The sequence below is a fragment of the Lentisphaera araneosa HTCC2155 genome, assembly GCF_000170755.1.
Lineage (GTDB): Bacteria > Verrucomicrobiota > Lentisphaeria > Lentisphaerales > Lentisphaeraceae > Lentisphaera > Lentisphaera araneosa.
Genome location: NZ_ABCK01000009.1, coordinates 115,343 through 172,442 on the forward strand (window position 1 = coordinate 115,343; position 57,100 = coordinate 172,442).

53 protein-coding genes (2 of these 53 cut by a window edge) are annotated in these 57,100 nt (G+C 41.1%); 32 read left to right on the forward strand and 21 right to left on the reverse strand.

The genetic code is table 11. The features are described 5' to 3' along the window. The 3 genes in view from dxs to LNTAR_RS27180 are tightly spaced (each overlapping or abutting the next) and all read left to right on the forward strand, a layout consistent with a single transcriptional unit that may run on beyond the window. Positions 1 to 22 carry the end of a 1-deoxy-D-xylulose-5-phosphate synthase gene (gene dxs / locus LNTAR_RS10980; RefSeq protein ID WP_007278772.1) on the forward strand. 1,850 nt of this gene lie to the left of the window's left edge, so 22 of the gene's 1,872 nt are visible here — the last part of the coding sequence; its start codon lies beyond the left edge, outside the window; its stop codon occupies positions 20 to 22. Next, complete coding sequence (locus tag LNTAR_RS10985; protein ID WP_007278773.1) at positions 9 to 269, forward strand: hypothetical protein; 261 nt, start codon at positions 9 to 11, stop codon at positions 267 to 269. Before dxs ends, LNTAR_RS10985 begins: the two co-directional genes overlap by 14 nt. Next, positions 239 to 949 (forward strand): hypothetical protein, encoded by a 711-nt coding sequence (locus tag LNTAR_RS27180; protein WP_157473489.1) that lies wholly within the window; start codon positions 239 to 241, stop codon positions 947 to 949. The genes LNTAR_RS10985 and LNTAR_RS27180 overlap by 31 nt, the downstream gene beginning before the upstream one ends. On the opposite strand, the gene LNTAR_RS25580 is transcribed toward LNTAR_RS27180, so the two are convergent. The 5 genes from LNTAR_RS25580 to LNTAR_RS11010 all read right to left on the reverse strand — a co-directional run bounded on the left by LNTAR_RS25580 (position 834) and on the right by LNTAR_RS11010 (position 7,554). Continuing rightward, the gene (locus LNTAR_RS25580) at positions 834 to 2,567 is read right to left on the reverse strand and encodes a serine/threonine protein kinase (protein WP_007278775.1); all 1,734 of its coding nucleotides are present in this window, start codon (positions 2,565 to 2,567) and stop codon (positions 834 to 836) included. The two genes, LNTAR_RS27180 and LNTAR_RS25580, sit on opposite strands and share 116 nt — an antisense overlap. Further along, positions 2,567 to 3,145 (reverse strand): RNA polymerase sigma factor, encoded by a 579-nt coding sequence (locus LNTAR_RS10995; protein ID WP_007278776.1) that lies wholly within the window; start codon positions 3,143 to 3,145, stop codon positions 2,567 to 2,569. The genes LNTAR_RS25580 and LNTAR_RS10995 overlap by 1 nt, the downstream gene beginning before the upstream one ends. A gap of 212 nt (positions 3,146 to 3,357) precedes the next feature. Then, positions 3,358 to 3,993, reverse strand: coding sequence for a hypothetical protein (locus tag LNTAR_RS11000; RefSeq protein WP_007278778.1), 636 nt, complete (start codon positions 3,991 to 3,993; stop codon positions 3,358 to 3,360). Beyond that, entirely contained in the window at positions 3,990 to 6,485 is a 2,496-nt protein-coding gene (locus LNTAR_RS11005; RefSeq protein ID WP_007278779.1) for an ATP-dependent Clp protease ATP-binding subunit, read from the reverse strand. The genes LNTAR_RS11000 and LNTAR_RS11005 overlap by 4 nt, the downstream gene beginning before the upstream one ends. 73 nt (positions 6,486 to 6,558) lie before the next feature. Then, positions 6,559 to 7,554: a hypothetical protein gene (locus LNTAR_RS11010; RefSeq protein ID WP_040914729.1), complete on the reverse strand. Its 996-nt coding sequence runs from the start codon at positions 7,552 to 7,554 to the stop codon at positions 6,559 to 6,561. A 284-nt stretch (positions 7,555 to 7,838) separates the two neighbouring features. On the opposite strand from LNTAR_RS11010, the gene LNTAR_RS11015 reads away from it, so the two are divergent. The 9 genes from LNTAR_RS11015 (at position 7,839) to LNTAR_RS11055 (ending at position 16,170) form a co-directional block, all read left to right on the forward strand. Then, positions 7,839 to 8,390: a response regulator gene (locus LNTAR_RS11015; protein ID WP_007278781.1), complete on the forward strand. Its 552-nt coding sequence runs from the start codon at positions 7,839 to 7,841 to the stop codon at positions 8,388 to 8,390. 100 nt (positions 8,391 to 8,490) lie between these two features. After that, complete coding sequence (locus LNTAR_RS11020) at positions 8,491 to 8,679, forward strand: hypothetical protein (protein ID WP_007278782.1); 189 nt, start codon at positions 8,491 to 8,493, stop codon at positions 8,677 to 8,679. A gap of 209 nt (positions 8,680 to 8,888) precedes the next feature. Continuing rightward, a complete protein-coding gene (locus LNTAR_RS11025) occupies positions 8,889 to 10,403 on the forward strand; it encodes a glycine hydroxymethyltransferase (RefSeq protein ID WP_007278783.1) in 1,515 nt (504 codons plus the stop codon). A gap of 8 nt (positions 10,404 to 10,411) precedes the next feature. Continuing rightward, positions 10,412 to 12,121: a biosynthetic-type acetolactate synthase large subunit gene (ilvB, locus tag LNTAR_RS11030; RefSeq protein ID WP_007278784.1), complete on the forward strand. Its 1,710-nt coding sequence runs from the start codon at positions 10,412 to 10,414 to the stop codon at positions 12,119 to 12,121. Positions 12,122 to 12,128: 7 nt separating this feature from the next. Next, entirely contained in the window at positions 12,129 to 12,629 is a 501-nt protein-coding gene (gene ilvN, locus LNTAR_RS11035; protein ID WP_202944944.1) for an acetolactate synthase small subunit, read from the forward strand. 11 nt (positions 12,630 to 12,640) lie between these two features. Further along, positions 12,641 to 13,456, forward strand: a complete 816-nt coding sequence (locus LNTAR_RS11040) for a transglutaminase family protein (protein ID WP_007278786.1) — start codon at positions 12,641 to 12,643, stop codon at positions 13,454 to 13,456. Then, positions 13,457 to 14,728, forward strand: coding sequence for a glutamate-1-semialdehyde 2,1-aminomutase (gene hemL, locus LNTAR_RS11045; protein ID WP_007278787.1), 1,272 nt, complete (start codon positions 13,457 to 13,459; stop codon positions 14,726 to 14,728). After that, positions 14,728 to 15,759, forward strand: coding sequence for a uroporphyrinogen decarboxylase (gene hemE / locus LNTAR_RS11050; RefSeq protein WP_007278788.1), 1,032 nt, complete (start codon positions 14,728 to 14,730; stop codon positions 15,757 to 15,759). Before hemL ends, hemE begins: the two co-directional genes overlap by 1 nt. 51 nt (positions 15,760 to 15,810) lie before the next feature. Then, entirely contained in the window at positions 15,811 to 16,170 is a 360-nt protein-coding gene (locus tag LNTAR_RS11055; RefSeq protein WP_007278789.1) for a hypothetical protein, read from the forward strand. A 50-nt stretch (positions 16,171 to 16,220) separates the two neighbouring features. Here the strand turns inward: LNTAR_RS11055 and LNTAR_RS11060 are convergent, their stop codons facing one another. The 3 genes from LNTAR_RS11060 to LNTAR_RS11070 all read right to left on the reverse strand — a co-directional run bounded on the left by LNTAR_RS11060 (position 16,221) and on the right by LNTAR_RS11070 (position 20,655). Then, positions 16,221 to 18,047, reverse strand: coding sequence for a sulfatase family protein (locus LNTAR_RS11060; RefSeq protein WP_007278790.1), 1,827 nt, complete (start codon positions 18,045 to 18,047; stop codon positions 16,221 to 16,223). A gap of 82 nt (positions 18,048 to 18,129) precedes the next feature. After that, positions 18,130 to 19,227: an alpha/beta hydrolase gene (locus LNTAR_RS11065; RefSeq protein ID WP_083800017.1), complete on the reverse strand. Its 1,098-nt coding sequence runs from the start codon at positions 19,225 to 19,227 to the stop codon at positions 18,130 to 18,132. Positions 19,228 to 19,398: 171 nt separating this feature from the next. Continuing rightward, positions 19,399 to 20,655 (reverse strand): diaminopimelate decarboxylase, encoded by a 1,257-nt coding sequence (locus tag LNTAR_RS11070; RefSeq protein WP_007278792.1) that lies wholly within the window; start codon positions 20,653 to 20,655, stop codon positions 19,399 to 19,401. 266 nt (positions 20,656 to 20,921) lie between these two features. Here LNTAR_RS11070 and rpmJ point away from each other — a divergent pair, with 266 nt between their 5' ends. From rpmJ to LNTAR_RS11115, 10 genes are all read left to right on the forward strand, one after another. Continuing rightward, on the forward strand, positions 20,922 to 21,038 hold the full coding sequence (gene rpmJ, locus LNTAR_RS26620) for a 50S ribosomal protein L36 (RefSeq protein ID WP_083800018.1): 117 nt from the start codon (positions 20,922 to 20,924) through the stop codon (positions 21,036 to 21,038). A 5-nt stretch (positions 21,039 to 21,043) separates the two neighbouring features. Then, on the forward strand, positions 21,044 to 21,436 hold the full coding sequence (gene rpsM, locus LNTAR_RS11075) for a 30S ribosomal protein S13 (protein WP_007278793.1): 393 nt from the start codon (positions 21,044 to 21,046) through the stop codon (positions 21,434 to 21,436). A gap of 21 nt (positions 21,437 to 21,457) precedes the next feature. After that, the gene (gene rpsK, locus LNTAR_RS11080; RefSeq protein WP_007278794.1) at positions 21,458 to 21,892 is read left to right on the forward strand and encodes a 30S ribosomal protein S11; all 435 of its coding nucleotides are present in this window, start codon (positions 21,458 to 21,460) and stop codon (positions 21,890 to 21,892) included. 5 nt (positions 21,893 to 21,897) lie between these two features. Then, positions 21,898 to 22,515: a 30S ribosomal protein S4 gene (rpsD, locus tag LNTAR_RS11085; protein WP_007278795.1), complete on the forward strand. Its 618-nt coding sequence runs from the start codon at positions 21,898 to 21,900 to the stop codon at positions 22,513 to 22,515. Positions 22,516 to 22,536: 21 nt separating this feature from the next. Continuing rightward, positions 22,537 to 23,562 carry a DNA-directed RNA polymerase subunit alpha gene (locus tag LNTAR_RS11090; protein WP_007278796.1) on the forward strand — a complete coding sequence of 342 codons (1,026 nt, stop codon included), beginning with the start codon at positions 22,537 to 22,539 and terminating at the stop codon, positions 23,560 to 23,562. Next, positions 23,552 to 24,001: a 50S ribosomal protein L17 gene (gene rplQ / locus LNTAR_RS11095; protein WP_007278797.1), complete on the forward strand. Its 450-nt coding sequence runs from the start codon at positions 23,552 to 23,554 to the stop codon at positions 23,999 to 24,001. Before LNTAR_RS11090 ends, rplQ begins: the two co-directional genes overlap by 11 nt. A gap of 55 nt (positions 24,002 to 24,056) precedes the next feature. After that, the gene (locus LNTAR_RS11100) at positions 24,057 to 24,671 is read left to right on the forward strand and encodes a hypothetical protein (protein WP_007278798.1); all 615 of its coding nucleotides are present in this window, start codon (positions 24,057 to 24,059) and stop codon (positions 24,669 to 24,671) included. Positions 24,672 to 25,065: 394 nt separating this feature from the next. Next, a complete protein-coding gene (locus tag LNTAR_RS11105; RefSeq protein WP_007278799.1) occupies positions 25,066 to 26,685 on the forward strand; it encodes a metallophosphoesterase family protein in 1,620 nt (539 codons plus the stop codon). Next, on the forward strand, positions 26,669 to 28,333 hold the full coding sequence (ygfZ, locus tag LNTAR_RS11110; protein WP_007278800.1) for a CAF17-like 4Fe-4S cluster assembly/insertion protein YgfZ: 1,665 nt from the start codon (positions 26,669 to 26,671) through the stop codon (positions 28,331 to 28,333). The genes LNTAR_RS11105 and ygfZ overlap by 17 nt, the downstream gene beginning before the upstream one ends. Before the next feature lie 2 nt (positions 28,334 to 28,335). Then, positions 28,336 to 29,160, forward strand: a complete 825-nt coding sequence (locus LNTAR_RS11115; RefSeq protein WP_007278801.1) for a sigma-70 family RNA polymerase sigma factor — start codon at positions 28,336 to 28,338, stop codon at positions 29,158 to 29,160. 2 nt (positions 29,161 to 29,162) lie between these two features. Here the strand turns inward: LNTAR_RS11115 and LNTAR_RS25585 are convergent, their stop codons facing one another. From LNTAR_RS25585 to LNTAR_RS11135, 4 genes are all read right to left on the reverse strand, one after another. Continuing rightward, the gene (locus LNTAR_RS25585) at positions 29,163 to 29,783 is read right to left on the reverse strand and encodes a TetR/AcrR family transcriptional regulator (protein WP_007278802.1); all 621 of its coding nucleotides are present in this window, start codon (positions 29,781 to 29,783) and stop codon (positions 29,163 to 29,165) included. Positions 29,784 to 29,876: 93 nt separating this feature from the next. Then, positions 29,877 to 32,993 (reverse strand): efflux RND transporter permease subunit, encoded by a 3,117-nt coding sequence (locus tag LNTAR_RS11125; RefSeq protein WP_007278803.1) that lies wholly within the window; start codon positions 32,991 to 32,993, stop codon positions 29,877 to 29,879. Next, entirely contained in the window at positions 32,990 to 34,174 is a 1,185-nt protein-coding gene (locus LNTAR_RS11130) for an efflux RND transporter periplasmic adaptor subunit (protein WP_007278804.1), read from the reverse strand. Before LNTAR_RS11130 ends, LNTAR_RS11125 begins: the two co-directional genes overlap by 4 nt. Continuing rightward, positions 34,175 to 35,602, reverse strand: coding sequence for an efflux transporter outer membrane subunit (locus tag LNTAR_RS11135; protein ID WP_007278805.1), 1,428 nt, complete (start codon positions 35,600 to 35,602; stop codon positions 34,175 to 34,177). It lies immediately after the preceding gene. Positions 35,603 to 35,855: 253 nt separating this feature from the next. Here LNTAR_RS11135 and tilS point away from each other — a divergent pair, with 253 nt between their 5' ends. The 4 genes from tilS (at position 35,856) to bluB (ending at position 39,680) form a co-directional block, all read left to right on the forward strand. Next, entirely contained in the window at positions 35,856 to 37,109 is a 1,254-nt protein-coding gene (gene tilS / locus LNTAR_RS11140) for a tRNA lysidine(34) synthetase TilS (protein ID WP_007278806.1), read from the forward strand. Beyond that, positions 37,096 to 38,121, forward strand: coding sequence for an epoxyqueuosine reductase (locus LNTAR_RS25590; RefSeq protein ID WP_007278807.1), 1,026 nt, complete (start codon positions 37,096 to 37,098; stop codon positions 38,119 to 38,121). Before tilS ends, LNTAR_RS25590 begins: the two co-directional genes overlap by 14 nt. A gap of 260 nt (positions 38,122 to 38,381) precedes the next feature. Then, on the forward strand, positions 38,382 to 38,987 hold the full coding sequence (gene cobO, locus LNTAR_RS11150) for a cob(I)yrinic acid a,c-diamide adenosyltransferase (protein WP_007278808.1): 606 nt from the start codon (positions 38,382 to 38,384) through the stop codon (positions 38,985 to 38,987). A gap of 36 nt (positions 38,988 to 39,023) precedes the next feature. Beyond that, a complete protein-coding gene (bluB, locus tag LNTAR_RS11155; RefSeq protein ID WP_007278809.1) occupies positions 39,024 to 39,680 on the forward strand; it encodes a 5,6-dimethylbenzimidazole synthase in 657 nt (218 codons plus the stop codon). A gap of 36 nt (positions 39,681 to 39,716) precedes the next feature. Here the strand turns inward: bluB and LNTAR_RS11160 are convergent, their stop codons facing one another. Further along, positions 39,717 to 41,054, reverse strand: a complete 1,338-nt coding sequence (locus tag LNTAR_RS11160) for a DUF1552 domain-containing protein (RefSeq protein ID WP_007278810.1) — start codon at positions 41,052 to 41,054, stop codon at positions 39,717 to 39,719. 9 nt (positions 41,055 to 41,063) lie between these two features. After that, positions 41,064 to 44,819 (reverse strand): DUF1592 domain-containing protein, encoded by a 3,756-nt coding sequence (locus LNTAR_RS25595; RefSeq protein ID WP_007278811.1) that lies wholly within the window; start codon positions 44,817 to 44,819, stop codon positions 41,064 to 41,066. Between the two features lie 207 nt (positions 44,820 to 45,026). Here LNTAR_RS25595 and LNTAR_RS11170 point away from each other — a divergent pair, with 207 nt between their 5' ends. Further along, on the forward strand, positions 45,027 to 45,767 hold the full coding sequence (locus LNTAR_RS11170; RefSeq protein WP_007278812.1) for a dienelactone hydrolase family protein: 741 nt from the start codon (positions 45,027 to 45,029) through the stop codon (positions 45,765 to 45,767). A gap of 1 nt (position 45,768) precedes the next feature. Next, positions 45,769 to 46,626: an aldose epimerase family protein gene (locus tag LNTAR_RS11175; protein WP_007278813.1), complete on the forward strand. Its 858-nt coding sequence runs from the start codon at positions 45,769 to 45,771 to the stop codon at positions 46,624 to 46,626. On the opposite strand, the gene LNTAR_RS11180 is transcribed toward LNTAR_RS11175, so the two are convergent. The 4 genes from LNTAR_RS11180 to asd form a co-directional block, all read right to left on the reverse strand. After that, on the reverse strand, positions 46,623 to 47,351 hold the full coding sequence (locus tag LNTAR_RS11180) for an esterase family protein (protein ID WP_007278814.1): 729 nt from the start codon (positions 47,349 to 47,351) through the stop codon (positions 46,623 to 46,625). The two genes, LNTAR_RS11175 and LNTAR_RS11180, sit on opposite strands and share 4 nt — an antisense overlap. Further along, positions 47,352 to 48,311: an acetylxylan esterase gene (locus LNTAR_RS11185; RefSeq protein WP_007278815.1), complete on the reverse strand. Its 960-nt coding sequence runs from the start codon at positions 48,309 to 48,311 to the stop codon at positions 47,352 to 47,354. It abuts the gene before it with no gap. A gap of 89 nt (positions 48,312 to 48,400) precedes the next feature. Next, positions 48,401 to 48,841 (reverse strand): DUF2059 domain-containing protein, encoded by a 441-nt coding sequence (locus tag LNTAR_RS11190; protein WP_007278816.1) that lies wholly within the window; start codon positions 48,839 to 48,841, stop codon positions 48,401 to 48,403. A 95-nt stretch (positions 48,842 to 48,936) separates the two neighbouring features. Next, complete coding sequence (gene asd / locus LNTAR_RS11195) at positions 48,937 to 49,803, reverse strand: archaetidylserine decarboxylase (protein ID WP_007278817.1); 867 nt, start codon at positions 49,801 to 49,803, stop codon at positions 48,937 to 48,939. A 191-nt stretch (positions 49,804 to 49,994) separates the two neighbouring features. Here asd and LNTAR_RS11200 point away from each other — a divergent pair, with 191 nt between their 5' ends. Genes LNTAR_RS11200 through LNTAR_RS11215 form a run of 4 tightly spaced genes read left to right on the forward strand, consistent with a single transcriptional unit; the run spans position 49,995 to position 52,535 of the window. Continuing rightward, complete coding sequence (locus LNTAR_RS11200; protein ID WP_040914730.1) at positions 49,995 to 50,444, forward strand: hypothetical protein; 450 nt, start codon at positions 49,995 to 49,997, stop codon at positions 50,442 to 50,444. Position 50,445: 1 nt separating this feature from the next. Continuing rightward, entirely contained in the window at positions 50,446 to 51,087 is a 642-nt protein-coding gene (locus tag LNTAR_RS11205; RefSeq protein WP_007278819.1) for a 5-oxoprolinase subunit B family protein, read from the forward strand. Further along, positions 51,071 to 51,784, forward strand: a complete 714-nt coding sequence (locus LNTAR_RS11210; RefSeq protein WP_007278820.1) for a LamB/YcsF family protein — start codon at positions 51,071 to 51,073, stop codon at positions 51,782 to 51,784. The genes LNTAR_RS11205 and LNTAR_RS11210 overlap by 17 nt, the downstream gene beginning before the upstream one ends. Next, the gene (locus tag LNTAR_RS11215; protein WP_007278821.1) at positions 51,777 to 52,535 is read left to right on the forward strand and encodes a 5-oxoprolinase subunit C family protein; all 759 of its coding nucleotides are present in this window, start codon (positions 51,777 to 51,779) and stop codon (positions 52,533 to 52,535) included. Before LNTAR_RS11210 ends, LNTAR_RS11215 begins: the two co-directional genes overlap by 8 nt. Here LNTAR_RS11215 and LNTAR_RS11220 read toward each other — a convergent pair. From LNTAR_RS11220 to LNTAR_RS11230, 3 genes are all read right to left on the reverse strand, one after another. Continuing rightward, positions 52,519 to 55,278, reverse strand: coding sequence for a tetratricopeptide repeat protein (locus LNTAR_RS11220; protein ID WP_007278822.1), 2,760 nt, complete (start codon positions 55,276 to 55,278; stop codon positions 52,519 to 52,521). The genes LNTAR_RS11215 and LNTAR_RS11220 overlap by 17 nt on opposite strands. A 113-nt stretch (positions 55,279 to 55,391) precedes the next feature. Next, a complete protein-coding gene (locus LNTAR_RS11225) occupies positions 55,392 to 56,657 on the reverse strand; it encodes a sulfatase family protein (RefSeq protein WP_007278823.1) in 1,266 nt (421 codons plus the stop codon). Positions 56,658 to 56,789: 132 nt separating this feature from the next. After that, a protein-coding gene (locus tag LNTAR_RS11230; RefSeq protein WP_007278824.1) for a PH domain-containing protein crosses the window boundary here: on the reverse strand, positions 56,790 to 57,100 show its 3' portion. 115 nt of this gene lie beyond the right edge of the window; 311 of the gene's 426 nt are visible here — the last part of the coding sequence; its start codon lies beyond the right edge, outside the window; its stop codon occupies positions 56,790 to 56,792.

Genomic DNA, 57,100 nt, shown 5'->3' on the forward strand with positions numbered 1-57,100 from the left:
GTTTTTAGATGATTCAAAATGAGATTTTAGAGAGGGCGAAAGCCGGCGAATTTGAAGCTTTATTAGCTTTAAATAAACGTGGTTTTTTTCCTGCATCTAAAGAGACTCCTGAAGAGTTTATTAAACGCTTGGAAGCTTTGCGCTCGTCTTACGAAAGTTTAGAATCTGATTTAGACAAAAATGATTTTTTGAACTCGAAGGTATTAAGTTCAATAAATCTGATGTCATTCCTCAAGAAATGTTTTGCGATGCCCGCAAAGGCAATTTAGAGCTCTACGATTTTGATTTAGACTGGGTTCCTGGCTTTTTTTATTCGCCGGGAGCTCTGTTTGGTGGCTGTGCTTGGGGGATCCCTCCGCATTACTTCACCTTGTTTATTTTACGCCCTAGCTTTCGAACGCGCGATAAATGGTATATCTATGGAAGGCAAGAACTGATGGCTCACGAGATGTGTCATGCAGTGCGTTTCCCTTTAGAAGCAGATAAGTATGAAGAGATGTTTGCGTATCAAACATCGACTTCATCTTTCAGAAAGCTCTTTGGGCCGATGGTCAGGAGTCCAAAAGAAACGTATATACTCATGGCCTTAATTGCGGCTCTGATGGGCACGCAGGTTTGGATATACAGTCAAGAGTATGTGAAAAATACTTATTTTCTACCAATGCCAGTGATTATTCTGATGGCGATGATGTTGGGGTATTTTGCTTTTCTCATGTTGAGACAGCATTTACAAAACAAAAGTTATCAAAGGCTTCTTGGGATGTTATCTGAGCTTACCGACAAACCGCGAGCGGTGGCCTTTCGTCTCAACGATAAAGAAATCGATCTTGTGCTTAAGGAGCAAACCTTGGACCGGGACCTTTTTGGAAGCCTTTTGGACCAGGCCGGCGCTGGAGGTCTGAGGAAGGAAGTCCTTTTCTCATATTTTCGCTGTAAAGAAAAACTCTAAGGCGTTTGCCACTCTCGTCGAATGATGATCTTTGTATAATTTTTGGAGCCCCATTAGTGATGATTAGTCGGTCTAAGCTCAATTGTTTGAACGGTTCGATACTGCTGCCAGAGTAGTGCATCATTTTAAGTGTTTTAACCGATGAGCCAATGAGTGGTTTGATGTCATCGATGATGCCTAGTTCCAGTTCCCTAATGTTGAGCGACTTAAGTTGCTCGAGTTTTACTTCGGTGTTGCTGAGGTTCAGTATGTCTGCATTTTTTATGAGGTAAATATTTTGAACTGAGGTGTCGCTCAAATCGAGTTCGCCAAATTTAAATGGACTAAGCGGACTGACGTCTTTGAGGTTTGTTTGTCCGGATAGATCAAGGTTGATGAGGCCGTCTTTAATTTGATAGTTGTTGGGGCCGATGGCAGTGAGTTTGTTGATTTTACTCAAGTGCTTAAGAGCTTCGTTAAGTTGAGTGCTTAGAGGATCAAGTGAAGTTGCTTTAATCAGGTCTATATCAGCTTTTGGCTTATGTACAGTTTCCGGACTTACTGGTGTCTCTGTTGTAGCATTTTTAAGAATACTTTCTCGAGGCTTTTTCGTTGCGTTAAATTCTGTTTGTTCCTCGGGGATGAGAGCAAGAGAGATGACCCCAAGTAGTATGAGACAGGCGATACCACCAATAACTGTCTTTACTGGGAAGCCTTTTTTTGCTGGAGCCGGGGATCTAGCAGATTTTTTCTTATTTGGTAAATGTTGAGTCGTAGGTTTGTGTTCATACATCTCTTTGAGATGATTGAGTGATTTACTCGTTTTAAGTAGTCGCAGATCCTCAATTAATTCATCGCAATTTTGATAGCGCATTTCGGGCCGCTTCTCCATCATTTTGGCGATAACATTTGCGAAGTTCGCATTCATTGATGGTTTTCTGACGATGGGGTGATCCATGGGTTCTTGGACGTGTTTCATCATGACTTCAAGAGGGCTTTTACCATCGTAAGGAGTTGAACCGCAGAGAAGGTGGTAGAGCGTCGCTCCAAGAGTGTAAATATCGGAGCGTTGATCAGCAGAGCAGGCGTCCAATGCTTGTTCGGGTGCAATGTAGTGTGGGGTGCCGAGGGCAATGCCTGTGGCGGTTACATTGAGTTCAGATTCTTGGTCTTTGGCAATGCCAAGGTCGGCTAGTTTGACATAGCCTTTTGGGGTCATTAAGATGTTTTCTGGTTTGATGTCACGGTGGATAATGCCTTTCGTGTGAGCGAGTTTGAGTGCGTCAGCTATGCCGAGTGCTGCATCTCTAACAAAGCCTTCATCTAAACCATTTGGGCTGTTTTTGAGTAGCTCACCTAAGTCAGGGCCATCAATGAATTCCATTGCGAGGAAGTTTCGGCTACCGTCAGCACCTGCATCATAAATTCTGACGAGGTTCTGGTGTTCAATGGATGCCGCGAGGAGGCCTTCACGTATAAAGCGTTGTTGAAATTCTTCTTGGTCTATCGAATTGTGGGGTTCAAAAATTTTGACGGCAAGGGGGATGTTGAGTAGGGGGTGGTGGCTTAAATAAACTGCGCCCATGCCTCCGCGACCTAGGAGTTTTTCGAGTTTATAGTCAGCAATGATATCGAGCATTAGTTGTCCAATTGCTTGAGTACAGGTTTGATACGTTTCATCATACGATGCTTGACGACATAGACTGCGTCGACATTGATGTCGAGTTCTTCGGCAACTTGTTCAGGAGCCATGTGGTCTTGTGCGAGCATTCTGAAAATAGTGATGCTTTGGGGTTGGACCTCTGCACTTATGTATTCGATAGCCTGTTCAAGAAGATGTTTCTGCCACTCTTCTTCCCAGTGTTTTTCGGCGACTTCATGATCATCGGAACTTAAAACGATGCCCTTATCTCCAAGTTCGTTGAGACTCTCGAGAGCATTTTTTCTTTTGCGGATTAGGTCAAAACTGCGACGATCAATGATGGTTTTTAAATAGTCGCGGAAGCGACCTTTAGAACCATCGTATTTGAAAATAGAGTTTGATTTAAAAATATTAATTAAAACTATTTGGACGAGATCATCGAGCTCGTCGTTGCTAAGTCCGCGGTCGCGCCCACGTAAAAGGATAAGTTTGCGGTAGGTTTGATCAAAATCATCCCAAGCAACTTGGCTTCCCATGTTGAGCTTTTGAAGTAGTGTGCGACGCGTAGTAAACATAATTTTTGTTTAATCGAAATTAAAAAGGCTATCCATATCATTGTTAAAGTTTTTTTGACTCTTGTCGCTACATGAGCTGAGGCCGAAGATGGCGGTGATTAAAATGGCGATGTAAATAATTTTTCTCATTTTTTTTCATCCTATATCTTAAAGTATGACTAAGTCATTGTACAAGGCTCAGTGAGTCTTTGCAATATATAAAAGTATGTGTCTTATTCGAAAGAAATTTTTTCTCCACTAAATTTAACAAAAAAACTATTCGGCATGCTGCTGGCCTTTGTTTTATCTTGTGGGGAGTATTTCCATTTAACAGATCGTTTTGAAAATTTTTCATTGCTAGAAGCAATGATATCTGAAGGGGTGTTGATGACAATTTCAATTTCGAGCTGATCGATGCGTTTTTTGGATTCGTCTTTTGTGATATTTTTGAAATCGTATGGAGTCGAGTAAGTGAAGCTCCAATTTTCCTCATTTTTACTCAAGCGAGCATAGGGGATGAAGCCTGAATTGAGGGCCTCTCGAAGGTTGTTGATTTCAATTTTGATGTCAACATGTACGCGGCCGGAGTTCTTGTGGACGCGTACAGAGTGAGATTTTAGTTCCAAGAAGGAATCGAGGTACTCTTCGATGGCTTTTTCATCAAAATAGTGGATAGATGATTTACCTTTGCTATTTTTAGCGGCTTCATCGAGATCTTTTAAACTCGTTAAAGTCTTATTATCTATCGAGTAAGAGATGTTTAGTGAGGCTGATCCATCGTTAAATATATTGAGTTCTTGTTCATAGACTAAGCAAGAAAAGAAAGAAACTGCAGCCAGGATTAAGAGGCTAAGTTTGGTGAGTTTCATTTCTTTTTTGCAGTCGTGCGAATTTTTCGAATGGTGAATCGCAAGGCATCTTTGCCCTTTTTAACAGTGATGTGCTGTGTGTTGGTGATTTTGCCCTTTAGGATTTCTTCGGCAAGTGGATCTTCAAGGTGGCGTTCAACTGCACGACGAAGAGGTCGAGCCCCGTATTCTGGGGAGAAACCTTTGTCAATCAAGTAATCTTTGACTTCTTGGTCGTAAGATATAGTGCAGTCGCGGTTTTCTAGGCGAGTCGCAATTTTCTTGACTTCGAGATCGATGATTTCTTGGAGGTCGTGCTTGACTAATTCGCGGAAAACAATGATTTCATCTAGGCGGTTGAGGAATTCAGGCTTGAAGTGCTTTCGTGCAGCGGATTGAAGTTTTTCGACGAGTCGAGAGTATTCAAGTTCGGTGTCGGGGTTAGTGAAGCCGAGTACACCTTGGCCGTGCGCTTGAGAGGCACCAACATTCGATGTGAGGATGATGATGGTGTTACGGAAATCAATTTTCACGCCATTAGTATCCGTGACAATGCCTTCTTCTAAGATTTGTAGAAGTAGGTTCATGACGTCGGGGTGAGCTTTTTCAATTTCGTCAAAGAGCACGACGGAGTAAGGACGACGGCGGACTTTTTCTGTTAGTTCACCGCCTTCGCCATGTCCAACGTAACCTGGAGGAGAGCCGACTAAGCGTGTGACGTTAAACTTGTCCATATATTCTGACATATCGACTTGGATAAGGGCTTCGCTATCGCCGAACATCATTTCTGCAACGGTTTTGGCGAGTAAGCTTTTACCAACACCTGTGGGGCCTAAGAAGATGAAGCTACCAATAGGGCGTTTAGGGTCCTTGAGGTCGGCTCTAGAGCGTCTTAGGGCGCGAGTGAGTGAATGTGCTGCTTCGGGTTGGCCAATAACAACTTTTTTAACTTCTTCTTCGAGATGAAGGAGTTTTTGTACTTCACCTTCTTCGAGTTGACGGATGGGGATGCCAGTTAATTTGGCGACGATTTGATGGATGTCGTCGGAATCGATTTGGACGGTTTTTTCGTGGTTGTTCGCCCGCCAGTTTTCGAGGATGTTTTCAATTTCTTTCTTGAGTTCTTTCTCTTTATCGCGTAGAGAAGCCGCGAGCTCGAATTTTTGTTTTTCAATCGCGTTCTTCTTTTCAACTTGGACCTCATCGACGTGATCCTCTAATTCTTTGAGGTCAGGAGGGCGTACCATAGAGGAGATGCGTGCACGCGAGCCAGCTTCATCCATAACGTCAATAGCTTTGTCGGGTAGTTGGCGACTTGTGATATAGCGGTTTGAGAGGGTGACTGCGTCTCGAAGAGCTTGAGTTGTGTAAGAGACGTTGTGGTGCTCTTCGTACTTTTCTACAATCCCTTGAAGGATTTTTACGGCGTCTTCGATGTCTGGGGGGTTGACGACGATTGATTGGAAGCGGCGTTCAAGTGCAGAATCTTTCTCAATGTATTTTCTGTATTCATCCATAGTGGTGGCGCCGACACATTGGATTTCTCCACGCGAAAGAGCTGGTTTAAGGATGTTTGATGCGTCAAGTGCGCCTTCAGCAGAGCCTGCGCCAACAATTGTATGAAGTTCATCGATGAACAAGATGACATTTCCGCACTGGCGAATTTCTTCCATGACGGCCTTGATTCTTTCTTCGAATTGGCCGCGGTATTTAGTTCCTGCAATCATGCCAGGTAGGTCGAGGGCGATAATGATTTTATTGCGTAAAATTTCAGGTACATCACCATTGATGATAGATTGTGCAAGACCTTCGATAATAGCTGTTTTACCAACGCCAGCTTCACCGATGAGGACGGGGTTGTTTTTGTTGCGTCGACAAAGGATTTGGATGATGCGCTCAATTTCGTTGTCGCGTCCAATAACGGGGTCGAGTTCTCCATTAGCAGCTAGTTCTGTTAAATCGCGTCCGAAGTTGTTGAGGTTCTCCATGGATGGAGTGTTGGTGGCGCCTGTAGTTGGGCTGCTCTCGTTGGGGCGTGTGTCCGCGGGGATGTAGTTCGGGTCGAGTGCTTTCATGATCTCGTTGCGAATAGATTCAACGTCAACATTTAAAGAGCGAAGTACTTGAGCTGCAATGCCTTCACCTTCTTTGAGGAGGCCTAGTAAAAGATGTTCAGTTCCAATATAGTGATAATTAAGGGCTTTCGCCTCGCGGAGAGCTAGGGCAAGAGTCTTTTTTACGCGAGGAGTAAAGGGGATCTCTGTGTCAGGTTCAGGAGGGTTGTCGGAAGAGGGGGAGAGTTTTTCAATTGCAGTACGGATGGTTTCAAGGTCAACCCCCATGTTGACGAGAGCATTGACGGCTACGCCGCTTCCTAAGACAATGATGCCTAAGAGGAGGTGTTCAGTTCCGATGCAATCGGCATTGTAATTTTTTGCTTCGTTTTTTGCTAGGGTAATAGCTTGCTGGGCTCTGGGAGTAAGGTTGTTGAGTGCTGATTCTGACTCGTCCATAAGGCTTCCTTCTAAAAAGATTCTTTGATTATTTTAAAATTATACACCGATGGTTAAGAAAGGCCAATACGATTTAGCTTCTGAGGGTATTTAAAAAGTATTCAAAGTCTTTATTCATTACTTTACTTGTGTCACAATCGCTTTGCTCGTCGTTCAGCAGTAGGATAGAGTGGAGTTGTGATTGGAAAAGTTGAGTGAGTTCTTGTAGCTTGTGTTTGTCTAGGTAGTTGAATAGGCATGCGCAGATCATGTCTTCTATATAGGAGAAGTATTCTTCAGATGTGAGTGAGGGGAGGGATCCTAATGACCAATAGCTTGAGGCAAAAAGCTTGTAACTGTGATCGGACTCTAGAGCTTTGAGTTGTGCGTGGGTTTCGGCTTTTTTTACAGCGTAGCCTAATTGGATGGCGGCAGTGATGGTTTCTTTTAATGTTGTGTTGGAGCTCGATTTGTTTTCTAATGTATAGATGAGTGGGGAGTTCTTCTTTATTTGCATTGGCTTCAAAGTGAAGCCGAGGTCTGAGCATGCCTGGCTAATTCGCTGGATTTGATTATCCATGTATAGGTGAGGTAGGGCTATGCCGAATTGGAGTTTGAAGGCTTCTCCTAGGTGGGAGGGGTCTGGGCCTAAGAATCCTAGCTTTTCGTGATAGGTGAAGTTGTTTTGGATATCTCGGTGCTGGTTTTTTAGTCGAGCGTCTTCTAATTCTTGAGTATTGTTGCTGGTGCCTATGTAGCCGAAGTTTATATGGTGTTCATTAAGAACTTTTATATATGTGCCCTCCGAAGTTAAAACAGTATTATTGCTTAAGTCTTTTATTTCTCTGACTTCGGGGTTGCGGGAGTTTAGTTCACTGAGGATGGCAGGTTTTAACTTATCGTTTTCGGAATTGAGGAATTTATAACTGTCGAGGTTTCTGAGGAACTCTATCCTAGTGAATAAATAAGGGTGCTCTTGCTTGGGGATCTTTAAATCCTTAGAGAGTGAGTTAGCTAATTCGTATTTTTCGTTTTTTATAGCATCGCTAATTTGTTTGGGATTATAGCTGATTGCTTCACCAATTTTCATTGATTGGGAAAAATATTCCAAAAAACAAGTGTAGCAATGAGGGCAAAAAGCTTGATTGCTCAGGGTGATTTTCTTGAGGCTACTCTCGCATTTTGGGCAGATTGGCTTGTGTAGAGCTGTGTTAAGCATAGGTAATGAGGTCGAAAAGGTGAGAATTTTGTATAAAAAGTGTCTTAATTAACTTTGTGCTAGGGAAAATGAAAGGACATTTTTTTGATTTTATGTGGTATAGAGGTATCTTAGTCATAGTTAAAAAGTTTAAGTGTTAATTATGGATGCCATAAATGAGAGATAGTAAACGAGTGATTATTTGTACTGAAGATATGTTCAGTTCCAGTAGTTATACAAAGATTTTACAGGGTCAAGGTTACGAAGTTTTTAGTGCTTTTAATGGGAAAGATCTACTTTCTCTATTTGAGAGACTTCACTTTGAATTTGATTTGATTATATCAGATGTCCGAATTCCAGGCTTAGAGAATTTTGATATTGGCGATTATGTGGCACTCCAATCCGGTGAGTTTATTCCTATTATCGGTATTGCGGTTTTTCCACGAGATGAAGAATTGATGATGAATGCCTCTGAAGGTTATACAACTGTTTTAGAGAAAGGGTTTTCTGCAGAAGAGTTTATAAGTGCAACTAATTCTCTCTTGGGTTTAGATCTTTATAAAGAAGACGGTATTTCTGACGAGCAAGTGAAGGCCAAGGCTCAACAATTACAGGATACGGCGACCGTTGTTATTGATAATTCTGAGTTTTCTGAGTTTCTCAAAGTTTACGGTCAGAACCGCAGTCGTAATTCGATGATGGACGATATCGCTAAAAATGAAGAGTAAATTTTTTAAGTTCTTTTGAAAGTATTTGTTTTTTCTTTCAAATGGAATTTCTTATACAATTCTACAACCAAACAACAAAAATGAATTAGGAGTCATCCCCATGAAAAAACTATTAATCTTTGCATTCTTCTTTGTGTTCTTTGCAGGTTCAACTGCTCTTGCATGTGATTCTTGTGCAGCACACAAAAAGACTGATAAAACAGAAAAATGCGACAAAGACGCTAAGAAAGAAAAATGCGATAAAGACTCTAAGAAAAAAGATTGCGATAAGTGCCCTTCTAAGAAGTAAGCAAATTATTACTTTTTGATTGAGAGCGGCCAAATGGCTGCTCTTTTTTTTTCTCTGTTTTTAAGGGCTTTTAAATGCCGCTAAATTCTGCATTCTACTTGTGGAGAGCATAGTTTTTAATTAATGATTTTTCGACCTTGCAGGTATTAGGTAGTGCTTTATATTGCAGGTCATTATAAATAAGAAAACGTACATAAAGGGTTTTATATATGAGCGCATTAGCGGCATACATTAAAGATATAGTAGCAAATGGTCAAGAGCCAAATGCTGCTATGGTAGGTTACTTAGCTAATCTCGAACAAGTGGCTAAAGTCGATAAATCTATTCCAGCAGCCATCATTAAAGAATTAGAAGATCAACGTTCTTACTTAAAGATGATTGCTTCAGAAAATTATTGTTCACTTTCAACTCAATTAACTTTAGGTAACTTGCTTACAGATAAATACGCCGAAGGTTTCCCGAATCATCGTTACTACGCTGGTTGTGATAATATTGATAATCTTGAAGGTCAAGCATGTAAAGAGGCGTGTGATCTTTTTGGCGCAGAGCACGCGTACGTACAGCCTCACTCTGGTGCTGACGCAAATATGGTGGCTTTCTGGGCGATCTTGAATAAAGTTGTTCAGAAACCCTATATGGATAAAGTTGGAGAAACTAATCTTTATAATTTAACTGACGAGCAATGGGCTGAGTTACGCGCTACTTTTGGTCACCAAAAGCTTTTGGGTCTTAACTATTACTCTGGTGGTCACCTCACTCATGGTTACCGTCATAATGTATCTGCACGTATGTTTGATGCGTACACATATGATGTGGATCCGAAGACACAAGTTCTCGATTATGATTCTATTCGTAAGCAAGCGGAAGAAGTCAAGCCAACAATCCTTTTAGCTGGGTATTCCGCTTACCCTCGTAAAGTGAATTTCCGTATCATGCGTGAAATCGCAGATAGCGTAGGTGCTGTTTTTATGGTTGATATGGCTCACTTTGCTGGTCTTGTGGCAGGTAAAGCATTTACGGGTGATTTTGACCCAGTCAAACACGCTGACGTTGTAACGACAACTACGCACAAAACACTCCGTGGTCCACGCGGGGGTTTAATTCTTGCGAAGAAAGAATTTGGTGATTTTATTGATCAAGGTTGCCCAATGGTTCTTGGGGGACCACTTCCTCATTGCATGGCAGCAAAAGCGATTGCTTTTAAAGAAGCTAATACTCCTGAGTTCCAAGAATATGCTCAAAACATCGTCAAAAACTCAAAATCTTTAGCAGGATACCTATCAGAAGGTGGCGTTAATCTTACGTCTGGCGGTACTGATAATCACCTCATGGTGCTTGATGTGACTAATTTTGGTTTGACTGGTCGTCAAGCTGAGGATGCAGTTCGTGCTGCAGGTATTACACTCAACCGTAACTCAGTGCCTTTCGATCCGAATGGAGCTTGGTACACTTCTGGTTTAAGAATTGGTACTCCAGCTTTGACTACCCTTGGTATGGGTGAAGCGGAAATGAAAGAAATTGCACAGGTTGTAATAGAGATTCTTGAATCCACAACAGCAAATATAATTGCATCAGGCAAAAATGCCGGTAAAAAATCTCTTGCGAAGGCGACAACTGACGAGGCGGTGATTGCTTCGTGTCGTGAGCGCGTTACCAATCTATTGAATCGTTTTGTTCTTTATCCGGAACTTGACACGGAAATTTTGAAACAAGTTTTAAATTAGGTTATTTAATGAACGCAGCAGAAGCAGTAATTAAATGTTTGGAAAAGCATGGCGTAGAGTACATTTTCGGCTACTCTGGCGGTGCAGCGATTCCATTCTTTGATGCTCTGGTCACCACAAAGACAGAAATCGAACTTATCCTTGTGCGTCATGAACAGGGTGCGACTCATATGGCCGATGGCTACGCTAGAGCAACAGGGAAACCAGGTGTCGTTTTAGTAACGAGTGGTCCAGGTGCGACCAACACGATTACAGGATTGATAACAGCTCAGATGGACTCAGTGCCGATGATTGTTATTACAGGTCAAACAATCAGCCCTATGTTAGGTAAAGATGCCTTCCAAGAGGCGGATGTATTTGGTATTTCTCTTCCAGTGGTCAAGCACAGCTACTTGGTGCGTTCACACGAAGATATGACTCGTATTGTTAATGAAGCGTTTTACGTAGCGACAAGCGGACGTCCAGGTCCAGTTATTATAGATGTCCCAAAAGATATTAGTTCAACTGAAGGTGTATTTGATTTAGATGCGGCTATGGATTTACCAGGCTACACAGTGCCAGGCCATGGAGATGTTGACAAAATTAAAGACATCGCAAAAGCATTTAAGAAAGCCCGTAAGCCTGTGATAATGGTAGGTCATGGATGTATTTTATCAGATGCTGAAGAAGAACTTAAGCTTCTTGCTGAAAAACTTAATGTCCCAGTAGTTAGTACCCTATTAGGCAAAGGTGCTATATCTGAGAAGCATGACTTAGCTCTCGGTATGCTCGGTATGCATGGTACAGCTTATGCGAACTTCGCAATTAAAAATTGTGACTTAGTTTGTTCTATTGGTTCTCGTTGGGATGACCGTATTGTTGGCAAGCTCGATGAGTTTTGTGCCGATGCAGTAAGAATTCACATTGATATTGACCCTTCTGAATATGGTAAAATGATTACACCCGATCATTGGTGTGTTGGCGATGCTCGTTTAATTCTCGAGGAACTACTTCTTCATGTGGAAGAATGTGATACGGAAGCTTGGGTCAAGCAAGTTAAAGAGTGGCGCAATGATTACCCTTTGAAATTTGATACTATTGAAGGTGGTTTAACCATGCAGGAAGTTCTTGCTGAGTTAGACAAGCAGAGCGATAGTGAAGCCATTATTTCGACAGATGTTGGTCAGCACCAAATGTGGGCAGCGCAATTTTGTAAATCTACGAAAGGAAAAAACTGGTTGAGTTCTGGTGGAGCTGGTACAATGGGCTTCGGTTTTCCTGCAGCTATTGGTGCGCAGTTTGGTCGCCCAGGTGACCTCGTTGTTTCTGTTTCAGGCGATGGCGGTTTTCAGATGACTCTTTTTGAGTTGTCGACAGCAGCCATTCACAAGCTGCCAATTAAAATTTTAGTCCTCAACAATAGTTACCTCGGTATGGTTCGTCAGTGGCAAGAGCTTTTCTTTGATGAGCGTTTGTCAGGCGTTGATATGGAAGGCAACCCTGATTTTGTGAAATTAGCTGAATCCTACGGTGTAAAAGCTTTCCGTATGTCAAGTAGTGATGATGTGGCAAAGGTCTGGGAAGAAGCTTTGGCATATAATGATGGGCCATGCTTGATCGAAGCAGTTTGTAACAAAACTGATAATGTTTACCCCATGATCCCTGCTGGCGCTAACTACGATAAGATGTTGCTTGAAGCTCCTGAAACGAAGTTAGAAAAGCCAACTGGTTCAACCTAAGGATTTGATGATGAAAGAATTTCAAAATCATACAATAAGTGTTTATATTCGCAATAACCCAGGTGCTTTAATGCGCATGTGTCAGATTTTCTCACGCCGTGGTTACAATATTGATTCTCTCGTTGTTTCACCTGCAATGGATGGTCGCTTTTCACGTGTTTCGATTTCTGCGAAAGGGGCAAGCGATAGTTTAAAACAAATTAATTTACAGCTCGAAAAACTCGTCGATGTCGTTCACTGTATTGAACACAAAGATACAGAGGCAATTGTTCGCGAAATGGTCTTAGTAAAAGTTGCGGCAAACGCAGTAAACCGTGGTGAAATCCTGCAAATTACTAAGCACTTTGGTGGAAAAACAGTCGACTTTACAGACAACTCTCTGGTTATTGAGTGTTCAGGTGCATCAACTAAGCTTGATGCAATGATTGCCCTTTTATCTAATTACGAAATTGTCGAAATGGTCCGCAGTGGACAGATGTTAATGGCTCGCGGAGAAAAGCCCACATAGGGTTTCTAGAAATGTCGGGTCAACTTACTGGAAAGGTTAATGCATTATCAGAACTTCTTTGTCGTCGTGACGAGAACTTTGATGATTTATGTGATTCTCTTTTGAAAAGTGACCTGATTGAACTTCAGAAAATGACGATGAAGATGGAGGAGCTTGAGTTACCTGCAAAAGGTATTCTGAGTAAGTTACTCCATTCTCGTCGTGTTAATGAGATTAGTAAAAAGATTCAAGGTACTTTTGAGAAAGCACAAGAAAATTCTTTTGAAGACGTCCTCATTTTAATAGATACGCTGATCTGTAATAAAAATAATGAAGTTGCTATCAAAGCTCAGCTGAATTCACTTGAAACTCAGTTGGGAGCAGAACCTTCATTGGAAGGGTTTAAAACAGTATTTGCGCGCTTTAGAGCTCGAGCTATTAATTATCAGCAAGCGCAGAACTGTTCACTATTTAACCTACTCAATTCGAATCAGGGCATGCCGGTAATAATTTGTGCCTTAGTTGTGCTTTTAGCAAAACGTAAAAACCTTAAGTTCTTTGGTGTAAATTTGCCAGGGCACTTCATTCTGGCTCAAGAATATGAAGATGGTACTTTAGCCTATTTTGACCCCTCCAGCGAGTGTTTTAAAGAGATGACGAAAGCGGAATTAAGAGTGCTAGTTAATCGTTACGGTTATGAATTGAGAGCCGAAATGCTTGATCCTGTAGGCGAAGTTGAAATTTTAATAAGAATTATGAATAATCTGTATCGCATATGGGCTGAGCAAAGTAGTAGTCTCAAGTTTCGTGCAGCAGGAAATATCATACAAATGATGAAAGGGGTTTAGATGTCTTTATCTAATGATTTTTATTCCAAAGCTAAAGAATTAATTCCTGGTGGTGTAGATTCACCAGTTAGAGCTTTTGGTGCCGTTGGTGGTGATCCACTATTTTTTCAAAAAGCACAAGGTGCTTATTTAACGAGTGTAGAAGGTGAAGATTACCTTGATTTCGTAATGTCTTGGGGGCCGGCGGTTTTAGGTCATGCTCCTCAGGAAGTCGTTGATGCCGTTAAAAAACAGGCTGAATCAGCTTTTAGTTTTGGTATGAGTTGCCCTCTTGAATACGATTTAGCTAAACTAATGACCGATACAATTGATGGGCTCGAGATGGTGCGTTTTGTGAGTTCCGGTACGGAAGCGACAATGAGCGCGATCCGCTTAGCTCGTGGTTTTACTGGAAAAGATCAGTTTATCAAGTTTGAAGGTTGTTATCACGGCCACTCTGATGGCTTATTAGTAAAAGCTGGCTCAGGTGTTTCAACTTTTGGGACGGCTAGTTCTGCGGGTGTTCCTGAGGGTTACACAGCGACAACGCGCACGGCTATATATAATGATCTAGAATCAGTCGAAAGTATTTTGCGCGATGGAGAAACTTCTGCAATTATTTTAGAGCCTGTAGCAGGTAATATGGGTTTAGTGCCTGGTGAGAAAGACTTCATTTTAGGTCTACGTAAACTTTGTGATCAGTACGGAGCTTTACTCATTTTTGATGAAGTGATGTGTGCTTTCCGAGTTCATGAAAAAACAGCTGCAGAACTCTATGGTGTCAAACCTGATTTATTCTGTTTTGGTAAAGTGATTGGTGGTGGTTTACCAGTGGGTGCTTTTGGTGGGCGTAAAGATGTCATGGAAAAATTGGCTCCCTTGGGTCCAGTATATCAAGCCGGAACTCTTTCAGGGAACCCTCTCGCAATGGCGGCAGGGATTAAAAACTTAGAAGTTTTCCTCCGTGATAAAGTGTGGGAGAAAACGAACGACTTAGGTAAAAGCCTTAATGATAAAGTTCAAAAGCTCATAGCAGGACGCAGTGATGTTTGCTTTACGCAGTTAGGTTCGATGTTTACACTTTTCTTTAAAGAAACTTTACCTAAAAACATGGATGAGGTAGGCGATTGCGACTTTGATCGTTTTGGACGCTTTTTTCAGTTTTGTTTAAAAAACAAAATCCTCCTGCCGCCATCTCAATATGAGGCAAACTTTTTATCCTGTGCGCACACGGACAAAGACTTTGATCACTATGTATCCACATTAGAACAATTTTTAAAGGAAGATCAATAATGGGCTTATTACTAGATACCGCCTTAGGGAAAAAATGTGAAAGAACACCGATTTGGTTAATGAGACAAGCGGGTAGATATATGCCCGAATATCGTGCAGTTCGCGAAAAGTTTTCTTTTCTTGAAATGTGCATGCAGTATGAGAATGCTGTTGAAGTGACTATGCAGCCTATCGATATCCTCGATGTGGATGCCGCTATCTTATTTTCGGATATTTTGACACCCTTAATCCCAATGGGTTTCGATCTTAAATTTTATGAGGGACGTGGCCCCGTTATTCACAATCCAATTGAAAATGCTGAAGATGTATCACGCGTTGTGGTTCCAGATGTAAAAAAGGGTTCGGATTACGTTTACGATGCACTTTCTGCCATTCGTAAAAAATTGTCTCCAGAGAAAGACTTAATTGGCTTTTCCGGTGCACCTTTCACAGTTGCGTCTTACGCAATTGAGGGTGGTAGTTCAAAGAATTACCTCAAGATTAAAACTTTTATGTACACTCAGCCTAAAGCTTATGATGAGTTGATGAATAAAATTGCTGAGATGACTTGTTACTATTTATTGGAACAGTTCAAAGCAGGTGCTCAAATCGTTCAGATTTTCGATTCTTGGGGCGGTGTTTTGAGTCGCGAAGATTATTTGAAGTACTCGCACCCATACACGGTTAAGATTATTGATTTTATTAAGAAAGAAACCGGTGGTAAACCAGTTATTCACTTTGTGAAAGGTGCCAATGCTTATTTCGATTCTGTAGCTGATTCACAAGCTGATGTATTGGGTACGGATTGGACTCTGCCACTAAATGTCGCGAAAGACTTATGTAATAACTCACGTGTTCTCCAAGGTAACTTGGATCCTGCATCTTTATTCTCTAATAAAGAGATTTTAGCTGATAAACTCGAGTTGATTCGAGAACAGGCAAAAGGTTTGAAAGGACACATTTTTAACCTAGGCCATGGTATCATGCCGAAGACTCCAGTAGAAAATGTCAAGTTTGTTGTCGATACTGTTAAGTCTTGGAGAAATAATTAGTTGAAGTCCAGTTACTTGGACTTAGATTCTAAAAAGCTTTAGGAGAATTAAATGAAAATTATCAAATTACTAATTGTTATATCTTTCGTTGCCTTTGCAACACAATCTTGCCAAAGTGACCCAGGTGAGTACTCATCTGTAAAGGCAGCCAAATATAATTACGCGCCGTATTCAGCTGAAGAAGCGTGGAGTCAAGCGATTCAGCTCTTCGGTGCAAAAGTCGTTGCTGATGATAGTGCTACATTGACTTTGGATGTGCAATACTTTGAAACACCAGTTACGATTACTTTTACACCAATGACCTCTAGAAGTTCGAAGTACACGGTATCTGCTAGGCGTTATGTTGTTCTTGGAGCAGAAGACTCAATCAACACCGTTTATCGTGAGCTTGAGCGTCATTACAATCAGTAATGCTCTAAGTTAGATTTTGAAAGCCGGCTTAATCGCCGGCTTTTTTAGTTTTAAAGGGTCTTGCCTTTGTTTTTGGTGCTGATACCAAATTGCTCTTTCATGCGATTGACATACCCACCGTGGCTGTATTGACACTTTTTTAGGGATTCAATGTAAGCATCAGGGCCTTCGCCAATCCAGTCAATGATATTGCATATTTTGAGTGATGCATAAGAGCTGTTACTAAGAAGGAGATTCCAGTGATCTTGCGCGACTTTTTTATCACCCGCTTTGTAAAGGATCCAAGCCGCCATGATTTGAACGTGATGAGATTTATCCTTAAGGAGTGAGTGAACTTTTTGTTTATTAAGTTGGACTTGGTCTTGTAGGTTAAAGAGGCCAACTATACCCCAGTAACGAACTCCAGCATCTTCATTATTAAGCATTTCATAGAAGTCTTCAGTTAGAGTAGGGTCTTTAATTAAGGCTTTTTCTGATGCATTTAAATAGGCATCGAGATTATAGAGCTTTTCATCACGGACAAAATCGTAGATCGTCTTATTAGCGCGAGCAGCAGCTTCTAAAATCTCACTTTCAGGTAGCATTCCAGCATCATGATGTTTCTTTTGCCATTGGCTCATTTCTTTGCGCATGCGCTGGATGATTTCTTTATACTCAGGTTCGTTAATGAGGTTATTAATGTTATCTGGATCTTTTGACGCGTCGTAGAGTTCTTCCATAGGTTTTTGATCAAAGAAGCGCCCTGTGATTGAATCGGTTTTATTCTCTTTGTTATACTGATCCCAAGCCTGAGTTGCTTTCATTTTCCAGAGGTAAGTGAGTTTTTGTCCCCAGGGAGCATAAGGCATGTAGTTGCGAATGTAGAGGAATTGCTTATTGCGAATAGCGCGAACATTATCACACCGTTCGTCCATGCGTGTGCGAAAGCTAATATGCCAGTCACGTTCAGGTTCAGCGTTGGGGCCTAAGAAAGTTTTTCCTGATAGGTGTTTTGGGGTCTCGGCTCCTGCTAAGCTGAGCCAAGTTTTTGGCATATCAACAAAGCTGACGAGTCGATCTACTTTTGAGCCAGGTGCTTCGGCTGGCCAAAGGTGTTTGAACTTTTCAGGGATGCGAATGATCAGGGGGCAGTGCGTGCCACTATTAAATAGAAATCTTTTACTGCGGGGAAGAACTCCACCGTGATCCGAATTGTATATGACGATGGTATTTTCAGTAAGCCCACTTTTTTCTAAGTCTTTGAGTGCTTTGCCTATGTCCGCATCCATATTACTGACAGCATCGTGATAGTGATTGTAGTTTTGGCGGATTTTGAGGATATCGGGGTGATACTTCGCTAGTTTAACGCGCTTGGGATCGTGTTTAGATTTTGTCACATCGCCGAAAGCTTTTGATTCATGTGATTTTGTGCTGTTGATAATTTGAAAGAAAGGCTGTTTTTGTTTGAGGATTTTCCAATCGATTTTTCTGGAATCCCAGCAATCGCCATCGCTTCTACCGCCGATATTATAATCGGTTTTCCCAGCATTTGAGACATAATAACCAGCAGCTTTTAAAAGGTCAGGGTAGTACTTGATTCTATCATGAGGGATCTCGTAGCGGCTTCTCATTGGATGAGTTCCCATAGAAATAGCGTGAATACCCGTGATCCAAGTGGAGCGCGAAGGTGCACAGACAGGTGCGTTGGCATAAGTTTGAGTATAGAGGAAGCCTTCTTTGGCTAAGCCGTCGATATTTGGAGTACTCGCATTGGGGTTGTCATAGGCTCCGATCCAACGCACACTGTTGTCTTCACTGGTTAGCCAGAGAATATTAGGGCGTTCTTGAGCAGCTTGTAAACTAAATACGAATAATGAGATTAAGATGTACCTAAGCATAATGAAATCCTTTGTTATGAGTTCTTACTGAATAATACACTTACATCGACGAGAAGTGACGATGATTAAAAATATCTTTGATTTAATTTGCCTGATTTGATACTTTATCGTTTAATACATAGGAAAGGTAGTCTTCAAGAGCTAGGTAATAATTATTTGGGAAGGAGTGGCCCATGCCCTCGATTTTCGTGTAGCTAACTTTTGCCTTGTGTTGACGAAGCCATTCAAAGTTTGATTTGCTGAGTTTAAGGTTTCCAGAGTGTTCTTCCGCACCACAGATGATAACTGCCTTTTTTTGGCCTAAGTTTGGTTTAGGCTTAGCTTTATGAAGTTGGCTATCGTACTTGGCTCCAGGGCACAAAGCGATAATTCCTTTAAATAGATTTGGATGACGTGCAAGGATCTCAGTCGAGAGTTGCGCACCTTGAGAAAAACCAATGAGAATGATCGTTCTATTTTCTGTGGCTAAGTTAATTCCTTTAGTCTTTAAGAGTTTAGTGATGTGTTTGTAGTCTTTGGGAATATTTTCAGACCACATGAAGGAATTGTTTTCCATGGCTAATGAAGCACTAATTCCAACAAAAGTGACTTGATGTTTGTTAGCGAATTCTTGATCATCAGGACTCGCAAAGTCCTCGGGTTTTGATCCATAGCCGTGGAGGCCGATTAACAAGATTTTCGATATTTTGTTTTGAGGTTCTATGATATTGATGCGTGAATAGCCGCTGTTTCTCCAGGCGTAGGAACATTTCTTGAGCCAGGGCCTAAGTTGTTCCCAGTACTTGGAGTTCATGACGGGGATGAGGTCTTCATCGTCAATAACAAAGTCGTAAAAAGTACCTTCACTGATGGCGGCTTTCTGCAAATAATAAACGGAAGCATCAATATTCTTATTTAAAGAATAGTAACAGGCAAGTTCATATAAGCCATCATTTTTATTGGCTTGGTGGGCCCAGTATTGAAATTGTATGGCTAAATCAAGTTTGCCTTCTCGAACATTTTTCGAGGCGGTTGAACTTAGAAACTGAACATCGTGTTGGCTTAGATCATATTTGCCGAATTCTTTCGAAGGGATAGGGGGTATTTCTATCTTGAAAACAGGTTCTGGGTAATCTTTAAGCGGTGAGCTAAAAAGTGTGCTCAATGATATAAGGTATATAAGTAAAATGCTTCTCATCATAACTCCTAATTTGCTTGACTAATATAATGAATACTTAAAGACTAGCTAAGCAATTCTATTTTATTTCTTAAATGTAGATACAGAAAAATAACTATTTCTAGAGTTTTTCGCATGTTGCGTATGGAGCCCTTATTTACTGATTTCTCACCGTTCGAAAGAAACCTTTATATATTAAAGGTAAGAGGGCAGTACTTCGTTGGCGAGGATTTGCTCCATTTCTTCACGCTTCCTAATAATGTGTGCTTGATCATCTTTATCTAAGATGAGTTCTGCAACTTGAGGGAAGGAGTTATAGTTTTTCAAAGACATTGAAGCGCAGTAAGCTCCTGCACCTTCGATAATGATTGTATCGCCAATATTAGTTTTTGGCAATGAACGTGGTTCCAGAGTATCGTCAGCAGAAACAGAGAAAAGGTCGCCGCTTTCACAGCAATGACCCGTGATCACGTACTCAACTTTTTCTGAACTGTCACTTAAGGGTAAGCAAGGGTGGTGAGCTGCGTAGAGGGCAGGGCGTGTGAGCATGTCCATGCCCGCGTTGATTTTGAGGAAAGTGTAACCTTCATCACCCGTGTTCGTGATGTCGTCGACAGAGCAAACAAGTGAGCCCGCATTAGCAACGAGAAAGGTTCCTGGTTCCAGTTCAAGGTGATACTTGCGTCCAGTTTCTTCGGCTTCTTTCTTGAGGACATCAGCAACAGTTTGCCCAACAGCTTCAATAGAAGTGGATACTTCGTCTGAGTGGCGAGCGACTTTGAAGCCTCCGCCAAGGTTAAGTACTGTGACTTCAGGGAGTTGGCGAGCGACAGCAAGAGTGAGGCTAGCGGCGCGTTCCCAAACAGCGGGATCGGCACCAGAGCCAATATGTGAATGGAGACGAGTGATGCGAAGTCCGCAACCGTCTGCAAATCGCTTGACTTCATCGACTTGTTCGAACCAAATGCCGAAAGAAGAGGAGGGGCCACCAACATTTGTTTTACGGCTAGATCCAGAACCTAATCCGGGGTTAATGCGTATAGAGATTTCACTTCCCTTTGGAGCTTTGGCTGCATAGCGTTTAAGCTGTTCCAGTGAGCAGGCGTTAAAGCGAACGCCCTCTTTAATAATGAGCTCCAAGTGTTCTGAACTCATTTCCTGTGAGGTGAGTTGGATTTTGTCAGCAGCTATACCAGCTTTTAAGCAGCGTATAACTTCATATTCACTTGAGGCGTCAAAGTGGAAGCCCGTATTCTCAATTACTTTTAATATAGCGGTATTCGGATTGGCTTTGATGGCGTAGCGAGCCGTTAGACCGAAGGGTGCGGGAATCGCCAAAATTGCCTGGCATTGCTTTTCAATCACTTTTTGTGAGTAAACGTAAAAGGGGGTACGGTGCTGTTCGTTGAGCTTAGAAATGATTTCTTTATTAAGGAAAGTAAAATTTTGCATAAAAAATATTTTGAATGGCTTGTTTAATTAATTTGTTCGCCTAATGTTGCACCCATTCCATTCCCCGCAAGATCTAGACATAGATAAAGCCATGATAAATGTCTTTAGAGTTAAGAAAAAAAGAGTATCTAACTTTTTTCCTAAGCTTGTTTTGACAAGTGCATAGCTTCGGCTATTATATGCGCTCATTATTTAGGTTTTATGTATATTAATTTAGGACTTGTGTAAACAAATCCAACACAGAGTAAAATTTTTAGGATTTTAAAATGAAAGTTAGAGCTTCAGTTAAAAAAATGTGTGAGCATTGCCGCGTTATCAAGCGTGAGGGTATTGTCAGAGTGATCTGCAGCAAGAACCCTAGACACAAACAGAGACAAGGGTAATTATTATGCCAAGAATTATGGGTGTCGACATACCGACAAACAAAAAAATTAAGATCTCTCTTACGTATATCTACGGGATTGGTTCAGCGACCGCTCTTGAGATTTTAGAAAAAGCAAAAATTGATCCCGATAAGCGTGCATCAGAACTTAATGATGCTGATATTTCGGCAATCGTTAAATTATTAGATTCTTCTTACGAAGTTGAAGGTGACCTCAGAAGACAATTAGCTCTTTCTGTACGTCGTCTCCAAGCGGTTAATTGCTACCGTGGTCGTCGTCACAAACACAGTCTTCCTTGTCGTGGTCAAAGAACCAAGACAAATGCTCGTACCAGAAAAGGTAAGAAGAAGACTATCGGTGCGGTACGTGACAAATCAGCACGTAACCAGATGAAATAATCTCCTTTAGGAAAATATATTATGGCAGATTTTTTAGAAGATGACCCGAATGCAATTCAGCTTAAGCAGGTCACAAGAAAGAAGGGTGCAAAAGGTCGCACTCCAGTAAACGTAACAAACGGCATTGTGCACGTTGTTGCAACATTCAACAATACTAAAGTATCAGTTTCTGACGTACACGGCAATGTTCTTGCTTGGTCATCAGCTGGTAAAATGGGTTTCAAAGGTTCTAGAAAGAGCACAGCTTATGCTGCTCAACTAGTTGCTACAGAAGCTGCTAAGCGTGCAATGACTTATGGCATGCGCGAAGTTGAAGTTAGAGTTAAAGGTCCTGGTGCTGGTCGTGAATCAGCTGTTCGTGGCGTAAGCGCTGCAGGTCTTGACATTAGTTTAATCAAAGACGTTACACCCATCCCTCACAATGGTTGTCGTCCACCTAAGAGAAGAAGGGTTTAATCCACATGGGTAAATATTCCGGAAATAAAGGTAAAATCTGCCGTCGCTTTGGTGTTAACCTCTTCGGCAACATGAAGTATGACAAAGTTTTAGCTAAGCGTCCTAATCCTCCAGGGGTTCACGGTGCTAACGCAGCAAGAAAGAAACTTTCTGAATACGGTAAGCAGCTCGTAGAGAAGCAAAAACTTAAAATTACTTATGGCCTCAGAGAAAAGCAGTTCCGCATCACTTTCGATCGCGCTGCAAAACTCAGTGGTGTTACTGGTAACAACTTGATGGTTCTTCTCGAAGCACGCCTCGATAACGTTGTTTACCGTTTAGGTTTTGCACCAACTCGTTCAGCTGCTCGTCAGCTTGTTGGTCACGGTCACATTCGTATCAACGGTCGTCGTTGTAACATTCCTTCATACAGTGTTCGCCCTGGTGATGTTGTGTCTCTTAAAGATTCATCACGTTCAAAAGCACTCGTTCAGAGATTCCTTGATGGCGCTCGTGGCGAGACTCCTGAATGGGTTAGTCTTATCAAAGACGAACTTAAAGGCGAAATCGTACGTCTCCCAGAACGCGAAGAAATTCCTTCTGTTGCAGACGAATTGATGGTCGTAGAACTTTACTCAAAATAATATTATTAATTGGAGATCTTTATGGGCTCTACACAAGCACAATTTGCTATGCCTCAAAACATGGTTTTAGACGAAGCTACAGCTACTGAAAAGTACGGTAAATTTATCGCAGAACCATTCGAGAAAGGCTTCGGACACACTTTAGGCAACGGCCTTAGACGTGTACTTTTGCACTCTTTAGAGGGCGTAGCGGTTACGTGGATCAAGATTGACGGCGTTCTTCACGAATATGCTCAAGCAGCAGATGTCGTGGAAGATGTTACTGAAATTGTATTAAACTTCAAAAATGTCCGTTTTACTGCAGAGGGTGACCTTCCTCGCAAACTTGAACTTCGTGCTAATACGAAGGGCCCAGTTACTGCTGCAGATATTGTTACTGACGGTGTAACTCAAGTAGTTAACCCTGAACAGTACATTTGCACTTTGGACAAAGATACCCCGCTCAGAATAGAATTTGAAGTAGCTTCTGGCCGTGGCTGGAAGTCTGCTGATGATAATAAGCCTTCAGAAGCACCTATCGGTCTTATTCCTGTTGACTCACTATTCAGTCCTATCGAACGTGTTAGTTACGATGTATCAGATACACGTGTAGGTCAAATGACTGACTACGATAAACTCGAATTGGAAATCTGGACAGACGGACGCATCTCACCTGAAGATGCCCTCAGAAAGTCTGCTATTATCCTTCGCGATCACCTCTGTGTATTCACAGATGACAATCCAGAAGATAGCACAGCGAGCCTCATCCAGACTCCTGAAGACGAAGCTATTCTTAGTAAAATGCTCATCCCTGTAACTTCAGTAGAACTCAGCGTACGTGCTCAGAACTGCTTAAGAAATGCAGAAATTAAGTACCTAGGCGAATTGATTCAGAAAAGTGAATCAGAGATGCTCAAATATAGGAACTTTGGTAAAAAGTCACTCGATGAAATTAAAGATAAAATGCTCGAGATGGGAATCACCCTCAACATGAAACTTAAAGATGAAGTTCGTGTGGCTTTCAATAAGAAACTTGAAAAAGAGGAGATGAAGTCAGATGCGTCATAGAAAGAAAGTTTTCAAAATTGGCCGTTCTACAAGTCACCGTAAATGCATGATGGCAAACATGCTCACTAGCCTTTTTACTCACGGTCGTATCAAAACTACCGTAGTAAGAGCTAAAGAGTTAAGCCGTCAAGCGTCTAAAATGATTACATTGGCTAAAGCTGGTGATCTTCACCAACGTCGTCAAGCAATCTCAGTTATCCGCGATTTGGATGCTGTTAGAGAGCTTTTCGATAACATTGCACCAACATTCAAAGACCGCAACGGTGGTTACACTCGTGTACTCCGTATGGGTAAGCGTCGTGGTGACAATGCTGAGCTTGCATTAGTTGAGCTCGTTGGTTTTGAACCCAACTTCGAAGAAGCTGAAGAAGCGGAAGAAGTAGTTGCAGAAGATGCTGCGCCTGCTGAAGAAACTTCAGAAGATACAAAAGAAGCGTAAGCGACTTTTAGTATAAGCTTTTAACCGCTGGGTTTTCCCAGCGGTTTTTTTGTCTATGGAAACCGTCATTATTATTCTCAAAGTGGAAGCCGGCAAGGGTAGAGATTACCTCGTCTGGGCTTTATCCCCCGATATGGGGCGATTAGTCTTTATCTTTAAAAGAAGTAAAGACTTTTATGAGCCGGGCTTGTTTCGGGTCATGAAGGTTCGCTTAGAGAAGCAGCTTAATAAAACCACTTTACAGTTAGATGAAAATAGCCTTTATAAAGGTGAAGTCATTGAGATTATTCACAACTATGATCATCTTTCTGAATCATACGAAAATTTCAATAAGGCTTGTGAGTTGTCCCAGACGATTCTTAAGATCACTAGCCAGAATCACGCATGTCCCTTAGCCTTTAAAACGGTTCTGCAGGCAATGGAAGACTTTTTGAACGATGGGGAATACTTAGCGTGGCGAGTATGTTTGTTTATTAACTTCCTCAAAGATTTTGGGGGGCTTCCTGAATTAAGTCATTTTGCCCCTCTACAGCAACAGTTTTTAATAAGATTGGAGGAGTCAGCTGACTCGAGAAAATCTTTACCTAAGATCTCAAAGCAGAAATGGCTTGAGTTTGAGTTTTGGGCTCTTCAGTTACTCGATGAAAGCGGTGTGAGAGTTAATATTTAAATGGCCATTTTAGTAAATACGTAACATTTTTCTCTCTTAGTCTTGTAAATAAGTGTCTCGTAGTTAGTTTATTAATAGGTCGTTGTCTGTGTATCCTCCTTTCCTCCATACCTCCCCTCCATTTACACAGGCAACGATCTTTTTTAGTGCCCCAAAGTATACAAGTCTGTACTGTATTAATTTTTATTTAAGAAAAAGTTATAAGACCGGCTTGTTAAATTTAAGTTAAGAGCCATAGTTTATATACAGACTGTTACTTATGCTTACCTCCTATCCTCCATACCTCCTATCCTCCCCCTAGCATAAGTAACGGTCTTTTTTATTTCCCCAACGATATTGATTTCTGACGAGCCTTTATTACCTTGAAAGAATAGGTATAAATAGGTTGTGATTCATGTGTCGAGTAATATCAGGTCCTCAAGTGAGGAGGGTAGAGGATGAATATTTTTCCGTACAAGTTGTTCTTGAAGAAGATGTGGATCTTCATTTATGTATATATCACAAGGGAGAACTCTTAAAAAGTCATTGCGATGTTCGCAAAGTACCCTTGTCCTCAAAGCTTTTTTTTTACATCTTAAAGTCTGAAGTGGATTTGTGTAGCGATGAGCTTTACTCTTATGATGTCATCCATGGACAGGTCAGTATAATAAAAGACTTATCTTTAGGCTTGGTTGAAGAGAGTGAATTGCCCTCATTTACTTTTGGTAGCGAACGAATACTTACTGGTTCCTGTCGGCAACTTTCTTCAGAACAAGATGATTGTTTGCCGAAAATGTTAGATAGGTTTAATGATGATAAGCTCAGACCACAGGTTCTCATTCTCACGGGAGATCAGGTTTACGCAGATGATTTATGCTCAGACTTATTGGATAAGATTAAAGAAATTTGTCAAACATACGACTTGCCCACAACTGCCTTAGATCTGAAAGATCGAAAAGATTTTTGTCAATCTATTGGTTTAACGAGTATGAAGTCGAGTCATCACCTTTTGTCATTGGGTGAATTTATAGCTTTGTACCTTTTATCTTGGAGTGAAGAATTATGGGAAAAAGATTCTTCAATTGTTGATCTAAGGGATCTAAAAAAGGTTCGAAAGCTTTTTGCAAATGTCCCTACTTATATGCAGATGGATGATCACGATGTGAGCGACGATCTAAAAATCAATGAATATTGGCTAGAAGGACTTAAGGAGCAGGGCCAACGAGTGGTAGCAAATGCCTATGCAACGGGGTATTTATTTCAAATTATGGGTAATTATAAACGCTATAGAACTTATGATGAATTGATCGTGGCTTATCTTAAGGAAGAAGTGCATGACTGCAGTATGGGAAGACGCATTATCAATGACGCTGATTGGTCCAATGAGCTTATACTTGGAAACAAAGCTTTTGTGTTTTTTGATACACGAAATCATCGCTTAGGTGGTTCAGATTCTCAGTCTCCAGCGGGTTTAATTATAGAGAGTAAGCTTAAAAAACAATTAAGTAAGTGTGTAAGTGATGAGTTGGTTATCATTAGTCCATCGCCAGTTTATGGTTATGAACCTATCGAGTCCTTGCAAGAACGTTTGGCATTTCTTCCTCAATCGGTGAGTTTAATTGATCGAGAAGGTTGGCATGCACCTCCGAAAGGTAGTGAAGAAGCCAAATCTATGGATGTTTTAGAGGCCTTGCTCTCTATGGCAAGTGCAAAGCGCATTGTGATTATCTCCGGTGATGTGCATTACTCATTCGTTAGAAACGTAAATCTTTGTAATAAGCAAGTGACTCAAGTGGTCTCGAGTTCACTAAAGAATAAACCACCTCTAACTTTACTAGCACGCCTTGGCTTCAATTGGTATAATAAATATTCTAAAAATACTCAATACTTAAGTAGTGACCAGGGACAAAAAATTATACATCATTCTAATTACTGTTTTCTTATATTAGAGAGTGAGATTGAGATATGCATGTATAGTCGAGGGATAGAACATAAATTTAAGCTCGATAATGTGACCAATGACTTGGATAGATAATTACAATAGATTAAAAAACCAAAACTCATTCTATGAATTAAAAACCTTTGGGGTTTTGAGGGTTTCAGGAGAAGATGCAGATAAGGTTCTGCAGGGACAAAGCACGAGTGATGTAAAAGTGTTGGGGGCTAAAACCGCCCAACTATCTTCATTGCTAAATCCACAAGGTAAAATTATTTCCCATCATTTTTTGATAAAATTAGATGAGGCCTGTTTTTACCTTTTGTGCTCTAAATCGGTGATTGACGAAGTTAAGGATCATTTAGAAAAGCATATCATCATGGAAGATGCTGACTTAGAAATCTGTAAAAGTTTTAAAACCTTCCATTTAAAGAATACTGACCCGAGCTCTGAATTGATTTCAAATATGAATATTCATCAAATTGAGCCAGAGAAGCTTTATGTTCATGATCAACACTTACTGCTTACTATGGGCATGCTAGGTTTAGATAGTTCGATTCTTATTACTAAGGATGGTTCACAGCCGGATTTAGGCTTAGAAATGGACGATGAAACTTTCAAAGCCTTTAGAATGGAAGCTGGCTTTCCAATTATGGATCATGATTATGATCAGAAAACTTTATTGCCAGAAACGGGCTTACAGTTACACTGTGTTTCTTATACAAAGGGCTGTTTTACAGGCCAGGAGATTGTTGCGCGGGTGAAATACCGAGGCAATGTCAATCGTTACCTCAGTGCCTTGATCGCGAATGAAGTGCCTAATGACTTACAGCAAAATGACACCTTATCAACGATTGATGGGAATAAAATCGGCAAGTATAAAAGTCAAACTTGGTCACCGGAATTAAACAAATTTATTCTCTTCGTTTATCTCAATAAAAAATTTAGACAAGCAGAGATGCAAGTGAAATTCATCGATTCAGAATGTACTGAATTTACAGGAGAAGTTCGCACTTTACCTCCAGTCAGCCATGGCAATGCCATTGTACTTTCAAAACAGGCTTACCACGAAGCTTTAGAGTTATTTGCGAGCTCCGATGAGGTTAGCGATATTGCAGCTGAACCCTTGTTGAAGAAAGCTCTTTATTTAGATCCTAGCAATCAAGATGCCTATGAAGCTCTAGGTGTTTTACTTTCAAGACACGAACGCTTTGATGAAGCTATTGAATTAATGAAGCGCCTCAAAGAGCTCAATCCAGATACGGTGATGGCATATACAAACCTCTCAGTTTTTTACATGAAAAAGGGCATGATCGAGGAAGCTGAGGCAGAGAAACAGGAGGGGACTCTGGCGACATTTCGTATTGCAGCAGCAAAACGTAAAAAGCGTGTGAATAAGAGTGATTTTGATGAGGCAGCGAATGCTGAGCGTGAACGCCGTCGTAAAATGTTTAATGAAGTTTTGGAAATTGATCCAGATGATTTGGCTGCAAACTTTGGTTTAGGCAAAATTTCTTTAGAGTTAAAACAAGCTCAAAAAGCTATAAAATATTTGGAAAAATGTCTCGAGATTAAAAGAGATTATTCAGTTTGCTGTACTTTGCTATCTCGAGCATATATACTAGAGAACAGACAGGAAGAGGCTAAAGATCTCTTGGTTAAAGGCATTGCTATAGCCCATGAAAAAGGTGAGCTGATGCCCAAACAAGAAATGGAGATGCTTCTGCAACAACTAAACGAAGGCTAATTATGTATTTTATTGATGAAAGTGTACGAAGCTATATGAAGAATATCGCAGAATTACCTTTGATCAGTAGAGATGATGAAGTCGAGTTAGCAGAATTAATCAACAATGGTTCCGAGTCCGCTCGCGAACAACTGATTGTGGGAAATTTACGCTTAGTCGTCAAAATTGCCCATGATTTTAAATCCCTCGGTGTACCCTTAGCAGATTTGATTTCAGAAGGCAACATTGGCTTGATGAAAGCGGTAGAAAAGTTCAAGCCAGGTATGGGAGCCAAATTTTCTTCTTATGGAGCGTGGTGGATAAAACAAGCGATTCGCCGTTGTGTGGCTGAACAGAGTCGAGTCATTAGGATTCCTGTTCAATCAGCGGTTAAGATGTATAAGATTCAGCGTGTAGCCATGCATTTGGCGGAAGAGCTGGGACGCGTGCCTAGTGAGAAAGAAATTGCGGAAGCCGCAGATATGTCTCAAAGATCTGTTCACAACTTAAAAGTAGCCGCGACTTCGCCGACAATTTCTTTGAGTACAAGCTTAAAGGATGGTGAAGATGGTGTTCTGGAAGATATGCTTCCTGACCTTATGGCGAAAATGCCTGGGGGAGAAATGGATGATAGAGATGTAAAGAGCCTTCTTCAAGATTGCGTTGATCAGCATTTAACAGAACGCGAAAAACTCATTATCAATATGCGTTATGGTTTAAATGGTGGTGAACAGCATACTCTAGACGAGATTAGTGAATTAATAGGTCGTACTCGTGAGCGAGTTAGACAGATTCAGCATAAAGCATTGAAGAAATTATCTCGACACTTGGATGAGATAAAGAAATAAGTTTACTTCGTTCTAGTCGAGCAAATGTGTTTTATCCCACCAAGAATATAATTGTACATATTTTCAATCATTTCGTCTTCATCTATGTCATTTGTCGCCTTGTTAGCTAAATGATCATTTAAGCGAATGATGGGGCTATTAATAAAGAAAAATATATGGGCTAAGCTTGATTCAGGAAGTGTTTTTCCAGAAAGTCGATTGATCAAATTCAAGATCCAGTTACAACGTTCTTCTATGTAGGTTTCGAATAAATACTCATAGCTTGAGCTTGGGCTATTGAGTTCATAAGAGATTAGCTTTGAGAGGTAAGCTAGTTCACCTTCATCCATTGTGGATTTTATACGATTACTAACAAATTGTCGTAATTGTAGTTCAGGATCAAGGTCATCTCTAAATAACTCTTTGTTAGTCTCTTCATTAATTTTATACAGATGAGTCCATACTGTTTGGTAAAGATTTTCTTTACTTTTGTAATGATAATTCACAGCGGCAATATTTGCATCACATGCAGTACAAATATCTTGTACTGTAGTGTTTTCATAGCCTTTTTCCGAGAATACGCGTGATGCAGCTATTAGGATTCGGGTTTTTGTGTTCTGTCGTGAATAAAGGTGTTTATCCATAAATATAGATCCTGCTATTTAAATATTAACTAAATCTTAACATACAAAACAATCTATTCAAATGAATACTTTAATTAAAGTAATTTATTTACTTTAATTTGTACTTTTTCTCAGGCATTTTAAATCATTAATGATCAAATAAACCGATGGTGCGAGTAATAACATAACCACTGTGGCAAAAACAATGCCAAGGCCCAATGAGATCGCCATGGGGATAAGGAAGCGTGCTTGACGTGAAGTTTCCAGTATCATCGGCATGAGCCCGCAGAAGGTAGTTATGGTGGTCAGCATAATAGGTCTAAAGCGTCGAATTCCTGAAAGTTGTATAGCTTCCATGGGTGTTTTGCCTTTGTTGACTTGTTTGTTGGCATAGTCAATGAGAACTAAGGAGTCATTAATAACAACACCTGAGAGGGCAATGATTCCCATCATACTAATTAAGCTCAGCGGGTAGCCCATGATAGTGTGGGCCAGAATAGCACCGCCAATACCAAAAGGAATACAAAGCATAACAATTAAGGGTTGTAAGTAACTTTTAAATGGGATAGCCAAAAGTGTGTAAATCCCGAATAAAGCAATAATGAAACTAATCTTAAGTGAATCGACACCTTCACGAAGATCTTTTTGTTTTCCGCGGAATACTTGTTCTAGACCAGGGTATTTCTCTTGGAGTTCTGGAAGATCTTTTTCTAATACCTCTTGGAGAATAAATTCACTTTGACTTTTCGGAGTGACATTTGCCTTAAGTTGGATAGTCCGGCTTCCATTGAGACGGTTGATTTTGTTATAAGCTCTTCCGCTCTGGATATGAACGACTTCGTCAATAGGCACATGTTGACCCTCTGGAGTGCGAATAAGTACAGAGTGCAAGTCTTGCTCACTGCGACGTTCTTCTTTGGGGTAGCGAACCATGATTTTAACTTCATTGCGTCCACGTTGTTGACGAAGTGATTCAGCTCCATAAAAAGCTTGTCGAATTTGGCGCGCGACATCAGATGAATTCAAACCTAAAGCAATGCCCTCGGGTTTCATGATAAAGTCAAACTGTCTTTTGCCTTTTGAGAAACCTGGATCAATATCGCTGACAATAGGGAAACGCTCCAAGCGTTCGGCCAGTTCTTGGGAAGCACTCTCTAGAATATCATTATCAGGGTGGGAAAGCCCTATGCTTAATGATGAACCTGAACCTGGTCCACCGCGGTCAGATTCAAACACCATTGAATCGAGACCTTTAATCGAGCGGCACTTTTCTCGCCATTTATCTGTGAACTCTGCCGTACTTATCGGGCGAATGTCAGGATCTTTTAGGTAGACGAAAACTTCTGTCACATGAGGGCCAGCCTGACTTGTTCTTCCACCACCACCTAGACGTGCATAGTAGCCAACAAGAAGGTCATCTCCACCATTCTCAGCGACGACCTCTCGAGCTTTTTCGAGGAGTTGATCGTGGATCTTCATACTTTTTTCTATTGGAGCTCCATAGGGGAGCGCTGCAGTAACAGAAGAAAAATCTGATTCAATCGACATCATAGGCACCATGCCAATGCGTTTACTTTGAACAAAACCAATTATCACCGTGAGGACGGCAATTGCAATCGCTAGTACAATGTAGCGATTTTTGAGAGCGACTTTAAGAAATGGACCGTAAACTTTGTTGACGGCACGCATGAAGAGTTGAGAGAACTTTTGCTGAATATTAAAAATAATTCTACCCATAAAAAGTCTTTCGCGCTTTTCAGAGTGAGCTAAATGTGAGGGGAGTACAAAAAGACTCTCAAATAGTGATATGGCAAAAACAGTGATCACAACCACTGGGATGACAGCCCAGAATTTACCAATCGTTCCTGGCATGTACATGAGTGGCAAAAAGGTGATGATATTTGTGATAACACTAAAAGTTACTGGGACGGCGACATCTCTTGCCCCATTGATGGCGGCATCGACAAAGCTTTCTCCTCTTTCCCGGTGCTCATAGACATTCTCCCCAACGACGATGGCATCGTCGACCACAATCCCGAGGGCCATAAGGAAGGCGAACATGGAAATCATATTGATCGAAATATCGAAAAGTGGAAGTAGGATGAAGCCCCCAAGGAAGGAAATAGGGATGCCCATCATAACCCAAAAAGCCAAGCGTGATTCTAGAAATAGTGCGAGTGAAAGAAGAACCAAAGCAAGACCAATGAGGCCATTTCTTGTGAGAAGATCGACTCGCTGAAGATACATTTTTGACTTGTCCATGCGTATGATCGCTTGGACGGTTTTAACTTGGCTGTTGTAATCATCGACGATGCGGTAGACATCTTCTGAAATTGATAGCGGAGTTTCTTCACCGACACGGTAAATACTGATGTTGAGAGCCGGTTTACCATTCCAAAAGCTAAGTTTGTCCTGGTCCTCATTAAAGCCATCTTTGATTTGAGCGATGTCTTTTAGTAAAACGGTGTCTCCATTCTGTTGACTGAGTATGGGGATACGAGCAAACTCATCGCCATAATCCCGCCTTTCTTTCATTCTAAGGAGAAGTTCACCATTCTCAGTTTTAATGGATCCTCCGGGAATCTCAACGCTTTGGCGACGAATGATGCCAGCAACTGAATCGAGAGTTAAATTATAGCGTTCAAGAGTAGCTCGATTGATTGAAATGGTTATCTGATGACTTCGCATGTCAGTAATATCAACCTGACTGATTTGACTACTGCTCAGTAATCGTTCGCGTAGGAATTCAGCTTGTGTAGCCAAGGTACGTTCATCAACGTCGCCATATATGGCTATATCAAAAACATCCCGCCTATGAGTTTGGAGCTTGACTTCAGGCCTTTCGATTTCTTCTGGGAAGGTTCGGATACGGTCGACTTCTTGTTGAATGTCTTGATAAATCCGCATGCGATCGTGCCCTTTGAGGAGCTCTATAGTAACACGGCCATTTCCCTCTGAGGCAGTTGAGTTGATCTCTTTAATGCCCTCTATCCCTTGAATGTTTTCTTCAACAGCTCGAATGATACTCTTTTCGACTTCTGAAGGGCTAGCGCCAGGGTAGCCAATGGAAACTGAAACTATATCTAGGTCAAAATCTGGGAAAACTTCTTGTTTGATTCTGCCTACAGTCATCAGACCACCCACAATGAGGGCAATCATAATGAGGTTAGAAGCCACGGGGTTCATCACCATCCAAGCAATGGGCCCCTTTCTTTGTTCGTCAGGGGTCATTTCTTGCCTTTCTTAACAACTTTCTTGCCAGCTGCACCAGCCAATTCAAGTTTCATTCCAGGTATGGGAGTTGTTAATGAACTTGTGATCAATGTTTCTCCAGGCTTAAGGCCTTCAGTCACGTAAATGAAGTCACTATCTGACCAGAGTGGAACCACTTCTCGTATTTCTAGGCGGCTTTCACTATTAATGAGGTGCAGTTTGCGACCATCGTGAAAAGAGCTAGCGGGTATTTTGAACACGTCCTTGATTTGAGGGCCCTTCAAGCGGACTGTTACGTAGGAGTTTAAAAGTAAGGGGGCTGAATTCTGCTTCAATGGTTCCTTAACTTCGATAATAATTCGAGCTCGACGTGCACCAGTTGAAATGCCAGGTTTTCTTCTTATAAACTCACCTTGCCATGAAGATCCACTGCGATCACTGGCAGGAGAAATAATAGCTGAGCCATTCTCTTGATCGAGTAAGGAAAGTTGTTGGTAGGGAATGGCAGCTTCAACCCAAAAAGTATCTGCAGAAACGAGTTCGGCAATGATTGTTTGAGGGTTGACTTGAGATCCCTCGGTAATCATTCGAGTCATGACTAAGAGCTCATAGGGAGCTTTGATTTTGCAACGTTCCAAATTGAGTTTCGCCTGTTTGAGCTCGGCTTCCGCAGCTTTTATATCTGATTGGGCTTTTTTTAGGTGAGGAATTCGTAAAATCAGGTCTTTTTCTAGAGGGCTAATCTCATCTTTCTTTTCAAGGAAATTCCACTCGTATTTAGCCACATCCTGTTCTCCTAATTCCAAGCGATAAGCAAATTGTGCTTCACTTAAAGAGCTTTCAGCACGTGTTTGGGCAATGAGATAATCTTGAGGGTCAATTTCTACAAGGGTTTCGCCTTTGTTAATAACACCGCCAGTATGTAAGTCGGGGTGGATTTTGATGATTTCTCCAGAAACGCGAGGCTTTAAACTCAACATTCTTTCAGGAATAACCGTGCCACTAGTATTGATAAATATTTGTTCTTTTGTGGGAATAAGTTCTTTGACTTGAACTTTAACAATGCGTTCAGGACGTTGGCGCTTTTTGTTGGTTGGGGCAGTATCCATGAGGACTTGGTAATAAAACCAGCCACCCACAAGTACGGCGATAATGAGGACTATTTGGATAACTGAAAAGATGATAGAGCGAGTTTTCATTTAATTTTCCTTGGTCTCAGCTTGGGGCAGAAGTTCAGTGTTTTCTTCAATATCCCAAGACCCACCTAAGCTACGGTGGAGTTCGATTCGATTGACAATGAGTTCGGTGCGAACTTCAGTTAAAGTTCTTTGAGCTTGCTGATGAGTGGCTAAAGCGGTGAGTACGGGTAAATAATCACTCAATCCACGGCGATAACGGCGCATGGTTTCATCTAAAGTATTTTTGGAGTACTCAACTTCTGTCTGTACGGAATTGATTTGTACTCGTCGCCATTTTTCTGCACTCAGGGCTTGCTCGACTTCATTAAGAGCATTGAGAGCGGTTTCTTTATAGTAAAGGTAGTTTTCGTCGCTTTTAGCTTTCGCAAGTAGTTTTTCGTTTTCTAAGAGTTGTCCGTCGAGTATGGGGGCGGTTAAACCAGCTACAATATTGCTAAACCAGTTATCAAAAACTCGACTGAATTTTTGGTTATTAAAATTGGCTTGTGCACTGAGAGTCAAACGGGGGAGTTTGGCCTTGTTGGCGCTACTAATACGAAATTCACTGGACTGTAAGAGTAGCCAAGATTGATTGACGTCAGGTCTTTGGGCAAGAATCTCAGCAGGAATTCCAGTACTTGGGATTTCGTTTAAGTGGGGAAGCTTAAGTTCTCCCAAATCTATTTTTGCATCAAAATTTTCCCCAGACAAGAGCAGGAGTTTCAAACGTAAATCAGCTTTGCGTTCTTCTAGTTTTGGTATGAGGCTTTTAACACGCGCGACTTGTTGCCTTTGTTGAAAGAGATCGACAATGTTGGCGAGTCCCCGTTTTTGACGATAACTAATAAGCCTAAGAGTTTGTTCATTAGTCTTTATTTGATTATCGAGTAGGGCAAGTTGTTCAACTATGGCTTTGTAGGTGACCCAGCTTTCTACGACCTCAGCTGAAAGTAACAAGGCTGTTCCCTGTACTTGTGCCTTTTGTGCTTCATAATCCATTGCTGCAGCCGCATTTTCATCACTGATGCGATCCCACAAGTCCACCTCATAAGTCGCTTTGAGTCCAATACTGTAGCGTTCCGCACCAAAGGTCTGTTTATCTTCATTGGGATTAGTATCAATTTTACGTTTGTTCCCCTCTGCATTAGCATCTGCATTTAGCTTAAGTTTTTTTGCGGAGCGACTAATTCCTAGTCGTGCTTCGGCTTGCCGTAAGCGAGCCCAGCTTTGTGCCAAATCTAAATTGTCGTTAAAAACTTTATCCATGAATTGGTTAAGCTCATCATCGCCGAGCTCTTGCCACCATTTTTCTGAGCTCTCCAATAGTGGAGAGTCTGATTCGCTTGTAAAGGTTTTAGGACTGTCAATTGCGGGACGGTGTTTGGCTTCCCTTTCAATGTTTTGACAGGCAACTAAAAATAAGCAGATGATTAAATATTTATAAGTCATAGATTTGTACTTTTTCACTAAATCTTAAGTAAAGTGCTCTATAATTACACCCACCTATGAAATAATGTAGAGTTAATAAAAATTTAACGAATGGCATTTCTATCTTTTTTCCAGTCCATTTATCGACTAATTCCGTCACAAAACAAATGTTTATTTTAATTTGGTGAGAATCGTGGCAAGTTTGTGTGTTTCTTGAGCAAGACCTTGACCAAGTTGAAAATTGAGCCAGTTTTTAAAAAAGGAAATACTATTAATGATTAAATGTGAATGTTTAAAAGGTGAAAAGAGGCTAGTGCTCTTTAGTGGTGGAGCCGATAGTATGGCTTTGTTACATCTTATGCAGAGCTTAGGGGAGCTCGATATAGTGCTTCACTTTAATCATAATTTACGCGGCGATGATTCAAAGCAAGATGAACAGTTTTGTCGAAACTACTGTGAAGATAATGGCCTTGAATTAATCGTTGTGAACCTCGATTTGGATAAGGAGCGTCACGCTAATGAAGGTGACGAGCAATTGGCGCGTCGTTTGCGATTACAGTTTTTGGAAGATCATTATTGTGGTTGGAATATTTACTTAGCGCATCATTTGGATGATGTAAAAGAAAGCTTTTTTATGCGGGCCATGCGTGGAGCCAATAGCAGTGGGCTTTGCGCTTTGCGCAGAGAACGTAAGCTCGGAACTCTCACTTTGATTCGACCTTTGTTGGATTACTCACGAGAGCAATTGCGAAGCTACCTAAAAGAAAATAATTTAACTTGGCGAGAAGATTCGAGTAATCAGGATGCCGATTATTGCGATAGAAATTATGTTCGTAATGAATTGATGCCGAAATTATCACGCTTGGGCAAAGGACTCCAACATACTCTTAAACATATTGCAGAAGATGATGACTATCTTCAATCAGCAGCGGAGAAAGAGTTGATGCAGGGCTTTACGAGCAAACTTTTCTTAAATCTTCATGCAGCGCTCAAAGCTAGAGTTTTACGCTTTTTTTTAGAAAATCAGGGTTTGGCTTATGTTCCCACACAAGCGAGTATTAATCGACTTCTTAAAGAATGTCAAAACTTACCCGAGGCCTTTAAGGATTTTCCTCTTGGAGAAGGAGTGGAATTACGCCTGTGGAATAATGGTGAAATCTCAGTGCCCCCCATCTATCAAGAAGTGGAGTGGAATTGGCAGCGGCAGAAGAGTATTGAATTTTCTGGCTACCGTTTTTTTATAAGTAGCTCTCAAGAAGTAGAAAATTTTTCACTAAGTGATTTGCCGAAAAAATTAACTTTGCGAACTCCGCAAAAAGGTGACAAGATGCAGATCCTCGGACAAAAGAAAAAGACTTTGTTGAGTAAACTTTTTTCTGATGCAAAGTTAGAACATCAGCAGCGCTGTAGCTTCCCGCTCATTTGTTCTAGCGAAGAAATTATTTATCTACCCGGTCTTCGCCGCGGAGATTTTGCAAGTGTTAAAGAAGGTCAAGATTTCGTGGGAATAAGCTATGAGCAAATTTGATATAAAGACCCTCGCTCAGCAATGCGGGGCACTTTCAGTTGCGTGCATAGATTTGAACGATGCAGAGTTCCAAAAGGCATTGAAAAAGCATGGGGAAGAACAAGCTCAATGGCTCGCACAGGGCTATGGCGCTGACATGGACTACTTAGAGCGCATGCTCGCAGATAAGATCGATTTACAAAATACTTTTCCAGGTGCGAACTCCGCAATCATTATTACTTTTACAAATAAATGGGGGATGGAAGAAGCGGAACACCCTTTCCCCGAAGTCGACCCAAATGCTCTTGTGGGTTATATATCAGGCTATGCCAAAGAGCAAGACTACCATCGTACGGGCCATGAGATTTTGACTTCAATTCATGAGTCTTTACAAGAGCAAGTAGGAGAGTTTGAGGCTTACCCTGCAGTCGACACAAAACCTGTTTTTGAACGTTTTCTTGCGGCCTACGCAGGCTTGGGTATTATTGGACCGAATGATTTACTCAGAACACCTGAACGAGATGTTCGCGTTTTTATAGGGACTTTATTTTGTACAGAAAAGATTGCCGAATTAAAATTGAAGCCGGAATTTGCTTTTCCTTGCCATTTCTGTCGAGCTTGTGAAAAACGCGGCTGTCCTACGGGTGCCATAAAAGAGGGGCAGGAGTTTGACTCTCGCCTCTGTATTTCTTATTTAACGATCGAGAAAAAAGGTCTTCTGAATTCATCGGAGCGCAACTTGATGGAGGATTGGTTGTTTGGTTGCGATTGGTGTTCAGTTGTTTGCCCACCTAAAGAAAAGGAAGATCAAAGAATTCCAGTGGATTTAGAATGGTTGATGAAATCCAGTGCGGGAGAAATTCGACGATTGATCAAGGGCAGTGCCGTTGAGTATGCTGGAGTACAGAAATTAAGGCGCAATGCCATAGCCATTTTGCGAAAATCGCAAGACCCAAGAGCCGAAGAATTGTTGACTTGGTGTGCCAAAAATATGCAGAGTGAAATGCTTTTAAAGCAAATCACTTGTGATTGATCAAAAAAAGTGAAAGTAAATGCTCAAGAAGCTTTAAGTTTATTGCTTTCAAATAGCTTTTCACGTATGTTTATATATGGGCTGCTGACCCGGTTCCACAGCCGTATTTTCATTCCAAGGTCAGCGGCTCGTTTTATTATCCCCTTCAGAACATAAACTGTAAAGACTCATTCTTTTGGATTGAGAAATTGTTTGTATGCTGTGGGAAATGGTATAGATAATTTATGTGTTTTTTATAAAATTATAATTACGGGTAAAAAATGAGTGACTCAACACATAAAGAAGATATGAAAAAGCTCCAAAAAGAGCAAAGAGAAAAAGTCAAAGCAAAATATATCGATCGTGGCATTCTCGTGGTTAATACGGGTGATGGTAAAGGGAAATCGACAGCGGCATTTGGTACGGCAGTTCGTGCAGTAGGGCATGGTTATAAAGTAGCTGTAGTGCAATTTATTAAAGGCAATTGGTCAACGGGTGAACAAAAGATTTTTGAACACTTTGACGAGATCACTCATATTGTTTCTGGTGATGGATTTACTTGGGATACACAAGACAAAAGTAAAGATATTGAATCAGCTGAAAGTGGTTGGTCAAAAGTCTGTGATTTGATTGAAGAGTGCCGAGAGGAATCTAAGTATCACCTCATCGTTTTGGACGAACTCAATATTGCCCTTTCTTACGGTTATTTAGATGTCAATAAGGTAGTAGAAGTTCTCAAAAATAAGCCTGAAAATCTCAATATTATGGTGACAGGACGTGGCGCCCCACAAGAATTAATTGATATTGCCGACACGGTCACCGAAATGAAGCCCATTAAGCATGCTTTTGATAATGGTATTCAAGCCCAAAGAGGCATCGAATTTTAATGATTCGAATTTTGATGTTTGATTGCGGACTTCGCAATGAAATTTAGTGATGAAGAAAAGAACTCTTTTTATCGCTTACTGGAATCCCGTCGCGATGTACGCTCGGGTTTCCAGTCAAAAGAGATTCCTGACGAAGTATTAAAGCGCATCTTAACTGCGGCGCATCATGCGCCATCAGTGGGTTATTTACAGCCCTGGGATTTCTTGATCATTCGCTCAGAGGAAGTTAAGCAGAACATTAAAGATAATTTTCTACAAGTAAGCAAACGAGAATCACAGTTGTTTACGGGTGAAAAACAGGACTTGTATAAGGCGCTTAAACTTGAGGGGATTTTAGAAGCTCCAGTGAATTTATGCGTAACTTGTGATTTGAAACGCGATGAAGGCAATCAGCTAGGTCGTTCAGCTCAGAGTAGTATGGATATTTATAGTACCGTATGCGCCATTCAGAATATGTGGCTCGCTGCACGTGTTGAAGGCATCGGGATGGGCTGGGTGAGTATATTGGAAGAGAAACACATAAGTGAAGTTCTCGACTTGCCCGAGTCAGTAAAACTGATCGGTTATTTTTGCTTGGGCTACGTGGATGAATTTAAAGAGCAACCTGAGCTCGAAAGCGCAGGGTGGAATCAGCGCGTAGATATAGATGATTTGATTCGTTATGAAAATTGGAAGACACAAAAAAAGGGCTAATCAGATTAGCCCTCTTAGTTTGACTTGCGTTTGTCTTTAGCCAAATAGTTCTTTTAGAGTTCCCGTACTATCACCAAAGGAATCGACTTTTAAGTCCAATGCTTTTAAGATGGATAAGTGCATGTTATTCATCGGAAGTTTATCTTCGTAGTTAATGTAAGAACCATGTTTAAGGCCCATGTTTTTGCCGCCGGCTAAAATAAGTGGGAGGTTTTTGAAGTTATGTGTGGAGCTACAGCCACTTCCGTAGAGGATGACGGTATTGTCTAGAGCGGTACCTTGACCTTCTTTAATGTTATCCAAACTGCTCATGAAATAGGCTATGCGAGAATTTAAAAACTGATCGTAACGAGACCAATTGAGGTAGCCACCTTCAGTGTTTCCGCTATGTGAAAGTCCGTGGTGACCGCCCGTGCCGAAGAGCACAGAGGGGAAAGTATCCGCAATGCCCATACCATCTTCACGAGTCATCATGAATGTCGCCGTACGAGTTAAGTCGGCTTCAAAGGCAAGGCTGATAAGATCAAACATTGTTTCTAGATACTTATCGGGTTTAATCGTCATATCTACGTCGAGATCTAGGTGGCTGGTATCCACATCTTTGATAGGTGTATCGAGCCATTTTGAACTACGGTTTACACTATCTTCAATTTCACTCACGGAAGATAAGTACTGCTCCATTTTTTCACGGTCGTTTTTGCCCAACTTTTTATTGAGTTGACGAGCGTTATCCAAAACCATATCGACGACTTTTGCTTCGTAGTTGAGTTGCTGGCGTTGTGATTCGACTGATCCCGTACCTTCCTTAAAGAGGCGTTCGAAAATTCGTTTAGGATCATTTTCAGAAGGGATGGGACGACCATTGCGGTCAAATGAAATGGTGCCAATTCTAGATTTAAAACCCACACCACCGTCACAGGAAATATTTAAGTAAGGGAAACGAGTTTTAGATTTGAATTCGTTAGCTGCCACTTGGTCGGCAGATATTGTGTTTTTGTACTCGCTACCACCGAGGTTAGCGCCAGTCATCCAAAAGTCACTACAGACGTGAACGTCGGCCAAGGCGGCATTGGGGTGGTGAAGTCCACCGACAACCGACATCTTGTCACGGAAGGGAGCAAAGGGTTTGAGTGGTTCTGTCATTTTGTAATTAGAACCCGTTTCATGAGGAAACCAATGCCAAGTTTTATGAACGGGATTGCTTTCAGGAGGTAGGCTGACGCCGTTGCCAAAATAAATGTGGCAACTACGGCGGATGTTATCTTGTTCCTTTTGAGCTTCTTCACCCATGGCTTCGAGGCAAGGTAAAGCCAGTGATGCGCCCATTCCCTTGAGGAAGGTTCTACGAGGTAATAACCATTTTGATTTGTTCATAAAGACTCCTTAAAACTTGAGGAACAGGTCACTGTTCACAATTGATTCGATAATAGCATGGAGGTGATAATCAGAAGCTTCTGCATCTTTCATGATGGCTTTGATTTCATCTTCGTCTGCAAATGACGTTGAGCGTCCGATGGCATAAGTACTGAGGTATTTGATCAGTGAGCGACTTACGAGTTCTTTTTTATCCTTGAGGAGATAAGCTTTGAGCTCGTTTAAGCCATTGACTTCGGTACCGTCAGGGAAGGTTGTGTCGGCAGAGATTTTTTCTGAAGGTTTTTTGATTCTACCTGTGGTGTCGTAATGCTCAAAGGGAAGGCCCCAAGGGTCAATTTTCATGTGACAGTCACGGCATGCGGCTTTGTCACGGTGAAGCTTGAGTTGTTCTTTAATGGTCAACTTAGCTAACTCAGGGTCTTCTTCATCAAGAGCAGGAACATTGGGCGGTGGTTTTGGTGGTGGAGAATCGACAATTTTCTTCGCTAGCCATACACCGCGTTTAATAGGGCTTGAGTGTTTACCTGTAGAAAGTGCAGTTAACAAGCCACCATTAGTGATGATTCCGCCACGTTGATGCTGGACTTGAACAGCCGTAGCACTGAAGTCGAGGCTATTAACTGGTGGTAAGCCGTAGAAATCAGCCAAGCGCCAGTCGACAACAGCATATTCCGAGTCGACGAGTTTCATGACGCTCTCATCGTTTTGAAGAACGTGATGGAAGAATGAGTAAGTTTCTAGCTTAAAGCTATTTTTGATGTCTTGGTTATAGCCATTGGAGTACTTTTTATCTACAACAACGCGCTCGAGACGTTCCACGTCTAACCACTGACTCGCGAAGTTCTTTGAAAAGTTAAAACTTCTCGGATCGGCAATCATGCGCTTAAGATGTTGTTTCATATTTTTGCGTAGAGTACCATTTGCGGCTGCGTCAAAAAGCTCTTCGTCAGGCATCGTATTCCAAAGAAAATACGAAAGTCGAGAAGCCAATTCAAACTCAGTGAGTTGTTTAGTTCGTGTTCCTTCAGGCTCGTTAATATAAAGGAACTGAGGTGAACTTAACACGATTGCGCATAGTTCTTTGATACTCGCCTTAAAATCTTTTTTGTTATTGTAGATGATTTTCCAGAAACCATGATGGCGCGTGAGTTCTTCTTCACTGACATGGCGACGGTAAGCCTTAGGAAGGAAATTAGCTAAGATTTCTTTTGCGTAGGCGCTCTGATTCGTCGAGTTTGCGGAATCCACAAAAATATTCTTGTGACTTGGACTCGGCCAAGTGGGGAAAGAATTACTTTCAAACTCAATTGAGTGAATGATTAAATCAGTATTGCGTTTCGTATTCCAAGGCGTATTCCAAAAGCCAATATGAAGAAGATTTGCTAAGTAGTTTTTGTTCTTGGGGTCATAAGCAGGGAGAGGGTAGTCTTCGATATAGGTAGTGAACTCATAAGTTTCAGGAGCGTGGAGAGGCGCCGAAATCTTTTTGATTTCTTTGAGAGGACGGAACTCCTGGCCATCATCACGACGATTACCTATAAAGGGTCTTAAGTAGGCATATTGATTATCATTATATTCTTTGTATTGAGCTAAGTTGTGCTCGTCGCTTACTTTTGTTATAATGACTTTTTGAACAGGAATTTCTGCTCTTGAGTAAATATGTAGGTGTTTCTGACCTGGGTTTAACTCGATGAGACCAGCTGAATATTGATGCTGACCCTCTTTGAAGTTGTAATTGAGGTTTTTAACTGCAGCAGTATTGATATGGACATTTAAACCCGCTTGATTTTTTTCTGATAAAACTAAATCAAGTTGATAAACGCCGAGCTCACCTTTAAAATCAAAACCGTGATTAATCGTATGGTGAATAGGCTTAGGCATTTCGTACTCACCTTCATTAATGGGGCGCACATAATTGGTCTTAGCAGTAATCACTTTTCCTGTAAATTTACCTAGCTTAGAATTGTATTTGGCGACGGCATTTTGTTTGTACTCAATCGCCAAAGCCTTAGTTTTTCTTGTGGCTTTCGAAAACTCACGTTGTTTTCCATCCTTACTAGCTAAAGCGGTTAAAATGAAGTAAGTAAATTGTGGCTTCTTCTTAGCCGTCAATTGAATTTTGACTTTCCCTTTTTTGAGCTTGGTGAGTGCTAAGGGTACAATTAATTGCTGAGCACCTTTCTTCACTTTGATGTTCTGTAGTAAAGTTTCACCAATTCGTAAATTGATAGGGCCGTCGACTTCGCTGAGGAGTTTAGCATCGACTTGGTAAAGACCATCTGCTTTTACATTCACGCTTTCTTCTATGATGAATTCTGGCTTTTCAAGGTTTGTATTAGGTGCGTAAGAGGGCTTTTGTTTTAGCTTATCAATCACTTGTTCTGCATTTTTTACAGGTGCTAGATTTGTGTTTTTCAAAAAGGTCGAATTGGGACCCATGGATGCTTTAACACGGATTGTTACAGGTCCTTGACGAGGAAAATCACGGACAACGAGGCGCATGTGTCCACTTGGACCACGGCCACCGGCTTTACCAAGCTGGAGGTCACCACGAGGATTGAGTATTAAGCCTTCACGAACAACTTTACCATGATCTGGGTAAACGGCGTGATGTAAACCTTTGAAAGTTACGGCACCTTTTACGGTACTATTTCCTTTATAACCTTCGTGATAGACGTATTCATCTTTGAGTTTGCGATGAGTAAATTCGTAATCATGTAGCGGTGAGGGCTCAGTAACTTTATAGTTTTGGGTGGGGACGAGGCGTCCCATTGGGCCCATGGTCAATTTTTCTTTATGCTTTGGATTAATATTCTCGCCAAAATCAATTTTGAACTTCATGATCTCGGGTTTTGTGGCAGCGGGCACAGCTTTATCCATCGCTTCACGAGCGATCTTTAAGTAGTACTCCATTTGTAGAGCCGATACATCGAGTGTTTCTCCGTTGTTTTTGAAACCTTCGGGAGAAAAGGCATCTTCGGGAAGGTCGCGTGAGAAATTGAAATCAACACCTAAGAGATCTCTGAGAGTATTGTTATATTGATCGTTGTTTAAACGACGCATTACGGTACTGATTTGACCTTTGCGGACTTCTTTGGCTTTTTGAAGTTCTGCGGTAAGAGTTTCAATTAAAGTGTTGCGCTCATTGTCATTGAGTTGGTCGGCTTTTTTTGGTGGCATTTCGCCAAGATTAATAATATCTAGAACTTCATACCATCTCTGTGCGTGGACACCATAGACTAAGTCTTGATCCATATCATCAATACGGAAATCGCCTTTCTGTTTGTCTTCATTATGACATTCGATACAGTATTTATTGATAATAGGGACGAGGTGCTTAAAGGTCTCTTTTTTAGCTTCCATTTTTGCGATGTCCGCACGAGTCTCTGATTTGTCTTCGAGTTCGAGCCCCTTTGGCCACTTGGCGCCTTCAGCAATCCAAGTTTTGATTAATGATATTTCACTTTTGCTGAGTGGGTCACCTTTGCCGGGAGGCGGCATGAGGTCATCGTCGTTATGTTCAAGGCTAATGAGATCTACTAGCCAGCTGTCCTCAACCTTACTGGGCTCAACTACATCACCTTCCATCATGAATTTATGAGTATGGAGTCTGAGCTTACCTTTGTCCTTTTCTGGTCCATGGCAGCTAATGCAGCTTTTTTCTAAGATGGGTTTGATTTGCTTGCTGAAATCAATGGGCTTGGCACTTACTCCAAAAGAAAGAAGTAAAGCACTTGAAAGTGTGATGTATTTTATACGCAAAATTTAAATCCTTAAAATTTTTACTAAGATCTGTTTGTAGTTTATTACGCCCTAGCTCTACAGATAATTAACAGTAAGAATGAAAATAGTTAACAAATTCTTAAAAATTTCATTAAATTTATTTATTTTGGAAGCTATTTAATGAGGAAGATTGAGTTCAGAAAAAGCCTTTTTATAGTAAAGGAATTATAAAATTTAAGGATTTTTATGAAAATAAAAGAAGAAGTCGTTTTAGTTCCCACTCCCACAGTTCCCATGCGTACAGTGATCTACCGTCCACAAGAAGAAGGGGAGTACCCCGCCATCCTCTTATATTCAGAGATTTTTCAATTGTCGGGGCCTATTTTGCGTTCGGCGCAAATGATGGCTGGGCATGGTTTTGTTGTTGCTTGCCCAGAAGTTTACTACGATAATTTGGAGGCAGGAACGGTTTTAGCCTATGATGATGAAGGCAAGGAAGTCGGTAATAACTTAAAGTGGGATACGCCGATCGAGAGTTTTGATAAGGGAGCGCAATCACTTATCAGTTTTTTGCAAAAACAAACTTACTGTACAGGCAAGATTGGCACCATGGGGTTCTGCCTGGGCGGTCATTTGGCCTTTAGAGCCGCACTCGAAGATGAAGTGGAAGCTTGCGCGATTTTTTATGGAACAGATATCCATTCGGGAACTCTTGGGACAGGCAAGAATTGCGACACCTTTGAGCGCATTGGTGAACTTAAAGGCGAGGCGATGATGGTTTGGGGACGTCAAGATCCACATGTGCCAAAGGAAGGCCGTCAGCGTATCTACAATCAAATGTGTGATAAAGAGGTTCTTTTTTCTTGGCATGAGTTTAATGCGGTTCACGCATTTATGCGTGATGAAGGGGATCGTTATAATCCCCAGTTAGCACACCAGTGTTATGGGATGGCAGTAGATTTGTTTAATCGTAGGCTCAAGATTTAGCATGCTTAAACTCCAAAATGAAAATTTCTTATTGGAGATCTTAGATCCTAGAAAGGACCATGAGCTTCTGGGAGCGCGTTACTGCCGTGGGGGACAAATTTTTCAAGTGAAGAACTCGCAAGGTGAAGCCTTGTTTTGTGGCCCGACTTACCCTGAGGCTTATAATGCCTTTGATTCTCAAGGTCTACCAGATGCCTTTAATTCTTACCCCAATTTTGAGCAATCACAGTTGGGAGACGAGATTTTTGTTATTGGCGTGGGGCGCGTTAAGTACTCCAATCCCATAGAGACTTTTTTTGCTTGCGATAATCGCGAAGTGGCGAAAGCTGTTGATTGGGAAATCAAACAAGAAGGCCAAAAGATCACCTTTAGCTGTGAAGACGAGTATCAGGGCTTTGCCTATCGTCTAGAAAAATCAGTTGAATTGAAAAATTATGCCATTGAACAAAAATTTAGACTCGTGAATACGGGGGATAAACAATTGCCAGTATCCTGGTTTGCTCATCCATTCTTTTTTCATAGGGAAGATCTCGTCTTTGGCAACCTTCCAGTGAAACAGGAAGCCAATTCGCTTTATTTCCGCAATCAAGATAATGAGATAACAGTAAGTCTACCGGAAGATTTTGATACGGTGAGAGATCAAACTTTTGTCATGGGCCAAGCCATTCAAAACGAAGAAGTTTTACATGTGCCAATTCGCCACAAGTTCCTCGATAATTTTTCCATTGATTGCCATTTTAAAGTGGCGCAATTTCCCCTGTGGTACAACCAGAAAACAATAAGTCCCGAACCGTTTTTGATTCAGGACTTGGAACAATCATCTATACTAAGTTGGGGGATAGAGTACTGCTTTTCTTAAATGTAGAGAGGTGCCATACGGCGCCAGTAGTACCCACTATGAGCTCGATCATCCCAGTAATGAAGTTGATGCTTGATCCCCTTTTGCCAGAGAAGGTGACTCAAATGTTCGTTGTTTTCTTTGAAGGGATCTTCTTTGCCGATAGTAAAAACCATATCCATGCGTCTCAAGTCTTTGAGCCTTTGACTACAGTTTAAACCAGGGAGGTAATGTGTGGGATTGTGAAAGTAAATGTTATCATCGTAGTAACCACAAAATAAATCTCGAAAACTTTCTACACTTAATGTGACGTCATAACGTCCTGAAAATGCCGCTAGTTTTTGAAAGAGGTGAGGATGGCGGAAGGCGATATTTGCGGCATGGAAAGCCCCTAAGCTGCAACCATGAGAAATGGTGCATTCATGGGAGTTGATGCTGTTCATAAAGGGCATGACTTCATTTAAGATATACTCTTCATAGGCAATATGCCTTTGAATTCTTCCCGTGGGGTGAGCCCAGTTGCAGTAGAGTGATTCACTATCGATGCCGTCAATGCAGAAAAGCTGGAGCTGGCCTTTATTAATTTTATCACTTAATTTTTGAGGTATGCGCAAATTTTCATATTCATAGAAGCGACCCATTCGCGTCGGGAAAACAAGAACTTTTGCACCTGCGTGGCCAAATACTAACAATTCCATATTCCTGCCAAGTCGTTCAGTCCACCATTTGTGATATGCCCGTTTCATTTATAAGTCTTTGAAAAAATCCTTGAGTTCTAGGAGTAGTTGACGTTGTTCTTTTTCCTTGTCGTCATAGTCAAAGTGTCCAGCACTTAAAACGAATAATTCCTTGTTTTCTGTGAGGGCATTATAAATAGCGAATTGTCCAGGTGGAGCTACGTAAGGATCAAAAAGTGCGCAGGCAAAATGAACGGGAATTTGTATGTATTTAGCACTTGTTGCCGCATCGAAGTAAGCAAGAGTTTTTTCCACCATTCGAGGTTCTCTTTTATGGAGATCTTGTAGACTTTTGGCACTGCCAAATGAGGGGAGTTCTAGCCGTAGAGTTTGATTGCCAAAGGTAGGAATGTTGAAGTGTGCTTTTTTGATTCGGGAGTCCCAGGCACTCGCCATGACACCAATCCCTCCACCAAAGCTAATGCCCATGAGGCCGACTCGGCCGCGTACTTGAGGGAATAGTTTTTCAGCAATACTGACAGCTACCCATAAATCCTGAACACAATGACCGATTATGTATTCACGCCGATCGTGAATATTGTGACGCACATGCCATTTTGGCTCAGGAGATATAGGGTAGTGGTGACTACGCCCAAGTCCTCGACTACAGGGAAAAAAGAGGGCGGAATCTTCGAAGGGTAAATGGAAATCCGGCTCATGTCGGCCACCATAGCCGTGAGAAATTATCAAAGCTTTTTCAACCGCGCGATCTTTTGGTGTTGTTAACCAACCTCTAATGCGGACTCCATGGGTCGATTGATAGTCGAGAAAATAGACTTGGCATTTTTCTCTTTCTTCCAAGTATTCAATCGAGAAATCAACAGGGAAATCTACTGTTTCTTGGTAGAGTTGTTTCCAGAAATTTTTATATTTCCTAGGCTCATTCGGGCTTGAGACTTTAAGAAGTTCTTGAAGTCCATAGCCGTAAGTGGGATCAAAATCGTAGTTGTGTATAAAGTCAGTTTTCATAGTATTTAAATTTTCTTAACTGACTCTACTTGAACAGAAAATTACGTAGAGGCCTGTTCTTTAAAAAAATGATGAAGTTAGCGTTAATTTTAGAAGGAAAAGCCGGGGAGTGATTTTTTCAGGGCATCGCCACCACTTTTTAGGAGGGTGTCTTTGAGTCCTGATTTCCACTCTGAGATAACGCCAACAGATTTTTCTAAAATTTCTGGTTGAGCGTCTACAAAGCCTTTGCCAACCGGGCTCTTGAAGAATTTGATCATGGATTTCAAGTCATTCTCAGTCACGTACTGTTTATATATAGGTGTGAGGTCTGAGTTGAGCTTAGAGATTTGTTCGCCGAGAACTTTGGTATATTTCGAATCTGTTGTCGAAACGCCAAATTTAGTGGCTAGATCATTAGCTAGCTTTTTATGAGTGGAGGTAACACCAGAAGCTTCGAGAAATTCAGCAAGTGTCGACGTGTAAGAATCCGCAGCATTGAGAGTGAAAAATACGGAGAAAAAGAGTAATAAACTTAGTAAGCGCTTCATGACCTATCCTATTGATTAATTAACTTGCTTAAAGATAAAAGCCAAGTAAAAATAAAGCAATGGATTCGAGGACTTATGTCAGCTTATTCTTAGAATTAATTGGCAGGTTTATTACTTTTGATGTTTGGGTTAATGAATGAACCCAAATCTTCACCCATGCGTACGGCATCACCAGGCTTGAGCGTCTCATTGACTTTAAAAGAATCTTTTTCGAAAAGCATCACCACTGTTGAGCCCATGGCGAAGTAACCGAGTTCGTCGCCTTTTTGAACTTCAATGGGAGTTTCGAAAGTTTTTGCCATCGCCAAGCCTTTGTTAGATTCGGCTTTGTGATAAGCTAATTTAATTTTACCTACAATCGTAGCGCCCACTTTTACAATGGCAGATTTTTGCCCGAATTTATTCTCTATATAAGTGATAATACGCTCGTTAATCGGAAAGAGGTTGCGCACATTATTGACTGCAAAAACATTGACTGGAAAGAGGCGGCCAGGAATGACGCGCATTTTTTGGATGATTCCCGTGGCGTAGTGATGCATACGGTGATAATCCGTTGGCGCGAGGTAAATCGTCATATAGTAACCATCTTGATAGGCTTCGGCTTCTAAAGTAGAGCCGATTAGATGGTTGAGTTGATAGTCGAGGCCCTTGGCTTGGATCATGGAACCGTTGACGATGTCACCCATCTGGGCAATTTTGCCATCCACTGGGCTAACGACATTAGACGGATCGTCTAATTTGTGAACGGGGCGGACACCAGCTTTTAAGTGGCGCGTGAAAAATTGATTGAGAGTGGGGTAATCCGCAATATCTTTTTCAGCTTCGTTAAGATCGATTTTGTAGCGTTTGGCAAACCAGGGGATAAAGGCTTTACTAATGGCTAAGTTAGCGAAAAAGCCTACGAAGCGACTCAGAAGGTTTTTGGGTAATAAATTGAGTAAAGTAAGTAAAGTGCGGTCCATTTGGTAAACTCCCTAGTCTTTTGCTGGATCATGTGCAAACTCTGAATGGCATTATCTATATCATCAGTTAAGTTATTTCCCAATTTTTCAATATAGATTTAAGTAGGTTATTTATGGGCTTTTGGACAAATTTTAGCCATTTTTTAACGTTGAGGCCTATGCCACTGGGGCAGGAGTGGGTGGACTTCACTATGAACAAGTTCAAAGTTCATGACAAGAGTCCCGTTAAACTCAACGATTTTACTTTGTTTCCTGAGCCTATGCTCATGCGCAAATACATTGCACCAGAATTTTTAGAAGATAAGATTCACGAAATCGAGGATCTCCTCATATACATGTGTAGTCGCGATTACCGTGATTCATGTGGTTTCATGCATCTCGCAGATGAAGAAGAACTCAAGTGCTACGGATCACTTACGATCAGTATGATTGGTGGTAAGACTGGCAAAAAGCCTGGACTTTTCATCAAAACTCAGGATCACATGGATGAAGCCTTTGAGTATAACTTACGTGCGGCACTTAAGCCGATGCTCGCTCCATTTAAACTTAAACCAGAGATCGGTTTCACATTAAACTTTCAGATCAATCCGGTTCACCCCAAATGGAAAGTTCCAGCTAAGTACAAAAAATTAGAATTCTAAGATGTCAATTAAGCGAGAGTACAAATGCCATCAACTGGGTGACTCATGCTTAATTTTTGTTTTTTTTGACTCTATCTCTGAAGATAATAGTCAGTTCATTTTAAGCCTTTTTCGCTCTTTACAGAATGAAAAAGGCTTTTTAGATTTGGTGCCAGCTTACTGTGATATTGCGATTCATTATGATCCTTTAGGCAATGAGGCGCAAGAGATTCGTTTGATAGTGGATAAACACTTAGAAAATTTAGAATTGAAGCAGGATTTTTTAGAGAAGACACACCGATTAGCAGTTGTCTATGATGGTCAAGATCTCGCTAGGGTAGCGGACTTAACAAAATTGAGTACGAATGAAATCATTCATCGACATAGTCAGGCTCAATATACAGTAGCAATGATAGGGTTTTTGCCGCATTTCCCTTATTTGATTGGTTTAGATCCTTCCTTGCATGTTCCGCGTTTGGAAACGCCAAGAGAAAGAGTTCCAGAAGGTTCTGTGGCCATCGGAGGAGAACAAACCGGAGTGTACCATGAAGCATCACCTGGCGGCTGGAATTTAATTGGGCGCATGAACCCAGAGCATTTACAGCTCTTGGAGCCGGGAGATAAAGTTGAATTTTTTGAGGTTAAAAATGAAGATCAATTGTGATATAGGTGAACGAGGCATAGATAATGTCATTGATCAAGAATTGATCACGCTAGTGGATATTGCGAATCTCGCATGCGGCGGACATGCGGGTGATGCGGACTCCATAAAATTTTTCAGAAATTTAGCCGATGAAAATGACGTTCAAATCACTGCCCACCTCTCTTATCCCGATAAAGAGAATTTTGGGCGGATAAGTATGGATCTAAGCTCAGAGGAGCTTCTGAATGCACTGGATCAGCAATATGCCTTAGTCAGCGATATCAAATGGATTAAGTTTCACGGAGCTCTCTACAATGATTTAAATAAGGACAGAGAGCTAGCCCAAGTGATTTATCACTGGCTTATAAAAAATAAGATTGAAGTCTTGTTATGTCCGCAAAATTCCGCAATAGCGCAATTATGTGAGACTGAACAGCTGATTCACATCATGCCCGAAGTCTTTGCGGAGCGCGCGTATATTTACGATGGAGAAAAGCAACAATTTGCTCTCATGCCCCGTGGTAAGAAAGGCGCGGTTTTAGAGAGTTTAGAAGAGGCGCTGATTCATAGTGAGCAACTCTTACAAGGTACAGTGTTCACTCATGAAGAGGATGGAACAAAAGTCTGTCGCGAAATTTATGGTGAGAGTATCTGCATTCATTCTGATGCGACAATTGCCTTAGAACTCGCAAAAGAACTACGGGGTCGCCTTGCTTAAGTTTATCAAAAAAGGTTTGAGTACAAACTATGAAGCCAAGGATTGTTTGCCTACTTATGGCGAGCAATTTCGTGGGCTGAGTCCTAAGGGGCTTATGGATCAAGGCGCGTATCAGGAAGCCTGTGTGCTTTTTGGTGAACAGGTGAATTGCCTGGAATTTATTTTAGCGCCAGAAATCGAGTTTTCAGAAGCGGGAAGCATAATCATTACGGGTGTTCCTTATCAAGAAATTAAACTGGATGATGAGCTTTTGCTTCGTCACAAAGTTTATCATGTGCAAGTGGGCCAGCGCTTGCGCTTTTCGCAAAAACTCAAAGGCTTTCGCACTTACTTAAGCTACATGAATAAAATTGCCGATCGTGCCAGTGATCAAAGGACTTATGCAGAACGTTACCCCAACGCAGCTCCCGAAGGAGTGATTCGCTTAATGAAGGGACCAGAGTTTGCACAGCTCGCAAACCCCGAAGTGATCCTTGAACAAGGCTGGCAAGTGGGAAGTCAGCTCAGTACAATGGGCATGGCTTTGACAAAATGGGGCGAATCACTGGCTTTAAATAGTAAGGGGAAAATGATTTCATCTGCGGTCGCCGACGGCACTATGCAAATGACTCCCAAAGGCCCTTTTATCTTGCTACGCCACCGTCAAACAATCGGCGGCTACCCTCGCATCTTTAACGTCACCTCAGAAGATATCGACCGCCTCGCTCAGCTCGGCCCCCGCGATTTTATTCGCTTTAAGCTGCTTTTGTAAAGTTTGTTTTCCTTAAAGCTTGAAGTTCTTTTTTGAGCTTTTTAAGTTTGTTTTTTTGACCTTTATTGAGTTTGAGTTGCTGGATCTCTGAAATGATTTGATTTACTTTATTTTGATTCTGCATAGAAGCTGCCAGTTTACATATATTGACTTTTAGATTGTAAACTTGACCACCCTTTGCTTTTTTGAGCTGATCTTCAAGCCGTTTTGTAAGTTGTTCTGCAAGATCGTTATTAGGCGCTTTTAATAGGATAGCTACTGTATAGTCAATGCTTCTTTTAATAATCACCCCTTGTACTTTGGAACTTATGATTTTTTGAAATAACGGTAGAGCATCTTCATATTCATCTAGATTTTTATAAGCAATAGCAAGATGGTAAGCATTAAATTCTGACGGGCTTAATTGATAAGCTTTTTCGAAATAGGTTTTAGCTTCAGTAAATTTCTTTTGGTGCTCTAGTTTATTGCCGAGGTAGACGTTTACTGCAGCATTAGTTTCTAATAACTTTGTTGTTTGAAGGTATTCTCTATGTTTTTTATTGGAAGCAAGGTCAGGGTTTTGAGTTTTATGAATTCTAAATCTCAGATTAGATAATTTAAACTTTCCCTTTGGGTAATTATTGTAACTGGCACCGATTTGAAAGCGCTTTATTTTATCTAAATCTATTTTGATAATGTCGAAATAATTACCATCATTGACATCGTATTGAAGTGTGTCTTCCCAAAGTTTTATATTCATTTTATATGATTCAGCTTTAGGTAAAAAGCATGCTGTCCAGATTTTTTTACTAGGAACTTCGTGACCGGTTAAAGTTTTCTTCCCATCAATATGGACGCTCACTCTATTGCTGTGTTTTTCAGGAACTGCTACGAATGTGAACATCGAAATCTGATTATAATTGTCTAAATGCTCAACTTCATATTCTATTTCAAAATGGCTATCCATAGCCCGATGGTATTTAAAAGAGCTAGCTTTTATGGAGTCTATAATAACAGATGACTTATCAATCACTTGTACTGAGCTGATGTTATTTGTGAAAAGATTTGCTAAATCTTTGGTGAAATCAATTTCCACCCATTCGCCATTTTGTAAAGTGATTTCTGTTTTGATTCGTAGTTCTAAGAGATCAAGTACGGGTTTTAGAGCTATAGAAGAATTGTTAGATTGGATAGTTTTGAGCTCTTCGAGGTATGTTTTAAGATCCTCAAGTTCTATTTGACTTAGGGCAGTATTGCTAAAGTCTGACAATACTTGAGAAGCAATGTATTTGAGTTTGTCACTATATTCGGAGTGTTCTATATGAGCAGCAGATTTAAAAATCTTTAAATCACGTATATTTGTTTTAGCTTCACCAAAATCTAAATTTTCTGATGAATACATTTGCTCAAGTTTATCGATTTTGTTAAATTGTTCGGTGTAAATACAGAGTTCTAAATACCTATCTCCAAAATTGATAGGATCTTTTTTGAATCGAATATTTTCATTTTTTGCATGGTAGTAACCTAAGAGCATTTCTTCGGTAATATCTACAATGTTGAATTCCTGAATTTTAGCCCAGGCTTGCTTACGATTATCATAATCTTTACGTATTGCACGGATTGTTCCCCAAATCATGAGGGGGATTTGCGTGTCGTAACGCTTGGTTGCAGCACAGGCCTTTCCGAATTGCACGAGTTGTGCTTGTGAACCTCCCCAGCGCGGTTGAATAGCCCAAATATATGTATTGTAAACAGGGTAGTAATCGAATTCGATTTTGACAGCTTCATAAAACCATTCAAGAGCAGTTTTTTCAGATTGGCCGGCGGTAGCAATAGTAATCATTCTTTGGGGAGCTTCAGGACATTTTGGATTGATTTCAAAAGCTTTAGTATAAAATTCGCCTGCTTTGTTTAAATGCTCATGGAAAATGGGCCAAGCCTCTTTTTTAACTGTACTAGCATATCCGCTACCTCTTACGTCCCAAGCCTGTTTTACATTAAGCTGGCCTTTTAGCATGTTCATGATCCAAGGGTGTATCTTTGGGTTGTCTTTAAGGAGTGTTTTTATATTTTCAACATCGTTTCTTCGGTCAATAATCACGTCGTATAAATGCCACCATGCGTATCGTAGTTGATGAGGATCATCTGTAAGTTCGGTTAACCATTTTCGAGTGTTTGAAAGTGTACTCATTTCTTTGACATGGTAGGAAGTCCAGTTTTCGAACATAGCTCTTACATAAGGCGAGTATTTTTTTATGGACTGATTGCTAATGTTGATTTTCTGGTGAAGGTAGTTGTGAGTGAAAGCTAGTGTAAAAGGGTCTTTTGGTCGGTGCTTTAGAATCTCTCGACATTGCTCTTTGACATAATCATAACTTGGAAAGTCGCCAATCATTGCCATGCGATTGGTATAATCTTCAATAGCAATCAAGACAAGTTTTTTAAGCTCTGGAGGATCAATTGATTTAGCTTGATATTCACGTATGAGTTCTTGCTTAAATTCACCGCGTTTTGCGAGGTGATCACGATGAGAAGCGCCATCTAAAGGGATTATGACTTTTTCAAATTCAGGAGGTTTAATTTTAAAATCCATGGGGATTTCGAAGAGTTCACCATTGGGTTTTCTTAGAATTATAATTTTTTTGTCATGATCAATTTTTTCTATTTCAAAATCACCATCACTTTCAAAACTAAAAGTTGTCTCATTTGCATAGCTCGCAATTGTGAAACAAATAAAAATTAAATAAATAGCCCATCTCGGCATAATACACTCCCATGTTTTAGTTAGGCCTAAAAGTAATGTTTATGTATTACTGGTCAACTTCTTAATTCTTCTTAAATTAAGTCTATGTCACAATTTATATGTAAAATTAATTGTTATGGATTCCACCAGGCATCGATTTCTTTTTTGAGCTTACTGACTTTTTCGGGGTTTTGATTGGCGAGGTTCTTTTTCTGCATGGGGTCATTTTTGAGGTCAAAGAGCTCGATTTTATCTTCTGGAGTAGGTTTCTGCCAGCCTTTTAAATCAAGTTTTGGATCGGGTGTGCTCCATACGGTGAGTTTCCATTTTTTACCGACGTATGAACGGGCGCGTAGGCCTGCTTCTGGGCGATTGACATCGAGCATGTCGTGTGTGAAGCAGCCGAGGAAAATGCTATCGCGATTATTAACCGCATTAAAATCTAGGAGATCGATGCCAGGAAGTTCTTTGGGTATCTCGACGCCAGCGGCAGCAAGAATAGTGGGGACGATGTCGATATTGCTCGCTAAATTTTCTTTGTCCACTTGAGGAGAAAGCTTACCGGGCCATTTGATCATGATAGGAGTGCGAACGCCTTGTTCATGCGGAGAAGCTTTCACGGAGCCTCTGCCCATGCTACCCCAGCCATTATCACAGATATAAACAATCATGGTCTTATCAGTCAGCTTCTTTTGATCGAGATAATCGAGCAATTGGCCGCAAGTCTCATCGAACCATTCGCACATCGCATAGTATTTGGATTGCCCCTTAGCCCCCAGGGCTTGGTACTTATCTTCCAAACGCTTTGGTGGTGTGTGAGGTGTGTGAGGCATGAAGGGCGCATACCAAATGAGGAAGGGTTTGTTTTGAGACTGAGCTTCGTCAATAAAATCATAAATGGGTTGCATCGTTTCGCGTCCAATACTCAAGGAATATTCGGAGCCATGGCGAAGAGTAGGGCCCATGTCATGGGTGAAACCTGAGTTTTTTGGATCCGCATGCCAGTACTTACCCGTTTGTAGAGAAAGGTAGCCTTTGCTAGCCAGTAGAGCTGGCACTTGTGGGCATTCTTTAAATTTCTCAATCCATGGTTTACGGCTAATTCCCGAAAGTGGATCGTTACCCGTTTGGCCATTTTGGTGTGAATAAAGCCCCGTAATGATAGTGGTGATGGAAGGGCCGCAGACTGAAGTCGCCACATAGCCGCGTTCATAGACCACGCTCTCACTCGCAAGTTTATCGATGCGTGGCGTATCAATGAGCGTGTGGCCCATAAAACTATAGTCAGCATAAGCTTGGTCATCACTGAGGATCATGACGATGTTGAGGAGTTCAGTTTGCTTGGCAAAAGCGCCACAAGCACAAAGTAGCAGTAGGGTGAAAAGTCTATAGGGATTCATGTTTTCCTGTGGGTGATCTTATGTTTGACGTGTTAGCTAAGTAAACATAGGATTTTTTATTCTGTTACGAATCCATGGGAAATTCCAACAAAAAGCCAGTAGAGAAGGCCTTCCTAAAGAACTTGAGCTAGGCTAAGCATTAAGATTTTTAACATTATTGTGAGCCATGTTTTCCAGCTGGACGTAAAGAGCAACGACGTCGAATTTTTTTGGGAACTCAAAGGTTTTGGAGCCGAGTAAGAGCTCGTTGGCTTTACGGTAAGGGGAACGAATATAAGTGATGGTGATTTCGCTATCATCCACACCCATGCCGGCCGTTTCGCAGCTGACTTCGCAAATGGTGTCTAAGTAAATAGAGTGGATGCGCGTTTTCTTGCCTGTGGCACCTTGCGTATCAAAGTCCAAGATTCGTAAATTAGTAAAAATTAGTGTGTCGCGAACGA

What these genes read in the sequence shown, in the direction of transcription:
- LNTAR_RS11000 (WP_007278778.1), bottom strand. Translation starts at nt 3,993, where the DNA reads ATGAAACTCACCAAACTTAGCCTCTTAATCCTGGCTGCAGTTTCTTTC.
- hemE (WP_007278788.1), top strand. Translation starts at nt 14,728, where the DNA reads ATGGGCTTATTACTAGATACCGCCTTAGGGAAAAAATGTGAAAGAACA.
- tilS (WP_007278806.1), top strand. Translation starts at nt 35,856, where the DNA reads ATGATTAAATGTGAATGTTTAAAAGGTGAAAAGAGGCTAGTGCTCTTT.
- LNTAR_RS25585 (WP_007278802.1), bottom strand. Translation starts at nt 29,783, where the DNA reads ATGGATAAACACCTTTATTCACGACAGAACACAAAAACCCGAATCCTA.
- cobO (WP_007278808.1), top strand. Translation starts at nt 38,382, where the DNA reads ATGAGTGACTCAACACATAAAGAAGATATGAAAAAGCTCCAAAAAGAG.
- LNTAR_RS11100 (WP_007278798.1), top strand. Translation starts at nt 24,057, where the DNA reads ATGGAAACCGTCATTATTATTCTCAAAGTGGAAGCCGGCAAGGGTAGA.
- LNTAR_RS11220 (WP_007278822.1), bottom strand. Translation starts at nt 55,278, where the DNA reads ATGCCGAGATGGGCTATTTATTTAATTTTTATTTGTTTCACAATTGCG.
- rpsD (WP_007278795.1), top strand. Translation starts at nt 21,898, where the DNA reads ATGGGTAAATATTCCGGAAATAAAGGTAAAATCTGCCGTCGCTTTGGT.
- bluB (WP_007278809.1), top strand. Translation starts at nt 39,024, where the DNA reads ATGAAATTTAGTGATGAAGAAAAGAACTCTTTTTATCGCTTACTGGAA.
- hemL (WP_007278787.1), top strand. Translation starts at nt 13,457, where the DNA reads ATGTCTTTATCTAATGATTTTTATTCCAAAGCTAAAGAATTAATTCCT.
- LNTAR_RS11205 (WP_007278819.1), top strand. Translation starts at nt 50,446, where the DNA reads ATGTCAATTAAGCGAGAGTACAAATGCCATCAACTGGGTGACTCATGC.
- LNTAR_RS11170 (WP_007278812.1), top strand. Translation starts at nt 45,027, where the DNA reads ATGAAAATAAAAGAAGAAGTCGTTTTAGTTCCCACTCCCACAGTTCCC.
- LNTAR_RS11070 (WP_007278792.1), bottom strand. Translation starts at nt 20,655, where the DNA reads ATGCAAAATTTTACTTTCCTTAATAAAGAAATCATTTCTAAGCTCAAC.
- LNTAR_RS11175 (WP_007278813.1), top strand. Translation starts at nt 45,769, where the DNA reads ATGCTTAAACTCCAAAATGAAAATTTCTTATTGGAGATCTTAGATCCT.
- LNTAR_RS11190 (WP_007278816.1), bottom strand. Translation starts at nt 48,841, where the DNA reads ATGAAGCGCTTACTAAGTTTATTACTCTTTTTCTCCGTATTTTTCACT.
- LNTAR_RS11125 (WP_007278803.1), bottom strand. Translation starts at nt 32,993, where the DNA reads ATGACCCCTGACGAACAAAGAAAGGGGCCCATTGCTTGGATGGTGATG.
- LNTAR_RS11130 (WP_007278804.1), bottom strand. Translation starts at nt 34,174, where the DNA reads ATGAAAACTCGCTCTATCATCTTTTCAGTTATCCAAATAGTCCTCATT.
- LNTAR_RS10995 (WP_007278776.1), bottom strand. Translation starts at nt 3,145, where the DNA reads ATGTTTACTACGCGTCGCACACTACTTCAAAAGCTCAACATGGGAAGC.
- rpmJ (WP_083800018.1), top strand. Translation starts at nt 20,922, where the DNA reads ATGAAAGTTAGAGCTTCAGTTAAAAAAATGTGTGAGCATTGCCGCGTT.
- LNTAR_RS11005 (WP_007278779.1), bottom strand. Translation starts at nt 6,485, where the DNA reads ATGGACGAGTCAGAATCAGCACTCAACAACCTTACTCCCAGAGCCCAG.
- LNTAR_RS11020 (WP_007278782.1), top strand. Translation starts at nt 8,491, where the DNA reads ATGAAAAAACTATTAATCTTTGCATTCTTCTTTGTGTTCTTTGCAGGT.
- LNTAR_RS11115 (WP_007278801.1), top strand. Translation starts at nt 28,336, where the DNA reads ATGTATTTTATTGATGAAAGTGTACGAAGCTATATGAAGAATATCGCA.
- LNTAR_RS25590 (WP_007278807.1), top strand. Translation starts at nt 37,096, where the DNA reads ATGAGCAAATTTGATATAAAGACCCTCGCTCAGCAATGCGGGGCACTT.
- LNTAR_RS11065 (WP_083800017.1), bottom strand. Translation starts at nt 19,227, where the DNA reads ATGATGAGAAGCATTTTACTTATATACCTTATATCATTGAGCACACTT.
- ilvB (WP_007278784.1), top strand. Translation starts at nt 10,412, where the DNA reads ATGAACGCAGCAGAAGCAGTAATTAAATGTTTGGAAAAGCATGGCGTA.
- LNTAR_RS10985 (WP_007278773.1), top strand. Translation starts at nt 9, where the DNA reads ATGATTCAAAATGAGATTTTAGAGAGGGCGAAAGCCGGCGAATTTGAA.
- ygfZ (WP_007278800.1), top strand. Translation starts at nt 26,669, where the DNA reads ATGACTTGGATAGATAATTACAATAGATTAAAAAACCAAAACTCATTC.
- LNTAR_RS11015 (WP_007278781.1), top strand. Translation starts at nt 7,839, where the DNA reads ATGAGAGATAGTAAACGAGTGATTATTTGTACTGAAGATATGTTCAGT.
- rpsM (WP_007278793.1), top strand. Translation starts at nt 21,044, where the DNA reads ATGCCAAGAATTATGGGTGTCGACATACCGACAAACAAAAAAATTAAG.
- LNTAR_RS11010 (WP_040914729.1), bottom strand. Translation starts at nt 7,554, where the DNA reads ATGAAAATTGGTGAAGCAATCAGCTATAATCCCAAACAAATTAGCGAT.
- LNTAR_RS27180 (WP_157473489.1), top strand. Translation starts at nt 239, where the DNA reads ATGTTTTGCGATGCCCGCAAAGGCAATTTAGAGCTCTACGATTTTGAT.
- LNTAR_RS11185 (WP_007278815.1), bottom strand. Translation starts at nt 48,311, where the DNA reads ATGAAAACTGACTTTATACACAACTACGATTTTGATCCCACTTACGGC.
- LNTAR_RS11135 (WP_007278805.1), bottom strand. Translation starts at nt 35,602, where the DNA reads ATGACTTATAAATATTTAATCATCTGCTTATTTTTAGTTGCCTGTCAA.
- LNTAR_RS11090 (WP_007278796.1), top strand. Translation starts at nt 22,537, where the DNA reads ATGGGCTCTACACAAGCACAATTTGCTATGCCTCAAAACATGGTTTTA.
- asd (WP_007278817.1), bottom strand. Translation starts at nt 49,803, where the DNA reads ATGGACCGCACTTTACTTACTTTACTCAATTTATTACCCAAAAACCTT.
- LNTAR_RS11225 (WP_007278823.1), bottom strand. Translation starts at nt 56,657, where the DNA reads ATGAATCCCTATAGACTTTTCACCCTACTGCTACTTTGTGCTTGTGGC.
- LNTAR_RS11055 (WP_007278789.1), top strand. Translation starts at nt 15,811, where the DNA reads ATGAAAATTATCAAATTACTAATTGTTATATCTTTCGTTGCCTTTGCA.
- ilvN (WP_202944944.1), top strand. Translation starts at nt 12,129, where the DNA reads ATGATGAAAGAATTTCAAAATCATACAATAAGTGTTTATATTCGCAAT.
- LNTAR_RS25580 (WP_007278775.1), bottom strand. Translation starts at nt 2,567, where the DNA reads ATGCTCGATATCATTGCTGACTATAAACTCGAAAAACTCCTAGGTCGC.
- LNTAR_RS11160 (WP_007278810.1), bottom strand. Translation starts at nt 41,054, where the DNA reads ATGAACAAATCAAAATGGTTATTACCTCGTAGAACCTTCCTCAAGGGA.
- LNTAR_RS11105 (WP_007278799.1), top strand. Translation starts at nt 25,066, where the DNA reads ATGTGTCGAGTAATATCAGGTCCTCAAGTGAGGAGGGTAGAGGATGAA.
- rpsK (WP_007278794.1), top strand. Translation starts at nt 21,458, where the DNA reads ATGGCAGATTTTTTAGAAGATGACCCGAATGCAATTCAGCTTAAGCAG.
- LNTAR_RS11210 (WP_007278820.1), top strand. Translation starts at nt 51,071, where the DNA reads ATGAAGATCAATTGTGATATAGGTGAACGAGGCATAGATAATGTCATT.
- LNTAR_RS11200 (WP_040914730.1), top strand. Translation starts at nt 49,995, where the DNA reads ATGAACAAGTTCAAAGTTCATGACAAGAGTCCCGTTAAACTCAACGAT.
- LNTAR_RS11060 (WP_007278790.1), bottom strand. Translation starts at nt 18,047, where the DNA reads ATGCTTAGGTACATCTTAATCTCATTATTCGTATTTAGTTTACAAGCT.
- LNTAR_RS11180 (WP_007278814.1), bottom strand. Translation starts at nt 47,351, where the DNA reads ATGAAACGGGCATATCACAAATGGTGGACTGAACGACTTGGCAGGAAT.
- rplQ (WP_007278797.1), top strand. Translation starts at nt 23,552, where the DNA reads ATGCGTCATAGAAAGAAAGTTTTCAAAATTGGCCGTTCTACAAGTCAC.
- LNTAR_RS11025 (WP_007278783.1), top strand. Translation starts at nt 8,889, where the DNA reads ATGAGCGCATTAGCGGCATACATTAAAGATATAGTAGCAAATGGTCAA.
- LNTAR_RS11040 (WP_007278786.1), top strand. Translation starts at nt 12,641, where the DNA reads ATGTCGGGTCAACTTACTGGAAAGGTTAATGCATTATCAGAACTTCTT.